This window comes from Microcella pacifica, assembly GCF_009371975.2.
Lineage (GTDB): Bacteria > Actinomycetota > Actinomycetes > Actinomycetales > Microbacteriaceae > Microcella > Microcella pacifica.
In genome coordinates, this window is sequence record NZ_VIKT02000007.1 from 54,710 (window position 1) to 110,810 (window position 56,101).

The 56,101-nt window shown below is 70.2% G+C and carries 57 protein-coding genes and 1 tRNA gene (2 of these 58 cut by a window edge); 36 read left to right on the plus strand and 22 right to left on the minus strand.

Annotated elements, in window-relative coordinates:
* On the plus strand, positions 1–119 hold the final stretch of the coding sequence (locus FK219_RS05645; RefSeq protein ID WP_165638061.1) for a DMT family transporter. 208 nt of this gene lie to the left of the window's left edge; only the last 119 of its 327 coding nucleotides appear in the window; the start codon falls outside the window, past its left edge; the stop codon is at positions 117–119.
* Positions 120–198: 79 nt separating this feature from the next.
* Here the strand turns inward: FK219_RS05645 and FK219_RS05650 are convergent, their stop codons facing one another.
* Positions 199–777: a hypothetical protein gene (locus FK219_RS05650; protein ID WP_152583324.1), complete on the minus strand. Its 579-nt coding sequence runs from the start codon at positions 775–777 to the stop codon at positions 199–201.
* A gap of 127 nt (positions 778–904) precedes the next feature.
* Here FK219_RS05650 and FK219_RS05655 point away from each other — a divergent pair, with 127 nt between their 5' ends.
* Together FK219_RS05655 and FK219_RS05660 are read left to right on the plus strand one after the other, a co-directional pair.
* The gene (locus tag FK219_RS05655; protein ID WP_152583325.1) at positions 905–1,447 is read left to right on the plus strand and encodes a peptidylprolyl isomerase; all 543 of its coding nucleotides are present in this window, start codon (positions 905–907) and stop codon (positions 1,445–1,447) included.
* Positions 1,444–2,277: a rhomboid family intramembrane serine protease gene (locus FK219_RS05660; RefSeq protein ID WP_152583326.1), complete on the plus strand. Its 834-nt coding sequence runs from the start codon at positions 1,444–1,446 to the stop codon at positions 2,275–2,277. Before FK219_RS05655 ends, FK219_RS05660 begins: the two co-directional genes overlap by 4 nt.
* 112 nt (positions 2,278–2,389) lie before the next feature.
* On the opposite strand, the gene FK219_RS05665 is transcribed toward FK219_RS05660, so the two are convergent.
* A complete protein-coding gene (locus tag FK219_RS05665) occupies positions 2,390–2,626 on the minus strand; it encodes a cell division protein CrgA (protein ID WP_152583327.1) in 237 nt (78 codons plus the stop codon).
* A 53-nt stretch (positions 2,627–2,679) separates the two neighbouring features.
* Here FK219_RS05665 and FK219_RS05670 point away from each other — a divergent pair, with 53 nt between their 5' ends.
* Genes FK219_RS05670 through FK219_RS05680 form a run of 3 tightly spaced genes read left to right on the plus strand, consistent with a single transcriptional unit; the run spans position 2,680 to position 4,281 of the window.
* Positions 2,680–3,456, plus strand: coding sequence for a class E sortase (locus FK219_RS05670; protein ID WP_210416781.1), 777 nt, complete (start codon positions 2,680–2,682; stop codon positions 3,454–3,456).
* A 16-nt stretch (positions 3,457–3,472) separates the two neighbouring features.
* The gene (locus tag FK219_RS05675) at positions 3,473–3,637 is read left to right on the plus strand and encodes a hypothetical protein (protein ID WP_165638062.1); all 165 of its coding nucleotides are present in this window, start codon (positions 3,473–3,475) and stop codon (positions 3,635–3,637) included.
* A complete protein-coding gene (locus FK219_RS05680; RefSeq protein ID WP_152583328.1) occupies positions 3,583–4,281 on the plus strand; it encodes an anthranilate synthase component II in 699 nt (232 codons plus the stop codon). The genes FK219_RS05675 and FK219_RS05680 overlap by 55 nt, the downstream gene beginning before the upstream one ends.
* 26 nt (positions 4,282–4,307) lie before the next feature.
* Here FK219_RS05680 and pknB read toward each other — a convergent pair whose 3' ends face one another.
* The 7 genes from pknB to FK219_RS05715 all read right to left on the minus strand — a co-directional run bounded on the left by pknB (position 4,308) and on the right by FK219_RS05715 (position 13,101).
* Complete coding sequence (gene pknB / locus FK219_RS05685) at positions 4,308–6,026, minus strand: Stk1 family PASTA domain-containing Ser/Thr kinase (protein WP_152583329.1); 1,719 nt, start codon at positions 6,024–6,026, stop codon at positions 4,308–4,310.
* An 88-nt stretch (positions 6,027–6,114) separates the two neighbouring features.
* Entirely contained in the window at positions 6,115–7,782 is a 1,668-nt protein-coding gene (locus FK219_RS05690) for a serine/threonine-protein kinase (RefSeq protein ID WP_152583330.1), read from the minus strand.
* Positions 7,779–9,233: a peptidoglycan D,D-transpeptidase FtsI family protein gene (locus tag FK219_RS05695; RefSeq protein ID WP_152583331.1), complete on the minus strand. Its 1,455-nt coding sequence runs from the start codon at positions 9,231–9,233 to the stop codon at positions 7,779–7,781. The genes FK219_RS05690 and FK219_RS05695 overlap by 4 nt, the downstream gene beginning before the upstream one ends.
* Positions 9,233–10,660 (minus strand): FtsW/RodA/SpoVE family cell cycle protein, encoded by a 1,428-nt coding sequence (locus tag FK219_RS05700; RefSeq protein ID WP_152583332.1) that lies wholly within the window; start codon positions 10,658–10,660, stop codon positions 9,233–9,235. Before FK219_RS05700 ends, FK219_RS05695 begins: the two co-directional genes overlap by 1 nt.
* A complete protein-coding gene (locus FK219_RS05705; RefSeq protein ID WP_152583333.1) occupies positions 10,647–11,888 on the minus strand; it encodes a Stp1/IreP family PP2C-type Ser/Thr phosphatase in 1,242 nt (413 codons plus the stop codon). The genes FK219_RS05700 and FK219_RS05705 overlap by 14 nt, the downstream gene beginning before the upstream one ends.
* Before the next feature lie 5 nt (positions 11,889–11,893).
* Complete coding sequence (locus FK219_RS05710) at positions 11,894–12,397, minus strand: FHA domain-containing protein FhaB/FipA (protein WP_152583334.1); 504 nt, start codon at positions 12,395–12,397, stop codon at positions 11,894–11,896.
* Complete coding sequence (locus tag FK219_RS05715; RefSeq protein ID WP_152583335.1) at positions 12,394–13,101, minus strand: FhaA domain-containing protein; 708 nt, start codon at positions 13,099–13,101, stop codon at positions 12,394–12,396. The genes FK219_RS05710 and FK219_RS05715 overlap by 4 nt, the downstream gene beginning before the upstream one ends.
* A 175-nt stretch (positions 13,102–13,276) precedes the next feature.
* Between FK219_RS05715 and FK219_RS05720 the strand changes: the two genes are divergently transcribed.
* The 7 genes from FK219_RS05720 (at position 13,277) to FK219_RS05750 (ending at position 18,829) form a co-directional block, all read left to right on the plus strand.
* Positions 13,277–13,363: transfer RNA gene (locus tag FK219_RS05720), tRNA-Leu, on the plus strand.
* 29 nt (positions 13,364–13,392) lie between these two features.
* Complete coding sequence (locus FK219_RS05725) at positions 13,393–13,932, plus strand: YaeQ family protein (RefSeq protein WP_152583336.1); 540 nt, start codon at positions 13,393–13,395, stop codon at positions 13,930–13,932.
* A 45-nt stretch (positions 13,933–13,977) separates the two neighbouring features.
* The gene (locus FK219_RS05730) at positions 13,978–14,430 is read left to right on the plus strand and encodes a hypothetical protein (protein ID WP_152583337.1); all 453 of its coding nucleotides are present in this window, start codon (positions 13,978–13,980) and stop codon (positions 14,428–14,430) included.
* Complete coding sequence (locus FK219_RS05735) at positions 14,427–15,548, plus strand: leucine-rich repeat domain-containing protein (RefSeq protein ID WP_152583338.1); 1,122 nt, start codon at positions 14,427–14,429, stop codon at positions 15,546–15,548. Before FK219_RS05730 ends, FK219_RS05735 begins: the two co-directional genes overlap by 4 nt.
* A 57-nt stretch (positions 15,549–15,605) precedes the next feature.
* Positions 15,606–16,004 (plus strand): heavy-metal-associated domain-containing protein, encoded by a 399-nt coding sequence (locus FK219_RS05740; protein WP_235923777.1) that lies wholly within the window; start codon positions 15,606–15,608, stop codon positions 16,002–16,004.
* A gap of 3 nt (positions 16,005–16,007) precedes the next feature.
* On the plus strand, positions 16,008–18,308 hold the full coding sequence (locus FK219_RS05745; RefSeq protein WP_152583339.1) for a heavy metal translocating P-type ATPase: 2,301 nt from the start codon (positions 16,008–16,010) through the stop codon (positions 18,306–18,308).
* 83 nt (positions 18,309–18,391) lie between these two features.
* A complete protein-coding gene (locus FK219_RS05750; protein ID WP_152583340.1) occupies positions 18,392–18,829 on the plus strand; it encodes a hypothetical protein in 438 nt (145 codons plus the stop codon).
* On the opposite strand, the gene FK219_RS05755 is transcribed toward FK219_RS05750, so the two are convergent.
* From FK219_RS05755 to FK219_RS05770, 4 genes are all read right to left on the minus strand, one after another.
* A complete protein-coding gene (locus FK219_RS05755; RefSeq protein WP_152583341.1) occupies positions 18,826–19,236 on the minus strand; it encodes a winged helix-turn-helix transcriptional regulator in 411 nt (136 codons plus the stop codon). The genes FK219_RS05750 and FK219_RS05755 overlap by 4 nt on opposite strands.
* Positions 19,237–19,361: 125 nt before the next feature.
* Entirely contained in the window at positions 19,362–21,191 is a 1,830-nt protein-coding gene (locus FK219_RS05760; protein ID WP_165638063.1) for a GMC oxidoreductase, read from the minus strand.
* A 2-nt stretch (positions 21,192–21,193) separates the two neighbouring features.
* A complete protein-coding gene (locus tag FK219_RS05765; protein ID WP_152583343.1) occupies positions 21,194–22,894 on the minus strand; it encodes an aldehyde dehydrogenase family protein in 1,701 nt (566 codons plus the stop codon).
* A 97-nt stretch (positions 22,895–22,991) separates the two neighbouring features.
* Positions 22,992–24,323, minus strand: a complete 1,332-nt coding sequence (locus FK219_RS05770; protein ID WP_152583344.1) for an MFS transporter — start codon at positions 24,321–24,323, stop codon at positions 22,992–22,994.
* A 61-nt stretch (positions 24,324–24,384) separates the two neighbouring features.
* On the opposite strand from FK219_RS05770, the gene FK219_RS05775 reads away from it, so the two are divergent.
* Genes FK219_RS05775 through FK219_RS05785 form a run of 3 tightly spaced genes read left to right on the plus strand, consistent with a single transcriptional unit; the run spans position 24,385 to position 27,042 of the window.
* Positions 24,385–25,449, plus strand: coding sequence for a type III polyketide synthase (locus FK219_RS05775; RefSeq protein WP_152583345.1), 1,065 nt, complete (start codon positions 24,385–24,387; stop codon positions 25,447–25,449).
* A gap of 30 nt (positions 25,450–25,479) precedes the next feature.
* Positions 25,480–26,010 (plus strand): isoprenylcysteine carboxyl methyltransferase family protein, encoded by a 531-nt coding sequence (locus FK219_RS05780; protein WP_152583346.1) that lies wholly within the window; start codon positions 25,480–25,482, stop codon positions 26,008–26,010.
* On the plus strand, positions 26,011–27,042 hold the full coding sequence (locus tag FK219_RS05785; RefSeq protein WP_152583347.1) for an NAD(P)/FAD-dependent oxidoreductase: 1,032 nt from the start codon (positions 26,011–26,013) through the stop codon (positions 27,040–27,042).
* A gap of 26 nt (positions 27,043–27,068) precedes the next feature.
* Here FK219_RS05785 and FK219_RS05790 read toward each other — a convergent pair whose 3' ends face one another.
* The 4 genes from FK219_RS05790 to FK219_RS05805 are packed head-to-tail and all read right to left on the minus strand — an operon-like array spanning position 27,069 to position 30,550.
* Positions 27,069–27,722, minus strand: coding sequence for an HAD hydrolase-like protein (locus tag FK219_RS05790; protein ID WP_152583348.1), 654 nt, complete (start codon positions 27,720–27,722; stop codon positions 27,069–27,071).
* A 20-nt stretch (positions 27,723–27,742) separates the two neighbouring features.
* Positions 27,743–28,438, minus strand: coding sequence for an endonuclease NucS (nucS, locus tag FK219_RS05795; RefSeq protein WP_152583349.1), 696 nt, complete (start codon positions 28,436–28,438; stop codon positions 27,743–27,745).
* A 9-nt stretch (positions 28,439–28,447) separates the two neighbouring features.
* Positions 28,448–29,278 carry an SDR family NAD(P)-dependent oxidoreductase gene (locus tag FK219_RS05800; protein WP_152583350.1) on the minus strand — a complete coding sequence of 277 codons (831 nt, stop codon included), beginning with the start codon at positions 29,276–29,278 and terminating at the stop codon, positions 28,448–28,450.
* A 9-nt stretch (positions 29,279–29,287) separates the two neighbouring features.
* Positions 29,288–30,550, minus strand: a complete 1,263-nt coding sequence (locus tag FK219_RS05805) for an MFS transporter (RefSeq protein WP_210416782.1) — start codon at positions 30,548–30,550, stop codon at positions 29,288–29,290.
* 192 nt (positions 30,551–30,742) lie between these two features.
* On the opposite strand from FK219_RS05805, the gene FK219_RS05810 reads away from it, so the two are divergent.
* Positions 30,743–30,916, plus strand: coding sequence for a CsbD family protein (locus tag FK219_RS05810; RefSeq protein WP_152583351.1), 174 nt, complete (start codon positions 30,743–30,745; stop codon positions 30,914–30,916).
* Here the strand turns inward: FK219_RS05810 and FK219_RS05815 are convergent.
* Positions 30,913–32,217, minus strand: coding sequence for an MATE family efflux transporter (locus tag FK219_RS05815; RefSeq protein WP_152583352.1), 1,305 nt, complete (start codon positions 32,215–32,217; stop codon positions 30,913–30,915). The genes FK219_RS05810 and FK219_RS05815 overlap by 4 nt on opposite strands.
* 68 nt (positions 32,218–32,285) lie before the next feature.
* Between FK219_RS05815 and FK219_RS05820 the strand changes: the two genes are divergently transcribed.
* The 5 genes from FK219_RS05820 (at position 32,286) to FK219_RS05840 (ending at position 41,425) form a co-directional block, all read left to right on the plus strand.
* Positions 32,286–34,247 carry a M13 family metallopeptidase gene (locus tag FK219_RS05820; protein ID WP_152583353.1) on the plus strand — a complete coding sequence of 654 codons (1,962 nt, stop codon included), beginning with the start codon at positions 32,286–32,288 and terminating at the stop codon, positions 34,245–34,247.
* An 8-nt stretch (positions 34,248–34,255) separates the two neighbouring features.
* Positions 34,256–35,149, plus strand: a complete 894-nt coding sequence (locus tag FK219_RS05825) for a serine hydrolase (RefSeq protein ID WP_152583354.1) — start codon at positions 34,256–34,258, stop codon at positions 35,147–35,149.
* 292 nt (positions 35,150–35,441) lie between these two features.
* Positions 35,442–38,969, plus strand: a complete 3,528-nt coding sequence (locus tag FK219_RS05830; RefSeq protein WP_152583355.1) for a hypothetical protein — start codon at positions 35,442–35,444, stop codon at positions 38,967–38,969.
* A 172-nt stretch (positions 38,970–39,141) separates the two neighbouring features.
* Positions 39,142–40,926: a hypothetical protein gene (locus tag FK219_RS05835; RefSeq protein WP_152583356.1), complete on the plus strand. Its 1,785-nt coding sequence runs from the start codon at positions 39,142–39,144 to the stop codon at positions 40,924–40,926.
* 91 nt (positions 40,927–41,017) lie between these two features.
* Entirely contained in the window at positions 41,018–41,425 is a 408-nt protein-coding gene (locus FK219_RS05840; RefSeq protein WP_152583357.1) for a pilus assembly protein CpaE, read from the plus strand.
* Here the strand turns inward: FK219_RS05840 and FK219_RS05845 are convergent.
* On the minus strand, positions 41,366–42,661 hold the full coding sequence (locus tag FK219_RS05845) for a glutamyl-tRNA reductase (RefSeq protein ID WP_152583358.1): 1,296 nt from the start codon (positions 42,659–42,661) through the stop codon (positions 41,366–41,368). The genes FK219_RS05840 and FK219_RS05845 overlap by 60 nt on opposite strands.
* Before the next feature lie 112 nt (positions 42,662–42,773).
* On the opposite strand from FK219_RS05845, the gene hemE reads away from it, so the two are divergent.
* From hemE to FK219_RS05900, 11 genes are all read left to right on the plus strand, one after another.
* Entirely contained in the window at positions 42,774–43,844 is a 1,071-nt protein-coding gene (gene hemE / locus FK219_RS05850; protein ID WP_152583359.1) for a uroporphyrinogen decarboxylase, read from the plus strand.
* Complete coding sequence (locus FK219_RS05855; RefSeq protein WP_152583360.1) at positions 43,837–45,147, plus strand: protoporphyrinogen/coproporphyrinogen oxidase; 1,311 nt, start codon at positions 43,837–43,839, stop codon at positions 45,145–45,147. Before hemE ends, FK219_RS05855 begins: the two co-directional genes overlap by 8 nt.
* Positions 45,144–45,809: a hydrogen peroxide-dependent heme synthase gene (gene hemQ, locus FK219_RS05860; RefSeq protein ID WP_152583361.1), complete on the plus strand. Its 666-nt coding sequence runs from the start codon at positions 45,144–45,146 to the stop codon at positions 45,807–45,809. The genes FK219_RS05855 and hemQ overlap by 4 nt, the downstream gene beginning before the upstream one ends.
* Before the next feature lie 2 nt (positions 45,810–45,811).
* Positions 45,812–47,026, plus strand: a complete 1,215-nt coding sequence (locus FK219_RS05865; protein ID WP_152583393.1) for a ferrochelatase — start codon at positions 45,812–45,814, stop codon at positions 47,024–47,026.
* Positions 47,023–48,003 carry a hydroxymethylbilane synthase gene (hemC, locus tag FK219_RS05870; protein WP_152583362.1) on the plus strand — a complete coding sequence of 327 codons (981 nt, stop codon included), beginning with the start codon at positions 47,023–47,025 and terminating at the stop codon, positions 48,001–48,003. Before FK219_RS05865 ends, hemC begins: the two co-directional genes overlap by 4 nt.
* The gene (gene hemB, locus FK219_RS05875; RefSeq protein ID WP_165638064.1) at positions 48,000–49,010 is read left to right on the plus strand and encodes a porphobilinogen synthase; all 1,011 of its coding nucleotides are present in this window, start codon (positions 48,000–48,002) and stop codon (positions 49,008–49,010) included. The genes hemC and hemB overlap by 4 nt, the downstream gene beginning before the upstream one ends.
* On the plus strand, positions 49,007–50,371 hold the full coding sequence (locus FK219_RS05880; protein WP_152583363.1) for a glutamate-1-semialdehyde 2,1-aminomutase: 1,365 nt from the start codon (positions 49,007–49,009) through the stop codon (positions 50,369–50,371). Before hemB ends, FK219_RS05880 begins: the two co-directional genes overlap by 4 nt.
* Before the next feature lie 178 nt (positions 50,372–50,549).
* Positions 50,550–50,933 (plus strand): YtxH domain-containing protein, encoded by a 384-nt coding sequence (locus tag FK219_RS05885; RefSeq protein ID WP_152583364.1) that lies wholly within the window; start codon positions 50,550–50,552, stop codon positions 50,931–50,933.
* Between the two features lie 13 nt (positions 50,934–50,946).
* Positions 50,947–51,363, plus strand: coding sequence for a phage holin family protein (locus FK219_RS05890; RefSeq protein WP_152583365.1), 417 nt, complete (start codon positions 50,947–50,949; stop codon positions 51,361–51,363).
* Positions 51,360–51,617: a DUF3618 domain-containing protein gene (locus FK219_RS05895; protein ID WP_152583366.1), complete on the plus strand. Its 258-nt coding sequence runs from the start codon at positions 51,360–51,362 to the stop codon at positions 51,615–51,617. The genes FK219_RS05890 and FK219_RS05895 overlap by 4 nt, the downstream gene beginning before the upstream one ends.
* Positions 51,618–51,680: 63 nt before the next feature.
* Positions 51,681–52,508, plus strand: coding sequence for a uroporphyrinogen-III synthase (locus tag FK219_RS05900; RefSeq protein WP_235923778.1), 828 nt, complete (start codon positions 51,681–51,683; stop codon positions 52,506–52,508).
* Positions 52,509–52,564: 56 nt separating this feature from the next.
* On the opposite strand, the gene FK219_RS05905 is transcribed toward FK219_RS05900, so the two are convergent.
* Genes FK219_RS05905 through FK219_RS05915 form a run of 3 tightly spaced genes read right to left on the minus strand, consistent with a single transcriptional unit; the run spans position 52,565 to position 55,040 of the window.
* Positions 52,565–52,981, minus strand: a complete 417-nt coding sequence (locus tag FK219_RS05905; RefSeq protein ID WP_152583367.1) for a DUF1304 domain-containing protein — start codon at positions 52,979–52,981, stop codon at positions 52,565–52,567.
* Positions 52,978–53,961 carry an MDR family oxidoreductase gene (locus FK219_RS05910; RefSeq protein ID WP_152583368.1) on the minus strand — a complete coding sequence of 328 codons (984 nt, stop codon included), beginning with the start codon at positions 53,959–53,961 and terminating at the stop codon, positions 52,978–52,980. The genes FK219_RS05905 and FK219_RS05910 overlap by 4 nt, the downstream gene beginning before the upstream one ends.
* A gap of 53 nt (positions 53,962–54,014) precedes the next feature.
* On the minus strand, positions 54,015–55,040 hold the full coding sequence (locus tag FK219_RS05915; protein ID WP_152583369.1) for a 6-phosphofructokinase: 1,026 nt from the start codon (positions 55,038–55,040) through the stop codon (positions 54,015–54,017).
* Between the two features lie 150 nt (positions 55,041–55,190).
* Between FK219_RS05915 and FK219_RS05920 the strand changes: the two genes are divergently transcribed.
* The 3 genes from FK219_RS05920 to FK219_RS05930 form a co-directional block, all read left to right on the plus strand.
* Positions 55,191–55,475: a hypothetical protein gene (locus FK219_RS05920; protein WP_152583370.1), complete on the plus strand. Its 285-nt coding sequence runs from the start codon at positions 55,191–55,193 to the stop codon at positions 55,473–55,475.
* Between the two features lie 70 nt (positions 55,476–55,545).
* On the plus strand, positions 55,546–55,944 hold the full coding sequence (locus FK219_RS05925; protein WP_152583371.1) for a PPOX class F420-dependent oxidoreductase: 399 nt from the start codon (positions 55,546–55,548) through the stop codon (positions 55,942–55,944).
* A protein-coding gene (locus tag FK219_RS05930; protein ID WP_328821613.1) for a DNA-3-methyladenine glycosylase family protein crosses the window boundary here: on the plus strand, positions 55,941–56,101 show its beginning. It continues 859 nt past the right edge of the window; only the first 161 of its 1,020 coding nucleotides appear in the window; its start codon is at positions 55,941–55,943; its stop codon lies off the right edge, out of view. Before FK219_RS05925 ends, FK219_RS05930 begins: the two co-directional genes overlap by 4 nt.

Consider the following 56,101-nt stretch of genomic DNA (forward strand, 5'->3'; position numbering starts at 1 on the left):
CCATCATCTGGGCTATGCTCACCGGCGCCGAGACCGCCTCGGTCATCAAGATCGTGCTCGTGCTCGGCATCGTGGCGTGCGTCGTCGGGCTCAAGTTGGTGAGCGACGCCGGAGCCTGAACCGAGCCGGTGCGCGGGGCCCCACCACGCAGAAGCGGCGCCGACCCGGAGGGCGGCGCCGCTCGTCGTGCAGCAAGACTCAGGGCTTGGCGGAGGTCTCCACGGGAACACCATCGTCTTCGGCCTCGACCCACAGGTCGTCGTCGGCGCGCAGCGTCTGCCACGCGGCGTAGGCGATACCGGCGGCGGCGACGACGCCGAGCCCGATGAGGATGTAGGTGCCGGGGCCGGGCTTGGGCTTGACCTCGATGAGTCCGACGCGCTGACCGGCCTTGGTCGCGAGCTCGCGACCGGACGCGGATGCTGACTTGAGGGCATCCCGCAATTGCTTGTTGCGCGCGATGTCGAGAACCGCGATCGCCGACCCGAGGGCGCCGGAGACAGCAGGGAGAACGTCGTCGGTGAACTTATCGCGAGTCGCGCTCGCAGCGGAGCGCACCGAGCCGACGCCGGCGTCGATTCCCGGCTGCACGCGCTTCTCGTAGGCGCTCTTCACGCGGGGCGCGACATCATCGCGCGCGACGGTGGCAGCTTCGCGGCTCGCAGCACGCAGAACCTTTGCGGCGTGCTCGAGGACTTCGCGCTGCTCACTCCAGACATCCGACGCCGACCCACGGAGCTTCTTGATGTCGCGACGGCGCTTGCGTGACAGTCCCATGGTCTTCATCCTCCAGCAGGTGGCGATCGGTGACCTGTCCATCCTGGCACTGATGCGGAAGGCTCCCCAACGGCACAGACCGAATGCTCAGGATTCCCCCCGAGTCGAGCGTGGAAGAATAGACGGCATGACGATCCACACCGCTGTCGCGACCATTCACACCAACCACGGCGACATCGTCGTCAACCTCTACGGCAACCACGCGCCCAAGACCGTCGACAACTTCGTCGGTCTCGCGACCGGAACCCGGGAGTGGACCCACCCGCAGACCGGCCAGGCCACGACCGAGCCGCTCTACAACGGGGTGATCTTCCACCGCATCATCACCGACTTCATGCTGCAGGGCGGCGACCCGCTCGGCCAGGGCATCGGCGGCCCCGGCTACGAGTTCGACGACGAGATTCACCCCGAGCTGCAGTTCACCGAGCCCTACCTGCTCGCCATGGCGAACGCCGGCAAGCGCGGCGGCCGCGGCACCAATGGCTCGCAGTTCTTCATCACGACGGTGGCGACGCCCTGGCTCAACGGCAACCACACGATCTTCGGTGCGGTGGCCGACGATGCCTCGCGCAAGGTCGTCGACGCCATCGAGGCTGTGCCGACCGGTGCCGGTGACAAGCCCCTCGAGGACGTCGTCATCTCGAGCATCGAGGTGGCGCAGGCCGCGTGAGCGACCCGGGCGCCGCGACCGGCGCGACGGTCTGCTACCGGCACGCCGATCGGCGCAGCCTGATCCGCTGCCAGCGCTGCGGCCGTCCCATCTGCCCGGAGTGTCAGACACCCGCTCCCGTCGGCGTCCACTGCCCCGAGTGCCGTGCCGCCGCGGCGGCGGCCGCTCCGCGTCGCCCCTCGCGCATTGCGCGCGCCTTCCGCCGCGGCAGCAGCGTGCCGGTCGTGACCTACACGATCATCGCCGTCACGACGCTCGCGTTCCTGCTGCAGTGGCTCACCCAAGGGCTGCTGACGCAAGCGTTCGCCTACTTCCCGCCCCTTACGGTGCCAGAACCGTGGCGAATGCTCACCGTCGCTCTCGTGCACAGCGAGCGCTCGGTCTTCCACATCCTCGTCAACATGTACTCGTTGTTTGTGCTGGGGTCCCTGCTGGAGCGGCTCATCGGACGATCCCGGTTCCTCGCGGTGTACGGGCTCTCGATTCTCGGCGGGTCGGTGGCTGTGCTCTGGCTCGCCCCCGACTCAGCCGTCGTCGGTGCCTCCGGCGGCATCTTCGGGCTGCTGGGGGCTCTCTTCGTGATCCAGCGTCGACTGGGAGGGGGGAGCATCCAGCTCATCGCCCTCATCGTCATCAACCTGGGGCTCGGCTTCGTCATCCCCGGCGTCTCCTGGCAGGCCCACGTCGGCGGGCTCGTCGTGGGGGCGCTGACCGCGCTCGTCCTGCTGCGTACACGACGGGTCGATCAGCAGAGGCGTCAGGCTCTCCTGCTGGCCGGCGTCGGGGCGGTGCTCATCCTCGCGACGGCGGCCCGGTTTGCCCTCGCCTAAATCGGTCGAGTATTAACTGAGGGAAAGTTATCCACACCTGATTCCACACTGGGGATAATCACAGACGTGTAGTTCCACCCCCGGTCGGGGGGCGTGTTCGCAGAAGCCCCGATCAGCGCCAGCGTGTCGTCATGAGGAAGCCGATGAACATGATGCCGAAGCCCACCATGATGTTCCACGGGCCGATGCTCGGCACCGGCCACGAGCTCTGGCTCACGTAGTAGATGAGAATCCAGACGAGGCCCACGAGCATGAAGCCGAACATGACCGGCTTGAACCACACCGGGTTCGGAGTGTCCTTGCTGCTCGGAGTGGGCGTGTTCTCGGAATCGCTCGTCGTCCAGGCCATGGGGCGATTCTAGCCCGACCCGCCACCCCAGCACCTTCGCCTACAATGAGCGCGTGGCCAAGAGCACGCAGTCGACGTCCCCCGTGAGCATCACGGGCATCCTCGGCGAGCTCCTCATCACCGCCGGAGTGCTCGTCATGCTCTTCCTCGGCTGGTACGTCTGGCTCAACGACATCGTCACAGGGTCGGTGCAGCAGGGCGCTGCCGTGGACGTTCAGCGCGAGCTGCAGCAGGAGTGGGAGGACGACCTCGCCACCCAGCCCGAACCGGAACCCGAGGAAACGACCGAGCCCGGTACTCCACTCGACCCGCCGGTCGCCGTCGCGCCCGCAGCGGGGGAAAGTTGGGGTGCGCTCATCGTGCCGCGCTTCGGCGAGGACTACGTGCGCGCCATCGGCGAGGGCGTCGACCCGGCCACCGTGCTCAACAGTCGCACCCTCGGCGTGGGGCACTACGCCGAGACGCAGATGCCGGGTGAGCTCGGCAACGTGGCCCTCGCCGCCCACCGCAATACCTGGGGCGGGGCCTTCAGCGAGGTGGGCGAGCTGCAGCTCGGCGACAACCTCTACGTCGAGACGCGCGACGGCTGGTACCAGTACGCCTTCCGCGGGCTCGAGTACGTGTGGCCGAGCGGTGTCGAGGTACTGCTGCCCGTGCCGCAAGCGCCCCAGGTGGAGCCGGGCGAGCACATTCTCACCCTGACCACGTGCAACCCGCGCTTCTCGACTGCGGAGCGCATGATCGCCTACGCCGTGCTCGAAGACTGGCACCCCCGATCGGGCGGCGCGCCTGCGGAGATCTCCGGTCTCGTCGAAGCGTCGAGCCGGTAGGGACGAGAGGACAAGCATGTACGCAGCACTCTGGCGGGTACTCCCCGGCCCCCTCGCCGTGCGCGTGCTCATCGTGCTCGTGCTCGTGGCGAGCATCCTCTTAGCTCTCGTGACGTGGGTGTTCCCATGGATCGCGGAGACGTTCCTCCAGCAGGAGTCTGTCGTGGAGTCGATGTCGTGAAGGTTCTCGTCATCGACAACTACGACAGCTTCGTCTACACCCTCGACGGGTACCTGCAGCAGCTCGGTGCGCACACGACGGTCGTGCGCAATGATGTTGTCGACGCCGATGGCGTTGCCGAGCTGATCGGCGGGTACGACGCCGTGCTGCTCTCGCCCGGGCCCGGCAACCCTGCCTCGGCCGGCATCTCGATCCCGGTCGTCCACGCCGCCATCGCCTCAGACAACCCGCTTCTGGGGGTGTGCCTCGGGCACCAGGCGATCGCCGAAGCGCTCGGCGGGGTCGTCACGCATGCCGAGGAGCTCATGCACGGCAAGACCTCGCTCATCGAGCACGACGAGAGCCCCTTCTTCGCGGGCGTGCCGCAGTCGTTCCGAGCGACGCGCTATCACAGCCTCGCGATCGTCGACGGCACCGTGCCCGAGTCGCTCCTCATCACCGCTCGCACCCCCGGCGGGGTCATCATGGGCGTGCGGCACCGTTCCGCACGCGTGCATGGCGTGCAGTTCCACCCCGAGTCGGTGCTCACCGAAGGCGGGTACCGGATGCTCGGCAACTGGCTCGCGGAGGCCGGGCTCGCCCAGGCCGCCGTGACCGCACGCGACCTCACGCCGCTCGTGAGCTCGGCCACGCTCGAGGGCTGAGCGGGCTCGCCCGCGCCGCGAGGCGCCTAGTCGTCGTCGCCGGAGCCGTTGCAGTACCGCAGCGTGACGGCGGAGTTTTGCGGATGATCGCCGGGAGCCAGTGACTGACCGGTGACCGTCTGGCCCGTGCAGCTGGAATCGCCCTGCACCGTCACGCTCAGCTGCAGCGCGCTCATCTGCGAGGTCGCTTCACCGATCGTCTCGCCGCGCACGTCGGGCACGGTCACGAGCCCGTTCGAGATGACGAGATTGACCGAGTCGCCCTCGCGCAGCTCTGCCCCGAACTCCGGGTCGGTGCGGATCACGACGTCGGGCCGCACGTTCGGCGAGTTCTCGCTTGCGACCGTGCCGACCACGAGACCGCGCTCTTCGAGCTCGGCCTCCGCTTGCTCGAGCGTGAGAAGAGTGAGGCTCGGTACGTCGACGAGCGGGGCGCCCGAGGAGACGTACACCTCGATGTCCTGACCAGGGCTCACCGCGATGCCCGCCGGCGGCTCGGTGCGGAGGATCTGCCCCTCGGGGATGTCGGGAGTCGACTCGGTGAAGGGCACCGGCTCGAGGCCGAGGTCGATGAGCTCCTGGGCGCCATCCTCGTACTGCTGGCCGACGAGTTCGGGAACCTCGATGGCGACCGAGCTCGTGAGCGGTGTCTGCTCGAGGTTGAAGACCCAGTAGAGGACGGCCGCGACGATGACGATCATGACGGCGATGCCCGACCAGATCCAGGCGACCGGGGGTCGCGTCTGGCTGCGGCTGCGGCGCTCCTCGTCGTCGACGCTCAGCTGTCGCATGGCCGACTCGGTGCTCGCGGTCGCCTGCGGGTTGACACCGAACAGGGTGGAGCTGAAGTCGGGACCGCTCTCGGGCCGCATGACGGGCGCGCTGCCGCCGAGTGCGGCGGCAACCTCTGTGCGGAACTCCGCTGCCGACTGAAACCGCGTGAAGCGGTCTTTCGAGAGCGCGTGCATGACGACGGCGTCGAGCGCGGGAGTCACCTGCGGTGCGAGAGTGCTCGGCGCTACCGGGGGCTCGCTCACGTGCTGATACGCGACCGCGACCGGAGAATCCCCCTGGAACGGCGGACGCCCCGTGAGCATCTCGAAGAGCACGACACCGGTCGAGTAGAGATCGGTGCGGGCATCGACGGTCTCGCCGCGCGCCTGCTCGGGCGAGAAATACTGGGCGGTGCCCAGGATGCTGCTCGTCTGCGCGACCGTCGCCGCCGAGTCGGAGATTGCACGAGCAATGCCGAAGTCCATGACCTTCACCTGGCCGGTGGGGGTCACCATGATGTTGCCCGGCTTGATGTCGCGATGCACGACGCCCGCGCGGTGCGAGTACTCGAGCGCCGTGAGCACTCCCTCGATGATGCGTGCGGCCTCGGCGACGGGCAGCGGACCGTCGGCGATGATGTCCTTGAGCAGGCGACCCTCGACGTGCTCCATGACGATGAACGGAACCACCGTCTCGCCGGCCCCCGACTCCGTGACGACCTCCTCGCCCGCATCGAAGACGCGCACGATGGTGGGGTGGGCCATGCGCGCCGCGGCCTGCGCCTCCTGGCGGAATCGCGTGCGGAAGACCGGGTCGCTCGCGAGGGCGGACTTCAGCAGCTTGACGGCGACGCGCCGGCCGAGCTTGGCGTCCGTTGCCACGTGCACGTCGGACATGCCGCCGCGGCCGATGAGGGCCCCCAGCTCGTAGCGGCCCGCGAGCACCCGCGAACCCTGCGCGACATCGTCCATCGTCACCGTATCCTCACTGCTGCGTCTGACTCGATCACAGTGTAGGTGGTCGCGGTGCACGGCCACCCGATGATCGGGCGGGAAGCTCTCACTCCTCGGCGATGGGTACGGCGAGCTCGTTGGAGCGCTCGGACTGCAGGGAGCCGCACTGCGCCACGTAGGTGACGCGCAACTGGCCGCTGTCGGCGAGGGTCACGATGAGGCTTGTCGCGGAGGCGGGGAGCGGGTTGCCCTGCGCGGGGGTTCCGCCGACGATCGTCACGTTGTAGCCCTCGAGGCTGTAGCCGGCGGGGCAGTTGTCGTAGCGAGGCCAATTCAGTGTGACGTCGCTTCCCGCGGGGTACGGCCCTTCCCCCGGTGCGATCGCGAGATTGCTCGGTTGCGGCGGGGTCGGGATGTTCGTGTAGAAGTACACCGTGAGGAGCGTGCCGGTCTGCACCTCGCCGCGGATCGGCGTCGTGCGATACGAGCGGCCCTGCTGATCCTGGCTCGGGGCGATGTTGCCGTCGACCTCTTCGATGCGCAGGTCGAGGCCGGCCGCCTTCTCCTGCACCTGGGCGCGCGTGAGGCCCACCCACTCCTCCTCGACGATGTGCACGGTGTCGACCGTGGGCTTGGGAGACGGAGTCTCGATCTCGGTCGGCTCGACGCTCGATGTATCGGTCGGCACGGGAGTGGGTTCGTTCGGCTCGGCGAAGACGGCGATGAGCACGCCGACCAGGGCGAGCAGCAGCACGCTCGACAGGGCGATGAGGGGCCACGTCCACGGACTGCGCTGCGCCGGAACCGGTTGGGGCGCGGTCGTCGTGGCTGCGGAGCCGGCCATGCTCGGCAGAACCCTCGTCGCATCCTCCGAGGCGACGGCGCCGAGCACCTGGGTCGCCTCGGTTGCCGCCCCACCCGTGATGGCGGGCACGATCGCCGCCGCCGCGCCCACATCCCCACGGCGCAGGGCCTGCGCCGCGCGGGCGAAGGCCTGCGCGGAGGCAGGACGCTCGGAGGGCTTCTTGGCGATCGACGCGAAGATCAGGTTGCGGACGGGCTCGGCGACGGTCACCGGTAGCTCGGGCGGCGCCTCGTTGATCTGGGCCATCGCGATCGCGACCTGCGACTCGCCCGTGAACGGCCGGCGGCCGGCGAGGGCCTCGTAGGCGACGATGCCGAGGGAGTAGACGTCGGTGGAGGGTGAGGCGGAGTGCCCGCTCGCCTGCTCCGGTGACAGGTACTGCACCGTGCCCATGACCTGCCCGGTCGCGGTGAGCGGCACCTGGTCGGCGATACGAGCGATGCCGAAGTCGGTGATCTTGACCCGCCGGTCGGGGGTGATGAGCAGATTGCCGGGCTTGATGTCGCGGTGCACGAGCCCCGCCTGGTGCGCCGCGTGCAGAGCCGACGCCGTCTGGGCGATGATGTCGAGCACCTGATCGGCGGGCAGTACCCGCTCGCGCTCGAGGATCGTCGAGAGCGCCTCGCCGGGCACGAGCTCCATGACGAGGAAGGCGCTCCCCTCCTCCTCGCCGTAGTCGTAGACGTTGGCGATGCCCTCGTGGTTGACGAGCGCTGCGTGGCGGGCCTCGGCGCGGAACCGCTCGAGGAACCCGGGGTCGCCCATGTACTCGTCTTTGAGGATCTTGAGTGCGACGGTGCGGCCGATCACGAGGTCGGTCGCCTGCCATACCTCGCCCATGCCGCCGATCGCGATGCGGGAGAGCAACTGGTAGCGCCCACCGAAGGTGAGCCCGCTCGTAGGCCTCATCTGCTCAGCACCGCCTCAAGAACTCTCTTCGCGATCGGAGCCGCGATCTGGTTGCCGAACGCGGACTGCCCCTGCCCGCCGCCGTTCTCGATCACGACAGCGATCGCGACCTGCGGGTTGTCGGCGGGGGCGAAACCGGTGAACCACAGGGTGTAGGGCTCGGTCTCACCGTTCTCGGCCGTGCCGGTCTTACCCGCCACGTCGACGCCTTCTATTCTGGCATTAGACGCGGCCCCGTTGGCGACCCCCTCGACCATGAGTGCCGTGAGCTCCGTGGCGGTGGATCGCGCGATCGGCTGACTCAGCAGTACGGGCTCCGGGGCGTCGATCGTCGCGAGGTCGGGGGCGACGATGCGCTCGAGCAGGGTCGGTTGCATGAGGTTGCCGCCGTTCGCGATCGCGGCGCTCACCATGGCCACCTGCAGGGGCGTCACGCGCACGTCGTACTGCCCGAACGACGAGAGCATGAGCTGGGCCTCATCCATTCCCGTGGGAAAGGTGCTCGGGGTCGCGGTGAGCGGAATCTCGTGCGCGGTGCCGAATCCGAACGCGGTCGTGTAGTCGGCGAGCGTCTGCTCGCCCAGCTCGCGGCCGAGCTCCGCGAAGGGGATGTTGCAGCTCAGACGCAACGCCGTCTCGAGGGTCGCGGTGTCGCCGGGGCCGCACGTGCTGTTGTTCGAGTTGGTCACGATCGACGAACTCAGCGGCAGGGTGAGACTAGCCGGGTTGGGGAACTCGTCGTCGGCGTCGAAGGCGCCGCTGTCGAGCGCCGCTGCCGTGACGACGAGCTTGAAGACCGAGCCGGGAGCGTAGAGGTCGCCGGTGATCGCGCGATTGATGAGCGGGTCACCGTCGGCAGCGAGCAACTCGTCGTAGACCTCCAGCACTTCGGAGGTGCTGTGCGAGGAGAGCCGGTTCGGGTCGTAGCTCGGCGTCGACACGAGCGCGAGGATGCGCCCGGTCGCCGGCTCGATCGCGACGATCGAGCCGGTCAGGTCGCCCATCGCCTCGTAGGCGGCCTGCTGCACGACCGGGTCGACGGTCAGCTCGACCGCGGCCCCCCGCGGGCTCTGGCCGGTGACGATCGCGCTGAGCTGGTCGAGGAACTGCTCGTTGGCTGTGCCGGTGAGGAAGTCGTTGAAGGCCGATTCGATGCCCGTGACGCCCTGGTTGAGCGTGAAGTAGCCCGTCACGTGGGCGTACGGGAAGGGCTCGGGATAGGTGCGCAAGAACTCGTACTCGTCGTCCACCCGCACCGACTCGGCGATCGGGGAGTTGCCGACGAGGATCGGCCCGCGTTCTGCCGAGTAGCTCGCGTAGAGCGTGCGCACGTTGCGATCATCCGCCTGAAGATCGTCGACCGCGAACACCTGGATGACGCTCGTCGACACGAACAGGGCGAGGAACATCGCGAGCGTCGCGACGCTCACTCGGCGCAATTCCTTGTTCATCAGTCCTCCACCACCAGTCGCGGTTGGTGGCGCACGCTGTCGCTCAGCCTCAGAAGGAGGGCGATGATGATCCAGTTGGCGACGAGCGAGGAGCCGCCGGCGGCGAGGAACGGGGTCGTGAGGCCGGTGAGGGGGATGACGCGCGTGACGCCGCCGATGACGACGAACACCTGCAGGGCGATCACGAAGGAGAGGCCCACAGCGAGCAGGCGACCGAAGTCGTCGCTGCCGTTGAAGCCGATGCGGAAGCCGCGGGCGACGAGGAGCAGGTACAGCGCGAGGATGCCGAACAGACCCACGAGCCCGAGCTCTTCGCCGAGGCTCGCGATGATGTAGTCGCTCTCGGCGAGCGGCACGATGTCGGGCCGCCCCTGGCCGAGACCCGTGCCGATGAGCCCGCCGTTGGCGAGCCCGAACATGCCCTGCACGAGCTGATAGCTGCCGCCGACCGCCTCGTAGACCTCGGGGTTGAACGAGTCGAGCCACGCGTCGAAGCGGCCGCCGACGTAGCCGAGCACCCGGCTGGCGAGGAGGGCACCGCCCACGAACAGGGTGAGGCCGAGCAGCACCCAGCTCAGGCGGCCGGTCGCGACGTAGATCATGACGAGGAACAGGCCGAAGTAGAGGAGGGAGGTACCGAGGTCGCGCTGGAACACGAGAACGCCCATCGCGGCGATCCAGATGATGACGATCGGGCCCAGATCGCGACCCCGGGGCAACTGGATGCCCAGCACGCGTCGCCCGACGATTGAGAGCGACTCGCGCGCCGTCACGAGGTACCCCGCAAAGAACACCGCGAGAGCGATCTTGCCGATCTCACCGGGCTGGAAGGAGAACGGCCCGAGCTGAATCCACAGCCGTGCACCGTTGATCGTCTGGCCGATGCCCGGCAGGAGGGGCAGCAGCAGGAGGCCGATGCCGACGACCATCGCGACGTAGCGGTAGCGCGCGAGGACGCGGTGGTTGCGCACGAGCACGAGCACGCCGATCGCGGCGACCATGGCGATCGCGGTCCACACCATCTGGCGGATGCCCGCGCTCTCCCAGCCCGCGAAGCCCTCTGCGATATCGAGGCGGTAGATCATGGCGACGCCGAGCCCGTTGAGGGTCATGCTGATCGGGAGGACGAAGGGGTCGGCGTCGCGCGCGACGATGCGCAGAACGACGTGCACGCCGAGGCCGAGCACGCCGAGCCCCGCGCTGTACAGCAGCACCTGAGGGTCGAGCGCGCCGAGCGCGCCGAGCTGCACGAGGGTCACCGCCGCACCCGTGATGGCGATGGCGATGAGGACGAGCCAGAACTCGAGGGTGCGCAGCGGCGAGGGCGTCCGCAGACGGATCCTGATGGATTGCGTCGCGGGCGCGAGCGGAGCATCCCCGTCCACCACGGGGCCAGCCAGCGGCACGGTCGGCTCAGTCGACGACATCGGTGAGCCTCTCGATGATGCGGTACGCATCGCTCAGACTGTCGGCGTTGATGGTGGCCTCGACGCTGCGCCGCGTGAAGTCGGGCAGCTCGTCGACCGCGATGGGCGTCTCGACGACGACGCTCGAGAGCGGGAAGGGCCCGAGATCCTGCTGCACGCCCTGGTAGATCGCCACGTTGCCGTCGGCGGTGCCGACGAAGTACCGCGTCTGGGTCCACTGGTAGCCGGCCGTGAGGGCGGCCACGATGATGCCGACTACGAGGACGATGCCGACCGACCAGGTGATGCGGCGCCGGATGCGCCGCCGCCGGTCCTCGGCGATGAGCTCGCGCAGGAACTCCTCCGACTCCGGCTCGAAGTGCTCGTCCTCCGGGTCGGTGATCGCGGCGCGGATGGGGTGCAGCAGCATGGCCGGGATGCGCAGCGAGCGCTTGGCGGCGACCGGCGAGTAGCTCAGCGGCGCGCCGGCGGCCCCGACAAGGCTCGGTTGCGGCACCCCGCTCGGCCGGCCGGCGTCGACGCCGACGATGACGATCGTGACGTTGTCAGGGGCGCCGTTCTCGAGCGTCGCCTCGATGAGCTGCTGGCCGGCTTCCGCGGCATCCGGCTGGCGCGAGAGCACGCTCGCGATCTCTGACTCGGGCACGTAGCCGGTGAGACCGTCGGAGCACAGCAGCCAGCGGTCTCCGGGCTGCGTGTCGACGACCATCGTGTCGATCTCGGGCGTGATGTCGACGTCGCCGAGCACGCGCATGAGCACCGAGCGCCGGGGATGCGTCGCGGCCTCCTCCTCGGTGATGCGCCCGCTGTCGACGAGGCGCTGCACGAAGGTGTGGTCCTTCGTGATCTGCGTGAGCTCGTGGTCGCGCCACCGGTAGATGCGGCTGTCGCCGATGTGGGCGAGGGCGAGCTGGTCGCCGACGCGCACGAATCCGCTGACGGTCGTGCCCATGCCGGTCAGCTCCGGATGCTCGAAGACGGTCTCGGCGAGCTCCTTGTTGGCCTCGAGGAGCGCGGAGGCGAGCGCCTCCTCAGCCTCCTCGGGGCTGTCGAACTCACGGTCGATGTGGGCGATGGACTGGATCGCGAGCGCGCTCGCGACATCCCCTCCCGCGTGCCCGCCCATGCCGTCGGCGACCACGAAGAGGTGGGAACCGGCGTAGCCGGAATCCTGATTGTTGGCGCGGATGCGACCGACGTGCGATCCCGCCCAGGAGAGCGTCGTCACGGGCGCTACCGCCGCAACTCGAAGGTCGTCGTACCGACACTCACGGGCGTGTTGAGCGGCACGGGTGTGGGGACGCTCACGCGGTTACCGGCGAGGAAGGTGCCGTTCGTCGAGTCGAGATCCTGCACCATCCACTGGCCGTCCCACAGCATGAGGCGCGCGTGGTGGGTCGAGGTGTAGTCGTCGCGGACGACGAGGGCGGAGTCGGAGGAGCGACCGATCGTGAGCTGCTCCTCCGTGAGCTCGATCTCGAGCCCCTCCTTGGTGCCGGAGGTGATGACGAGCCTCTTGGCAGGCGGGTCGTCGACCTTCGGCTGGGGAGCGGGAGTGGGCGGCGTCGGGGGGAAGGAGTCGGCCTCCCGAGGCGCGGCGGGCGTCACGGGGGGAGCGACCCGCCGCACCTTCTGCCCGAACAGGTCGGAGCGGAGGGCGTAGACGATCGCGAAGACGAACGCCCACAGGAGCAGCAGGAATCCGATGCGGAGCACCAGGAGCGTCAGTTCACTCATCGCTGGCCTCCTCGGGGTGGGGTCGGGCCGGCGCCGCGACCGGTCTGCGCCAGCACGCGGAAGACGATCCGCGTGCGGCCGATCTCGATCACGCTATCGGGAGGCAGCACGGCACGCGACACCGGCGCACCGTTGAGGTGCGTACCGTTCGTGCTGCCGAGGTCGGTGAGCTGCGCCCGCTCCCCATCCCACAAGATCTCGATGTGGGTGCGGCTCGTGCCCGTGTCGGCGATCGTGATGTCGGCCTCGCTGCCGCGGCCGATGACCGTGCGCGAGTGGGTGAGGCGGTGGCGCTCGCCGTCGATCTCGACGATGGGTGACCACACGACCTTGTTCTTGACCGACTCGGAGTCGACGACGACGACGCCCTCGGCGAGACCGTCGTCGACGGTGAGGGTGATGCTGATGCCGCCGGGGAAGGTGTAGCGCTGGGCGGCCGCGTGCTGCTGCAGCAGCTGCGTGAGCTCGTCGATGAGGGCCTCACCGAGGGAGGCCATGCGCGCGTGGTCGGCGGGCGAGAGGCGCACCGTCAGGATGTTCGGCACGAGAATCCGCTCGCGCGAGACGACCGCCGCCTTGGTGTCGAGCTCGCGGCGCAGGGCCGCGGCCACCTCGAGCGGTTGCACGCCGCTCTTGAAGGTCTTGGCGAACGCTCCGCCCACGACCCGCTCGAGACCGCGCTCGAAGCTGTCGAGAAGCCCCATCGCCGCCTCCTTCGATGATCGTGGTGGAAGCACCTGCATGGGCGCCGACGACCCTCTGATGGTAGTCGGCGCAGGTAGCAGGGGCCGAACGGAGAGGTGGGTGTGCGCTGTGATAATGTCACCTGGTTGACGGCACGGCACTCATCCTCTCGGGGAAGATGCTCGCGGCCGTTGCGCGCGAGTGGCGGAATTGGCAGACGCGCTGGCTTCAGGTGCCAGTGTTCGAAAGGACGTGGGGGTTCAAGTCCCCCCTCGCGCACCACAGGGTTTTCTTCTCGTAGGCTCGGCCTCATGGCAACGGGCGCAGTGGTGCACACCTTCACGGGGTCGCTCGCCGATGTCGATCGGGGCGTGTACGAGGAGCTGAGCATCCGCGTCGCGCGGCACCCCTCCGAGACCGACGCCTACATGGTCACGCGCGTGCTCGCGTACTGCCTCGAGCACACCGAGGGCATCGCCTTCAGCGAGGGGCTCTCCTCGACCGAGGAGCCCGCCGTCGTCGTACGCGATACGACGGGTCGGTTGACCGGGTGGATCGAGGTCGGTGCTCCGGATGCTGCGCGCCTGCATCACGGCAGCAAGCTCGCCGAGCGCACCGTCGTGTACACGCACCGCGACCCCGTCAAGGTTATGGCGCCGTGGGCGGGCAAGAAGATTCACGAGGCGTCAGCGATCGTGCTGCACAGCTTCGACCCCGGGTTCATCGACGCTGCGGTCGGGGCCCTCGAGCGGCGCAACACCCTCACGGTGTCGGTCACGGAGCGGCAGCTGTACCTCGAGCTCAACGGGGCGACGCTGAGCTCGGCGGTGCATGAGCACCCGGTGGCCTGATACTGGACCCCTGACTCGGTGTGGAGCATGCGGCATGATGCTCGCATGGACGTCGTCACCTTCGACCGAGTGTTCTCGGAGAGTGACGCGCTGACGCCCGGGTGGTGGGGCATCGACCTCATAGTCAACGGCGTGCGACTCGCGGACCTGGCGCGAGTCGTCGAGACGCCTAGCGCTGTCGCGGCCGGCCAGCCGGACCTGGCGGGCAGCTACGCCGGACTCGACGGACCATGGTTGTGGCCATCGCGGCACTACCTGGGCGAACCAGAAGAGCAGTGGTTTTTCGACGGTGACACGACGCTTCTCGGTTGTACCTGCAGCGTTGCCGGATGCTGGCCGCTGACCGCGAGAGTCGAGGTCGACGAGACCACCGTTCGCTGGTGCGGCTTCCGTATGGGGCACCGTGACTGGGATCTCCGCGCGCTCGGGCCCTTCGAGTTCGACCGTGACCAGTACGAGCGGGCGCTCGGGCGACCCGCGTCGGACCCTGCGAAGTGAGTGCCATCGACACTCTGCTGGAGCTCTCCGCAGGATGCACCGATTCGTGGGACCTCTACCTGCGCACGCGCGGGATAGATCTGGACGTGGAGGCTCACGAATGGGGTGAGGTTGCTGGAGGGATCGAGCTCTCGCGCCGATCCGACCCGCTCGTCGCCTGGGCGGCTGCGCGCCGTGCACAAATCTGCTGGCTGGTTTCCGTCGGCCGCGAGTGGCAGATCCCGCCTCACCTCTACCAAGGCCCGACGCACACCGACGACGTCGAGGGTGCGACACGGTTCCTTCTCGACGAGGCGCTCCAGGACGAGCGCGACGTGCGCTGCCTGGACGACGACTCGCTGCGTCGGCTGTGGGCAGACCTGTCCCTGATCGTCGACGGCACGGATGATGCCGGAGGCGAGGGGGATGACTCGTCGCTCCGGGAACGGTGCGCCGCCGCTGAGCAGGAGTTGGACGAGCGAGGCCTCGTACCTCGTGTGCTGGAACGACCGGCCGACTACCGAGGCCAGTCGCGGTTGTCGGTGTCCTGCTCGGCATGGGAGGCGGGCGACGGCGCTCCGCGCAGTCGCTCGACGGCGCGCGAGTGGATCACGTTCTTCTCGGAACCGAGAGGGATCGTGCACCTGTCATTTCCGTTTCGCCTGCCCAAAGCGGTCTTCCGTGCCCTCGCCGCGCAGACGGAGCTCCGCTCACTGGTGTCGACCTGGAGCGACATCGACACGCTGGAACCTCTGCGCTCGCTCACTCGACTGGAGCGCTTGACTCTGGCACCTGGTCCCGCCACGACGAGCCTGGAGCCGATCGTGTCACTGAACAGCCTCCGGTACCTCGACCTCTCGATCCGTCGTGGCGTCCGTGACCTCAGTCCTGTGGGTGGGCTCGAGGTGCTGGAGACTCTCCGACTCAGCACCGAAGGTGCTATCGACTCGCTCAGCTTCCTCCGTCAAGCACGGTCGCTACGGCATCTAGAGTTCTTCGGACGCGTCAGCGGGAAGGACTACTCGCCCCTCACGGAGAGACCCGATCTCGACTGGGTGCGCATCCGACCCGAGCGAGGCATGACCCCCACTGCCGACGAGCTAGCGGCGTCGGTTCCCGGACTTGTCCTGGGTGCCTAGAACCACCAGCTCGACGAGCCCTTGCGTACCCCTAGGGGGTATGCGACAATGGGGCGCATGGACACCAACGGCATGCCCCAGAACTCCCTCAACCTTCTCGGCGACCAGAGCGCCGCCGGCGGATGCTGCGGTGGCGGAGCCTGCATGTGCGGGCACGGCGACGGCGGCGCTGACGCCGCAGCCACCGAGACTGCGACCTCGGAGGCACGTGTCTCCAGCATCGGCAACGGCACGGCCCCCGGCGGTCTCGCCGTCGAGTACCTCGTGACCGGCATGACGTGCGGTCACTGCGTCTCCTCGGTGAAGGAAGAAGTCGGTGCGATCGAGGGCGTCGACGCCGTCGAGATCGTGCTCAAGAAGGACGGCGCTTCGCGCGTCACTGTGCGCTCGAGCGCCTCGATTAGCCCGGAGAGGGTGCGCGCAGCGGTCGACGAGGCCGGCTACGCACTGCTCTAGACGATGAGCACCACGGATGCCCGGCCCGCGGTGGGCGCCGAAACCGAGCCCGCCGGCCTGCAGCTCGAGCTGACGGGCATGACATGCGCCTCGTGCGCCAACCGCATCGAGCGCAGCCTCAACAAGGTGCCCGGCGTGGAGGCCACGGTCAATTACGCGACCGAGAAGGCGAGCGTGCGCGCGGCCGCGGGGGCCGCAGAGCAGCTCGACGTAGACGCGCTCATCGCGGCGGTCGAGAAGGCCGGGTACTCGGCGACGCTCGTCGTTCCGCGCGAGGTGAGCGCAGCATCCGGAGATCAGGGCGGGAACGGTTCAGCGCCGAGCGCGCCCGACGAGCTCGGCGCGCTGCGGCAGCGGCTCCTCATCTCCACCGTGCTCACGGTGCCCGTGCTCGTGCTGACGATGATCCCGACGCTGCAGTTCACGAACTGGCAGTGGCTCGCCCTGACCCTCGCGGCACCCGTCGCGGTGTGGGGGGCGTGGCCGTTCCACCGCGTCGCGTTGCACAACGCGCGCCGCTTCATCGCGAGCATGGACACCCTCATCTCGGTGGGCGTGACGGCGGCCTTCCTGTGGAGCGTGTACGCGCTCTTCTTCGGCGAGGCCGGCATGCCCGGCATGACTATGCAGCTGCAGTTGCTCGGTACGCCCGAAGCCGGCGCCCACGAGATCTACCTCGAGGTCGCCGCGGCTGTGACGGTGTTCATCCTGCTCGGCCGCTACCTCGAAGCGCGCGCCAAGCGCTCCTCGCGCGAAGCCCTCGACGCTCTGCTCGACCTCGCTGCGCGCGAGGCGACCGTGCTGCGCGACGGTGTCGAAGTGCGCGTGCCCGTCGACGCGCTGCAGGTCGGCGACCGCTTCGTCGTGCGCCCCGGCGAGACCATCGCGACCGACGGTCTCGTCATCGAGGGAGCCTCGAGCGTCGACCAGTCGCTGCTGACCGGCGAATCCGTGCCCGTTGACGTCACGGTCGACGACCGCGTCGTGGGCGGCACCCTCGCCGTGGGCGGGCGCCTCGTCGTCGAGGCGACGCGCATCGGCGCCGACACCGAGCTCGCGCGCCTCGCGCGCCTCGTCGAAGAGGCGCAGACCGGCAAGGCCGATGTGCAGCGGCTCGCCGACCGCGTCTCGGGCATCTTCGTGCCCATCGTCTTCCTGCTCGCGCTCGTCACGCTTCTGGCCTGGATCGTCTTCGCTGACTCGGTCGAGATCGGCTTCACGGCGGCGGTCGCGACGCTCATCATCGCGTGCCCGTGCGCGCTCGGCCTCGCGACGCCGACGGCGCTGCTCGTCGGCACGGGTCGCGGCTCGCAGCTGGGCATCCTCATTCGGGGCCCGCAGGTGCTCGAACGCACCCGCCGCATCGACACGATCGTGCTCGACAAGACCGGCACCGTCACGACGGGGCACATGGCGGTGCGCTCGGTCACGGCGGCGGGCGGCATCGATCGCGACCGGATGCTCGTGCTCGCCGCCTCCGCCGAAGACGGGTCGGAGCATCCCCTCGCCCGGGCGGTCGTCGACCACGCGCGCTCGTCCGGCCTCGAGCTGCTGCCGGCCGAGAGCTTCGAGGCGCACGCCGGGGCCGGTGTCACGGCCGTCGTCGACGGGCACGCGCTCGCGATCGGCCGGGCATCGTGGCTGCGCGAGGAGTGGGCTGTGCCCGTCGACGATTCAGTCGTGACGGATGCTGAGTCTCAGGGTGCGACGCCGATCGTCGTCGCGATCGACGGAGCCGTGGCCGGAGTCATCGTTCTCGGCGACACGCTCAAGCCGACCTCGGCTCTCGCGCTCTCGCGGTTGCGTGCGCTCGGGCTCACGCCCGTGCTGCTCACGGGCGACAATGCTGGAGCCGCCGCGGCGGTCGCGGCCGAGCTCGGCATCGACGACGTGCGCGCGGGCGTGACGCCCGCCGGCAAGCTCGATGTGATTCGGCAGCTGCAGGCCGACGGGCGCGTCGTCGCCATGGTCGGCGACGGCGTCAATGACGCGGCGGCGCTCGCCGCCTCCGATCTCGGCATCGCGATGGGCGGCGGCACCGATGCGGCGATGGCGTCCTCCGACCTCACCGTCGTGAGCGGCGACCTACTCGTCGTCGTCGACGCGATCCGGCTCGCTCGACGCACCCTGCGCACCATCATCGGCAACCTGTTCTGGGCCTTCGGCTACAACGTCGCCGCGATTCCGATTGCCATGCTCGGGCTGCTGAACCCGTTGCTCGCCGGGCTCGCGATGGCGTTCTCGAGCGTGTTCGTCGTGACGAATTCGCTGCGGTTGCGCGGGTTCCGCCCCCAGCCTCGCTAGTTCGAGCACCGTGCGGTACTCTACTTGCTAAATGCAAGTGGATTCTCGACCGGGAGTCCTGCGCTCGAGCAGAGGGATGAACCATGAAGGCAGTAGCAGTACTGGGAAGCGCCGGCTTCGTCGGCGTCATGCTCACGATCGGGTTCGGTCTCGGCGCGTTCTTCGTGCTCAGTGAGCCGGCCGTCTTCGAGCGGTGGTTCGCCGACTACTTCGTCTTCCTGCTCGTCCCGGTCTTCATCACGAGCGTGCCCGCCTTCGTCGGCACGATCGTCATGCTGCGCCGATCGGAGAAGGGCTCCGCGACCCGCCGCTCATGGTTCGTTGCACTGGTGGGTCTCGTCCTGGCGTACGGCATCACCTCGGTCGTGAGCCTTCCGCTCAACATCGCCTTCTGGTCGTTCACCTTGAGCGACGAGGCCATCACCACGGCCCTCGCCTGGTGGATGGTCGCCCACGTCGCGCGCACAGTCGCTGCACTCATCGGTACGGTCTACGCCTTCCGGGCCGTGACGAGCGCCTAACGCACCTGTGCGGTGAGCCTCGCCATGACCTGCGAGACCGCCGCCTCACGGGTCTCGGGGTTCACGAAGGCCGCGAAAACCGGATTCTCGGGAACGGCGGTGTGGCGGCTGCCCCAGGCGACGAGCTCGGCCAAGACGGGTATCAGGTCGATCGCGGGAAGCAGAGGGCGATAGATCACCCGCCTGCCGTCATCGGGGTCGGCCGTCTTCTCGACGAGGCCGCCCTCGACGAGCCGGTGGAGCCGGTCGGTCAGGATGTTCGTGGCGATCGACTCGTCGACGGCGAGCTCGGAGAATCGGGTGCGGCCGCCCAGGAGCACGTCGCGCAGGACCACGAGAGTCCACCGATCGCCGAGGATGTCGAGGGACGCCGCGATCGGGCATCCGGAACGAAGCTCATGAGTCATGGGCAGATGATCCCCCTATCGGGCCACACTGTGGCACACGCTCGTTGCACATCGCAAGCGGCCCACCCGTACTCTACTTGCGAAAAGCAAGTCACAGCCGCGGCCGGGATTCTCTGCGAGGTCCTCTAAGCGGGGCGGCCGACGCGCGGGATGCCCAGCGGCACGGGCAGGCGCAACTCGGCGGGCGCGCCGGGCGGCACCACGGGCGACCGGGGCGTGACCGGCGGAACGGGGTGGTAGGGCTCGCCGAGCGCGGGACGAGCATCCCGTTCGCCGCGATTCGGCCACAGGGCGAAGGCGCGCTCCGCCTGCGCGGTGATCGTGAGCGAGGGGTTCACGCCGAGGTTCGCCGAGATCGCCGAGCCGTCGACGACGTGCAGGCCCTCGTGCCCGAAGACTCGGTGGTACGCGTCGACGACTCCGCTCTCGGGCGAGTCGCCGATCGCGCAGCCGCCCAGGAAGTGCGCCGTCATGGGCACGTCGACGACCTCGCTGATGCCCGACTGCGGGAACCCGTTCATGTGCTTCGCCATGAGCGCGTAGGTCTCGTTCGCCTGCGGAATGTAGGTGGGGTTCGGTTCGCCGTGGCCCTGCGCCGACCGCAGGCGGAAGCGCCCGAAGGCGCCACGGCTCGCGCGCACCGTGAGGGAGTTGTCGCGCGTCTGCATGACGAGCCCCACGATCGAGCGGCGCGACCAGCTGCCGAGCCCGACCACCATCGAGGCGACGCGGCCGGGGTGCCGGAGCAGTTGGCCGATCCACAGCAGCCAGCGCGGGGTGCGGCGGCCGACCGGGACGGCGAGCGTCGCGAGCAGGGCGAGCGCGTTGGAACCGTGGCCGTAGCGGCACGGTTCGACGTGGGTGTGGTCGTCGGGGTGGATCGACGAGGTGATCGCGACGCCCCGCGTGTAGTCGACGCCGCGGCTGCGGCGCAGGGCCGTGGATGCTCCGCCGAGGGCCTCCGAATTGGTGCGGGTCAAGGCGCCCAACCGGTCGGAGATGCCCGGCAAGTGCCCTTCGGCCTTCATGCGGTGCAGCAGCTGCTGCGTGCCCCAGGCCCCCGCGGCGACGACCACCTGGTCGGCCGTCCAGCGTCGCTCGCTGCGCCGCCCTCTGCCCGTGGCACGTGTGGTGACGACGTACCCACCCTCCTCAGCTGTGCCAGATCTGGCGCGAATCGGCGCTGGGGTGGGGGGCACGCGCCCCTTTGCGTCAGATCTGGCCCGTTCGGGGTGGGTGCGGGGCTCGAGGCGGGTGACGGTGGTGCGTTCGTGCACCTCTGCGCCCGCCGACTCGGCCAGGTGCAGGTAGTTCTTCACGAGCGTGTTTTTCGCGTTGTGGCGGCAGCCCGTCATGCACTCACCGCACTCGCGGCAGCCGGCGCGGGCCGGGCCGGCGCCTCCGAAGTACGGGTCGGGCGACTCGACCCCGGCACCCTCGCCGAAGAACACGCCCACGGGCGTGCGGCGGAAGGTGTCGGAGACGCCGAGGTCGGCGGCGACCTTCTGCATGACCTCGTCGGCGGGCGTGATCGTCGGGTTGGTGGTGACGCCGAGCATGCGCGAGGCCTGGTCGTAGTAGGGGTCGAGCTCAGCCCGCCAGTCCGCGATGTGAGCCCACTGGCGGTCGCGGTAGAACGCGTCGCTCGCGGGTCGGTAGAGCGTGTTGGCGTAGACGAGGGAGCCTCCGCCGACGCCCGCACCGGCGAGGATCATGACGTCGTCGAGCAGGTGGATGCGCTGAATGCCGAGCAGGCCGAGCGCGGGAGCCCAGAAGTATTTGCGCAGACTCCACGAGGTGCGCGCGAACTCGTCGTCGGCGAATCGGCGACCGGCCTCGAGCACGGCGACCGAGTAGCCCTTCTCGACGAGGCGCAGCGCGGCGACCGCGCCGCCGAACCCCGAGCCGATGACGAGCACGTCGACGTGCCGCTCGTGCTCGGGCGCGGTCGCCACGCTCAACCTTTGCGGTAGCTGTCGAGCGCGGCGGCACCGATCGGGGCGGCGATCGCCCACGAGTCGATGCCCGCGAAGCGCGTGAGGCGGCGGGCGGTCACGTGCGCGGTGCGGTTGCCGACGTACCAGAGGGGGGTGGGATGCGCGCGCCACGGCCCCTCGGCGACGGTGCGCTCCACGTGGTCGGGGTCGAGCAGCAGGGCGTTGTGCACGATGCCGAGACCGCTGCCGACCTCGGCGAGGGTGTGGCCGGGGAAGGCGCCCCACGTGCCCCCGGGCATCCCGAAGACGGTTCCGCCCCACGCGTTGATGCCGATCGTGCCGTAGCGCAGCTGGGCGACGAGGTCGTCGAAGGCGCCCCCGAGGGCCTCCCGCGTCGACGGATGAAGGTGGATGCTCGCGCTCAGGGTTCCTGCGAGCTTCTCGTTGGCGAAGGCGACGGCGGCAGCCAGGTACGGCTCGGGCTCTCGCGTGCCGGGCAGCCGCACGACGCCGAGCACGGGCCCGAACGCCTCCTGCGTGAAGAGGTGCTCGTCCGCGTCCTGCGGGTCGAGGTGATCGACGAGGGTGCGGGGCACGTTCGGGTCGCCGCCGAGCACATTGGCGTGCGGGTGCACGGTGACGACCGCGAGCTGCCGGCTCGACGCCCCCGGGTAGTAGGCGGGCCGCGTTGGGGCGATCGCCAGGTGGTGGCGCAGCCGGTCGACGAAGGCATCGGCTTTGCCCCAGGCTTCCGGGATCACGACGATCTGGGTTGCCACGCAATTGAACCCCGAATTGTGCAGGCGCTGCGTCGCGATGTCGCGGGCGACGGCGTCGACGTTGTCGTCGCTCCAGGTCTCCTCGGGCACGATGATCGCCGGGCCCACGCCGCCGAGCTCGCTCGTGACGGGCGTGGAGAGCCGGGGCTCGCCCGCCGCGCGGCGGCGGGCGGCATCCTCACCGTCACCCCACACGATCGCGTCGTGAGTGTGTCGGCTACCCGTGAGGTGGACGCGATCCACGCGATCGTCTGTGACGAGAGCCTCGCCGAGGTCGCGGTCGCCCGAGACGACCGCCACGATACCGAGATCGATGAGCGGCGCGAAGGCGGCCTCGAGCGCCGGCCGCAACGGGTCGGTGATCGGGTTGAGCTTGACGAGGACGGCCGAGTTCTCCTGGTAGAGCGCGCTCAGCACGTCGAGGGCGGGGATCGCCGTGATGTTGCCGGCCCCGAGGACGAGCGTCAGGCGCGGCTGCGGGTCGCGCCGACGCAGCTCGCGAGCGATGCCCGCACGAACCTCGTCGAGCGAGACGCCGGGTCGCAGCCACACACGCGCCTCGTAGTCCTGCAGGACGGCGTCCTTCGCCACATAGGGGAAGACGCGCAGGGTCGTGCGGCCTCCGGGAGCCCGGCCGATCTCGACCTCGGACACGGGGGAGCGCCCCGCGTCGAGCAGCTTGAGGGTCTTCTCCATCGCGCTCGTCGCGGTGATGAGCGAGTAGGGGCCCGTCGACCACTCCTCACCCGCGGCCGGAGAATCGGGGTCGATGCCCTTGATCTCGCAGGCCGCGCGCACCCAGTCGGGTGCGGCGGCGAGAGTGGCGGCTCGCACGCTGCGCAGGAGGTCGCGCTTGCTCGCGAGGGGCAGCTCGACCCACCGTTGCGCTCCCGCGCGCAGCGCATCCACACGGGGTGAGTGATCGGCGTTCGACGGGGGCACACAGACTCCTTCGAGGGCGCGTTCGTCGGTGAAGGCGGGGCGCGTCGAGCCTAACCGCTCGGCACGGTTCGAGGGTCAGGGCTGGGGATGCTCGGCGCTAGTCAACCGGAGCCGACGACGCGACGGGAGCACGCACGACGATCGCCGCGATGAGAATGCTGAACGGCAGGAGCGCGGAGACGAGAGCGGTCTCGATGTAGCTGCCCGTGGCCCCGAAGCCGAGAGCGAAGACGAGAGGGCCGAGCGCCGTCGAGGCGAGACCGATCGAGGTCGCGACCCCGCGGATCGTGCCGATGCGACGACGACCGTAGTAGCGCACGAAGGCCGCAGCCTCGATGCCCCGCAGCCCGCCGCCGGCGGCGCCGAGCATGAGCCCGTAGAGGATGCCGAGCACACCGCTCTCCACGAAGGGAAGGAAGAGGAGCGTGCCCGCCATCATCGCCATCGAGAACACGACCCCCCAGCGCGGGTCGATGCGGTCGGCGAGAGAGCCGACGGCGAGCGTCGCGAGTAGGGCCGTGATGGTCTGGTACGCGAAGTTCGCGGCCGCTTCTACGGTCGAGAAGCCCTGCTGCCCGAGGATGGAGATCTGGTGGAACGCGAGCGCCGTGGTGAGCATCCCGGTGCAGAAGATCGCGCCTGTGAGCACCCAGAACATGCCGGTGCGCAGGGCCGGCCGAAGATCCCAGCCCTCGACGGGGGCCTCGGTGGGCCGCTCGGCGCCCTTGCGTCCAGGGGCGTCGCGGGGGAGCAACAACGAGATCGGCAGCACGATCGCGAGCACCGCGAGCGATTCGATGCGCCACGTCGTCGCGACATCGCTCGCGGCGACGAGCCGCTCGACGCCGAGGGGCGCGAGCGAGATGCCGGCAGAGCCGATCGCGCTCGTGATGCCGAGCGCGAGGCCAGATCGGTGGGTGACTGTGCGGGCGACGATCGTGACCGCCGTGAGCGAGAGGGCCCCCTGGCCCGCCATGCGCAACCCTGCGTAGGCGCCCGTGAGGCCGAAGATGTCGGTGACGAAGCTCGCCGCGGCGAGGAGGAGCGCGAAGACCACGCCCACGATCATCATGACCGAGCGGGCACCCCAGCGGTCGAGGGCGCGGCCTATGAACGGCAGGGCCACCGCACCGGCCAGAGTGCCGATGAGGTACGCCGTGCTGATCTCGGTGCGCGTGATGTCGAGAGTCGTGATGAGCGGGTCGACGAGCGGGCTGAGGCCCGCGGTCTGCCCGGGAGCCGTGAGCCCGGAGACGATCCCGGCCCCGACGACGACTCCCCACCACCACAATCGACCGCGCGGCCGACGTCGGGTGACCGGCACGGGCTCGGTCGAGGGGTTCAGCGGCAGCGGGATCTCTGTCGTGCTGGGCGGACTGCCGATGAGGGTCTCCTGATGCGAGGCGGGTGCGTCGGGACGGACGATCATCGAGCCTACGGTGTGCTGAATACGCGGCCGAATCCTCACCCTGCCCTGCTAGCGTGCGCGGATGGCGCGCATCCTCTCCGTGGCCGCGGCGCTGCCGGATCATGAGCACGCCCAGGAGGAGATCACGGCGGCGCTCGCCGCAGGAATGGCCGAGGATGACCGCACGCGCTCGGTCATGGAGCGCATCCATGCCTCGAGCGGCATCCGCACCCGGCACCTCGCGCTGCCGCTCGACGAGTATCGGGGCCTGAGCGGCTTCACCGAGACCAACGAGCTCTTCGTCGAGCACGCTCTGCCGCTCGCGCAGCGCTCGGTGCGGGTCGCTCTCGAAGAGGCCGGACTCAGTGTCGACGATGTCGACCACCTCTTCTTCACGACCGTGACGGGGCTCGGCGCCCCCTCGCTCGACGCGCTCCTGGCGACGAGCATGGGCTTTCGCTCCGACCTGCGGCGCGTGCCGAGCTTCGGGCTCGGCTGCGTGGCGGGAGCCGCGGGCATCGCGCGCGTCGCCGACTACCTGGCCGGCCATCCCGAGGGTGTCGCCCTGCTCGTGAGCGTCGAGCTGTGCTCGCTCACCCTCCAGTGGGACGACCACTCGATGGCGAACGTCGTCGGCACGGGCATCTTCGGTGACGGCGCGGCAGCCGTCGTCATGGTCGGCGACGAGCATCCTCTCGCCACCGGGCGCATCACCGCCCTGCCGCGCGTCGTCGGCAGCCGCAGCGCCCTCTACCCCGACAGCGCCGAGATGATCGGCTGGCAGATCGGCAGCGCAGGCTTTCGCCTCATGCTCGCCGCGGGCGTGCCCGCGCTCATCGGCGGCCACTTCGCGGCCGGCGTCGATGAACTGCTCGCCGAGCAGGGCTGGAAGCGCGACGACGTCGACGTGTGGATCGCCCACCCGGGCGGGCCCCGCGTGCTCGAGTCGTTCGCCGACTGCCTCGAGCTCGCGCCCGCGGCGCTCGACATCAGCTGGGGTGTCATGGAGCGCACCGGCAACATGTCCTCGGCCGCGGTGCTGCACGTGCTCGCCGCCGTCGGCGAGCGGCCCGCCGGAGATCGGGCGCTGCTCTTCGCGCTCGGGCCGGGCGTGACCGCCGAGCTCGTGGTGCTGGAGTGGTCGTGACGGTGGAGTGGTCATGAGACGGGAGCTGTTGTGAGCGTGATCCTGTACGTCGGCCTCGTTCTTCTCACGGGTGTCGAGCGCCTCATCGAACTCGTCATCTCGAAGCGCCATGCCGCCCGCGCCTTCGCGCGCGGCGGCGTCGAGCACGGCCTCCGGCACTTTCCCGCCATGGTCGTGCTGCACACGGGCCTGCTGCTCGCGTGCATCGCGGAGGTCGTCCTCCTCGACCGCCCGTTCCTCGGCGCGCTCGGCTGGCCCATGCTCGTCATCGCCCTCCTGTGCCAGGCCGGTCGCTACTGGGTGATCTGGGCGCTCGGCGAGCAGTGGAACACGCGCGTCATCGTCGTACCCGGAGCGACTCGTGTGACGCGCGGCCCCTACCGCTGGCCGTGGCTGCGCCACCCCAACTACTGGATCGTCGCGATCGAGGGCATCGCGCTGCCGCTCGTGCACTCCGCGTGGATCACGGCGCTCGTCTTCACGGTGCTCAACGCGATCCTGCTGCTGGGCTTTCGCATCCCCACCGAGAACCGCGCGCTCGCGGCCCTGCGCGAGAACTGAATGCACGCCGACCTCGCGATCGTGGGCGGCGGGCCGGTGGGCCTCGCCCTCGCGCTCGAGGCACGCGCGCGCGGCTTCACGCCGGTCGTGCTCGAACCGCGCGAGGGGCCGATCGACAAGGCCTGCGGCGAAGGGCTCATGCCGGGCGCGCTCGCGGCCCTCGGCACGCTCGGCGTCGACCCGGCGGGGCACCCGATCGCGGGCATCCGGTACCGGGACGCGCGCCGGGAGGTCGCCCATCGCTTCGCGGGCGCACCCGGGCGCGGAGTGCGCCGCCTCGTGCTGCACGCGGCGCTGCGCGAGCGCGTCGATGCGGCGGGCATCGAGGTTCGGGTCGAGAAGGCGGAAGAGATCGCGCAAGACGATACGGGAGTGACGGTCAACGGGATGCGCGCCCGTTGGCTCGCGGGGGCCGACGGCCTGCACTCCCGCGTGCGAGAGCTCGCCGGCCTGCAGCCGGGCGCGCCTCGGGGGCGTTCGCGCGCACCGCGCTTCGGGCTGCGGCGCCACTACTCGATCGCCCCGTGGAGCGACCTCGTCGAGGTCACCTACCTCGACGACGCCGAGCTCTACGTGACGCCCGTCGACGAGCGCACCGTGGGCGTCGCGGTGCTGGGCGGGAAGCCCGCCGACCTCGACGCGACGATCGCGCGGGCGCCGGAGCTGCGCGCGCGACTGGACGGGGCCGCCCCGGCGAGCGACCTGCGCGGGGCGGGAGCGCTGCGGCAGCGCAGCACGGCGCGCACGGCGGGGCGCATCGCTCTCGTAGGAGACGCCTCGGCCTACGTCGACGCGCTCACCGGGGAGGGCCTGCGCGTCGGTTTCGCGCAGGCGAGCGTGCTCGCCGACCGGCTCGCCGCCGACGATCTGCCCGGCTACGAGCGGGCGTGGGCGCGCGCGACGCGCGACTTCCGCGTGCTGACTGCGGGGCTGCTCGCGGCGGCGACGTCACCCGCGCGCGGCCTCATCGTGCCGACGGCCGCGCGCCTGCCGCGCGTGTTCGGCGCGGTCGTGGAGCGACTCGCGCGCTGAGGTGCCCGCGTGCTCCGCCCCGCGGGTCAGAGACCGAGCAGGCTGCGCAGCTCGTCCGCGTCGTGGGCGATCGCGCGGGCGTTGCGGCGCTCCTCGTCGTCCCCGTAGCCCCACGTCACGGCGATCGTCGGGATGCCGTGCACCGCGGCCCCCTCGATGTCGTGGATGCGGTCGCCGATCATGACGGGGCGGCTGAGGTCAGCACCCATACCGCGCAGGCGCACGAGCGCCTCGGCCACGACGTCGGCCTTCGCGCTGCGCACCTCGTCCTCGGACGCACCCGTGATGATGTCGAAGTGCTCGGCGATCGTGAAGTGCTCGAGCATGAGCGTCGCGGGAGTCTCGGGCTTCGAGGTCGCGAGACTGAGGGGGATGCCCGCTGCGGCGATGTCTCGCACGAGGGGGCCCATGCCCGGGTAGAGCGTCGAGTCGTAGGCGCCGCGGTCGAGGTAGCGCTCGCGGTACACCTCGAGGGCGCGCTCGCGCTCCTCGAGCGTGAGGCCGGCGCGGTCGCGGAACGAGTCGAGCAACGGCGGGCCGACGTACCGGAGGAGCTCGTCGGGCGGGGGCACGGGCATCCCGAGCTGGGTGAAGGTCCACGCGAGCGTGTCGGTGATGCCGGGGGCGGAGTCGGTGACCGTGCCGTCGAGATCGAGCAGGATCGCCGAGTAGGGGAGCATGCTCTCGAGCCTACGGGCCGTCAGAAGAGCCTCGGCACCCCGTCGTCGAGGCCGCGCATGGCGTCGTAGTCGAGCAGCAGGCAGCGGATGCCGCGGTCTTCGGCGAGCGTGCGCGCCTGGGGCGTGATCTCCTGCGCCGCGAAGACACCGGCCACGGGCGCGAGCAGCGGGTCGCGGTTCATGAGCTCGAGGTAGCGCGTCAGCTGCTCGACGCCGTCGATGGCGCCGCGGCGCTTGATCTCGACGGCGACGGATGCTCCGCGCGCGTCGCGCGCGAGGATGTCGACCGGGCCGATCGCCGTCATGTACTCGCGGCGCACGAGCGAGTGGCCCTCGCCCAGCAGCTCGATGTGCTCGGCGAGGAGCTTCTGCAGGTGCGCCTCGACGCCGTCCTTCTGCAGACCGGGGTCGACGCCGAGGTCGTGCGCGGTGTCGAGCAGCACCTCGTGGATGCTCACGACGAGCAGGTCGGCGGTCTTGGCGTGCGTCACGCGCCACAGTTCGACGACTCCCGCCTCGGCGAGGTCGTCGTCGGGCTGCTCGATCGCGAGGGTGCACGGCGGGCTCATCCAGTTGAGCGGCTTGTAGCTGCCGCCGTCGGCGTGCACGAGCAGACTGCCGTCGTTCTTGAGCATGAGCAGTCGCGTGGCGAGCGGCAGGTGCGCGCTCAGTCGGCCCGCGTAGTCGACGGAGCAGCGGGCGATGACGAGTCGCATCAGCCCAGCCTACGGTCGCCAGGGGTACAGGCCGGGGCGGCGCTCCTCGATGACGGACCCGCCGCCGTCGACGACGATGAGCTGCCCGGTGACGTAGCTCGCGCCCGGGGAGGCGAGCCACGCGATCGCGCTCGCGACCTCCTCGGCCGTACCGCTGCGGCCGAGCGGCACGAGCTCGCCCTCCTCGACCTCCTGCCGCAGCTGCGACCCCGTCGCGATCCAGCCGGGAGCAACCGCGTTGACCGTGATGCCGCGACGCGCCTCGTCGACCGCGAGCGCGCGGGTGAAGCCGAGCACGCCCGCCTTCGCGGTGGCGTAGCCGAGGTCGTCGCGCGCGGCCTGCACGGCACCCGTCGTCGAGGCGACCGACACGATGCGGCCCCAGCCAGCGTCACGCATCCCCGCGACGACCGCGCGCGTCACGAGGAAGGCGCTCGTGAGGTTGACGTCGACCGCGCTGCGCCACTCGTCGATGCTCATGCCGATGTCGCCCCGCGGCATCTCCTCGCCGGTCGCGACCATGCCGGCGTTGTTGACGAGGATGTTCGGCTCGCCCACACGCTCGACGACGGCCCGCACGGCCGCAGTCGCGGCGGCCTCGGTCTCGAGCCGTGCGACGACGCCGACCGCGTCGAGGCCATCGTCGTGCAGCTCGGCGACCCGCGCCTCGATGCGCTCGGTCGTCGCCGTCATGGCGACGCGGGCACCTCGTTGCGCGAGCGCGCGGGCGGTGGCGAAGCCGATGCCGCTGGATGATCCGCACCCCGTGACGAGCGCCGTGCGGCCGCTCAGATCGAGGTCGAGCGGCAGGGCGGGGCGCGAGCTCGGCGAACCTGTCATGGGCTGAGGCTAGTGCGGGGCATCCCGAACCGGTGTCGCGTGCCGGGATGCGCCGCGCTCGCGCGCGGCCGGGGTCGCGATGAACGCGACCGCGATGAGCACGAGCACCACCCAGAAGGCGTTGAGCAGGCCGAACTGCTCGCCCAGGAAGCCCAGGAGGGGCGGCCCGACGAGGAACGCGAAGTAGCCGACCGTCGCGACCGCGGCCACGCGCGCGGCAGCTTTCGAGGGCTCGTCGGCCGCCGCCGACATGCCCACCGGGAAGCCGAGTGACGCCCCCAGGCCCCACGCGAAGATGCCGATGCCGGCAGCCACCGGGTGGTCGACGAGGATGAGAAGCGCGAGACCGACCATCGCGAGGAGCGCGCTCGCGCGCAGCACCGGCACCCGTCCGAAGCGGTCGAGCACCCACACGCCCGCGATGCGACCGGTCGTCATCGCTGTCGCGAAGACGCCGAAGGCCAGGGCGCCCGTCGCCTCGTCGGCGCCGCGGCCATCGACCATCGCGAGGGCGAGCCAGTCGTTCGCGCTGCCCTCCGCGAACGCCATGCCGAGCACGATCGCGCCGATGATGAGGGTGCGCGGCTCGCGCCAGATCGCCATGCGCTCGGCGAACGTCGAGCGCTCGGGGCCCGGGCCGTCGTCGTCGAGCCCCGGCAGTGCGCGATGGCGGGGAAGATGCCGCACGGCGAGGATGCTCGCGATGAGACCGAGCGCGGTCATGCCGAGCAGGTGGGCGTCGAGGCCCACACCGATCGCCGCGAGCCCGGCCGCCGCGGCGGCACCGACGATCGTGCCGAGGCTCCAGGAGGCGTGGAACCAGGGCATGATGCTGCGACCCTGCGCCTGCTCGACGCCCGCGCCCTCGACGTTCATCGCGACATCGATGATGCCCGTCGTCGCCCCGAACACCACGAGCGCCACGAGGACGAGCGGGTAGGAGCCGAAAGTCGCGGAGCCGATGCCGAGCAGGGCGATCGACCCCATGCTCACGACGAGGCCGACCAGGAGCGTCGCACGCGTGCCGATGCGGGCGATCACGTGAGACGAGCCGAGGAGGCCCGTGATCGAGCCGACCGCCATGCCCGCGATGAGCACCCCGAACTCGTCGGTGCGCACCTGCAGGGCATCCCGAATGGCGGGCGTGCGCGCGAACCAGCTCGCCATCGCGAGGCCGTTGATGGCGAAGACCACGAAGACCGCGAGTCGCCAGGCGGCGAGGCTCGGGCGACCCGAATGGGTCGTGCCGGGAGAGGAAGGGGTGGCGCTCACTGCGACCTTTCGTGGGACGGACTGCGGTGCTGAGGTGCGCAGGTCGAGAGATGACGCTACCAGCGCTGCCCCTGCGCGCGCCCTGCGGGACACGTAGCCCCTCCAGTGTCAAGGGGGTGCCGCGAATCGAGGCCCGGTGGAAACGTACAGGGCATCCGCACGAACGCTCCACGAGAAGAAGAGAGGTTCACCATGGGTATCGACGACAAGGCGCAGAACAAGGGCGAAGAGCTCGGCGGCAAGGCCAAGGAGACCGCGGGCAAGCTCACCGACGACGAGCAGCTCGAAGCCGAAGGCAAGGCCGACCAGGCGAAGGCCAACCTCAAGCAGGCCGGTGAAAAGGCGAAGGACGCCTTCAAGAACTAGGTCGTGGCTCCCGTCACGATCCAGCCTGAGCCGCGCGCCCTCAGTCCCAGAGTGAGGGCGCGCGCGCCCAGGTAGACGAGCGTGAAGGCGCCGAGCAGCAGCTCGAGCGATGCGGCCCGAGTAAGCACCGCCGCGTAGGCCCCGAGGTTGAGCACGCCCGTGAGGGCGAGGTACCGGCCATCTCCGGCGCCGATGAGCACGCCGTCGAGCACGAACACGACTCCGGCGAGGGGCAGGCCGAGCGCGAGGATCGCGACGGCGAGCGGCAGGGCATCCCGCACCGCCGCATCGGAGGTCATCGCGACCTGCAGAAGCGGGATGCTCGCGAGGAGCACCGCCGTGAGCGCGAGGCCCACCACGACGCCCCAACCGACGAGCCGACGGGTGATCGCGTGGACGCGGGGAACATCGGCCGCGCCGAGACCGCGCCCGATGAGCGCCTGGCCCGCGATCGCGAGAGCGTCGAGAGCCAGCGCGAGAAGCGCGTAGAGGGCGAACCAGATGTGGGTCGCCGCGAGTTCGACCGTGCCGAGCGAGGTCGCGACGACGACCGTGACGACGAGGGCGATGCGCAGGCTCAGCGTGCGCACGAGCAGCCACGACCCCGCGCGGGCTGCCGCGACGAGTCCCGCGCGCCCTGGCCGGAGGGGAGCGCTCGCTGCCCGGGCCCGGCGCACCACGACAGCGACGAGCACGATCGCCATGCCCCACTGCGCGATGACCGTGCCGATCGCTGAGCCGGCGAGCCCCCAGCCGAGACCGTAGATGAGCACGGCGTTGAGGGCGATGTTCGCGCCGAAACCGACGGCGGCCACATAGAGGGGAATGCGCACCTCCTGCAGCCCGCGCAGCGCCCCCGTCGCGGCGAGCACGAGGAGCATGCCCGGGATGCCCCACCACGCGATCGAGAGGTACTCCTCGCCCGCCGCCGCAACCTCGGGCTCCGCGCCGAAGAGACCGAGCAGCCACGGGCTCAGCGGCAGCATGACCAGCAGCAGCGCCACCCCGAGCCCGAGTGCGAGCCACAGGCCGTCCACGCCGGCCGCGTGCGCGCCGCGCTCGTCTCCCGCACCGATCCTGCGCGCCACGATCGGCGTCGTCGCGTAGGCGAGGAAGATGAGCAGCCCGATCGTCGTCTGCAGGATCGTGCTCGCGAGCCCGAGACCCGCGAGCGGCTCGGCACCGAGGTGGCCGACCATGGCCGTATCGGTCAGCACGAAGAGCGGTTCGGCCACGAGCGCGCCGAGCGAGGGGAGTGCGAGCCGCACGATGTCGCGGTCGAGAGCTCGGGCGGCGGGCACTCCCTCACGCTACCGACCGTGAGATTCGTCATGGTCTGCCAAGGCGAGCGCGACTACGCTCAATCCTCGTGACTGACGCCTCCTCCAGCGGCATCGACCGCGCAGAACTCGACCCCGACATCCGACCGCAAGACGACCTGTTCCTCCACGTGAACGGCCTGTGGCAGGCGCGCACGCCCATTCCGGCCGACAAGGCGCGCTACGGCTCGTTCATGATCCTCGCGGAGGAGGCCGAGAAAGCGGTGCGCACGATCATCGAGGAGGCGCAGCTCGCCGAGGCGGGCACTCCTGAGCGCAAGGTCGGCGACCTGTACGGCAGCTTCATGGACGAGGAGCGCATCGAAGCGCTCGGCGCCGCCCCGCTCGAGCCCCTGCTCGCGCGGGTCGATGCAGTGGCCGATCTCACTGGCCTCCTCGCGACGACGGGCCGCCTCGAGCGAGAGGGCGCCCGCGGCTTCGTGCAGCTGTTCGTCGATAACGACCCGGGCGACCCCGAGCGCTACGTCGTGCTCGTCGAGCAGGGCGGGCTGGGGCTGCCCGACGAGTCGTACTATCGCGTCGACGCGCACGAAGCCACGCGCACCGCCTACCTCGCGCACATCGAGAGGATGCTCGCGCTCGCGGGCCTCGACGACGCGGCTGCCCGTGCCGAGCGCGTGATGGCGCTCGAGACCGCGCTCGCGAGCCACCACTGGGACAACGTGCGCAACCGCGACGCCCAGGCCACCTACAACCTGCGCACCTGGGCCGAGTGGTCGGGCGCGGCGCAGGGAGTCGAGCTCGACGCGTGGCGCGAGGGCTACGGCATTCCGGCGTCGGCGCTCGCCGAGGTCGTCGTCCGCCAGCCCGAGTTCACTCCCGGTGTCGCGGCGGAGCTGACCGGCCGACCGCTCGAGCAGTGGCAGGACTGGCTGCGCTGGTCGATCGTGCGGTCCTTCGCCCCCTACCTCTCGGCGGCGTTCGTCGAGGCGAACTTCGACTTCTACGGCCGCACCCTCACGGGAGCGCAGGAGCAGCGGGCGCGCTGGAAGCGCGGCGTCGGCCTCGTCGAAGGAGCGATGGGCGAGGCGGTCGGCGCCGCCTATGTCGAGCGGCACTTCCGCCCCGAGGCGAAGCAGGAGATGGACGCCCTCGTGGCGACGCTCGTGGAGGCCTATCGGCAGAGCATCACGACTCTCGAGTGGATGACCCCGGCCACGCGCGAGAAGGCTCTCGAGAAGCTCGAGCGCTTCACCCCCAAGATCGGCTACCCCGTGCGCTGGCGCGACTACGGCTCGTTGGAGATCTCACCAGACGATCTGCTCGCGAACGTGCGTGCTGCGGGCGAGTTCGAGTTCCAGCGCGAGCTCGGCAAGGTGGGCAAGCCCATCGACCGTGACGAATGGTTCATGACCCCGCAGACCGTCAACGCGTACTACAACCCCGGCATGAACGAGATCGTCTTCCCCGCTGCCATCCTGCAGTACCCCTTCTTCGACGCCGAGCGGGATGCTGCGGCCAACTTCGGCGCGATCGGCGCGGTCATCGGGCACGAGATCGGGCACGGCTTCGACGACCAGGGCTCGCGCTACGACGGCGACGGCCGGCTGCTCGACTGGTGGACGGAGGAGGATCGCGCCGCCTTCGAGAAGAGAACCGCCTCCCTCATCGGTCAGTACGACGCGCTCGAGCCGCGGGAGACCCCCGGCCACCACGTGAACGGCGCCCTCACCATCGGTGAGAACATCGGCGACCTCGGCGGTCTCGGCATCGCATGGAAGGCCTACCTGCTGTGGCTCGACGGCGCGGAGCCCCCGGTGATCGATGGCCTCACGGCAGCTCAGCGATTCTTCCTCTCCTGGGCCCAGGCGTGGCAGATCGCCATCCGGCCGGAGGAGGCACTGCGCCTGCTCTCCATCGACCCGCACTCTCCGAACGAGTTCCGCTGCAACCAGATCGTGCGCAATATCGACGCCTTCTACGACGCGTTTGAGGTCACGCCCGCGGATGCTCTGTGGCTCGCCCCCGAGGAGCGTGTGACCATTTGGTAGATCTGCCCATGACGCGCACGCCGGGAGCCCACGCGGGCTCCCCTCCGGCGGCGCGCCACCGGGCAGAGAAGCGCGAGCCGGGGTTTCGGGCGTCGTACCGGGCTCTCGGGGCCATCGCGCTCGAGGGCGCACGGGTCTCGGTCGCCGTGAGTGATCTCGCAACCGGCAGCAGCATCTTCGCCGTCGACGAGCGCATCGTGCTGCCGACCGCCTCCGTCGGCAAGATCTTGCTGCTCATCGAGGTGAGCGCACGGCTCACGGATCGCTCGGTCTCCGACTTCGCGATCGTCGACCGTGCCGATGGCGACGCGGTGGCCGACAGCGGCCTGTGGCGGCACCTGCAGGCGCTGGCCTTTCCGCTCGGTGATCTGGCGGCGCTCGTCGGGGCCACGAGCGACAACCTCGCGACGAACGTGCTGCTGCGCCAGATCGGACTGCCGGCGGTGCGCGCCCGGTCGGAAAAGCTCGGCCTCGCGCGCACAGCGCTACTTGATCGAGTGCGCGACGAGCGCGGCCCCGACCATGCTCCGCAGCTCTCGGTGGGGTCGACCGCCGAACTCGCGTGGCTCTTCCACGCCCTCGCCCACGGACACATCGTCGATGAGGAGACGAGCCAGCGCGTGCTCGGGTGGCTCTCGCTGAATGGCGACCTCTCGCTCGTCGCGGGGTCCTTCGGACGAGACCCGCTGGCGCACCGAGGCGTCGAGCACAACACGTGGATGGTCAACAAGACCGGCACGGACGCCGGCGTGCGATCGGAAGCGGGCGTCCTGCGCGGCCCACGCGCCGGGGTCTCCTACGCGGTCTCCGTGCACTTCGAGGACACCGATCTGGGCCGACGGCTGCGCGTGATCGACGCCCTGCGCACGTTCGGGCTCGACCTGCTCGAGTTCGTGCACTGAGGTTTCATCATGCCTCTCCCCAGTCCTGGGGTAGACAAGTCTGTTCAGATTGTCCCCCAAAGGGCGGACAGAGTAGTCTCCTATCGGCCTCGAACTGCGCCTACCCGACGTTGACGCAGGGTCGAGTCTGAACCCGAATACCCGAACCCGAATACCCGAAGCCGACCGTTCGCGTCGGCGCCCACGATCTCCCCGGATCCCGGCGCCCCTGTCGAGAGCGGTCGGAACCCGAAGCACCCTGCGCTGCGCACCCCCGCGGCGTGAGGCTCCAACCCCCCAGGAGCGCACCACCATGTCTCGTAAAGCAACCCGTCGTGCCGAACGCGCCACTTCTCTGCGTCGGCGCATCCTCGCCGGAGCCACCACGGTCATCGTCGGCCTCGGCCTCGCCGTGGGCGGCGTCACGCCCGCGATGGCCACACCGCCGAGCGCCTCGTTGCCCTCGCCCGAGTCGGGCACCCCGACGGGACAGACGACTTACCAGCAGGGCGGTCTGGTGTGCGACTCGAGCCTCATCGGCTTCACGAAGCCAGGGGAGCTCGACAGCCCCAACCTCGACAGCGACGGCACCTACACGGCGACCTGGGGCTCACTCACGTGGGACGCCGACACCCGCACTGTCTCCTGGACCGTCGACGACGGCTGGGATGTCGACGTGTGCGTCAAGGGCGGCACGTACCTCACAACGATCGACACGAGCGAATTTGACGGCTCGAGCTATGTGCACACATACGCGGGGCTCTCGCACGCGGGCTTCCGCGCGACCCAGCTGCCCGACGAGCCCGAGATGATCGTCGACTGCGTCGAGATCAGCTACGAGACCGGTCGCCCGCTGAATGGCGCAGACCACATCAACGTCGACGTCGTGTACAACGGCGTGCGCGGTCAGATCAACCTCGAGATCAACGAGAACCAGGCGCAGGACCCGACGAGCACATCCGGATTCCACGCCTTCCTCAAGTTCGCCGACACCTTCGGCATCGACGATGTCAAGGTGCCGATCTCGCAGGAGGAGCTCGACTCGGGTGTTCTGCGATTCGAGTACGGGCAGTACTTCACCGGCACCTGGACGATCGAGTGGGTGCAGTTCAACAGCACCTACTTCAACCAGGATCGCAACGAGCTCGAGTTCGTCACGTGCGGCGATCTGCCCACCGAGGAGCTCGTCGTGCCCACGGCCTCCATGCAGCAGATCACCTGCGACACGGATGGGTCATACACGCTCGGCGACGTCGAGGGCGTCGTCTGGTTCGTCTCGATCGACGGCGGAGAGTTCACGCAGACCTCTCACGGCACCTACCCCGTGACGAGCGCGCAGACCGTCGAGGTGCGCGCTGAAACCGCGAGCGACGACTACGGCTTCGCCGCGGAGACTCAGACCGAATGGACGTTCGGGTTCCTGGAACCCACGGACTGCCCGCCGCCGCCGGAGTGCATCCCCGACGAGTACATCTCGTACACCTACGACGCGAGCACCAACTCGGGCGTCGTCACCGTCACCCAGCCCGCGGGTGACGACTACACCGACCAGCTGTGCGCACCGCTCTACGTGACCGCAGCCGTGTGGGCCTTCAACAGCCCCACGTCCTTGTGGACGCAGACCCTCGTGGACTCCGAGGAGATCAACGACGGCGTCGCGATCACGGAGGTCGGCGAGTACGAGTACGGCATTCCGGTCGAGTGCGGCCAGGGCGACATCTACGCTTCGCGCACCGCCTTCCCCAACCCCTCCCCGCTGCTCAACGGGCCCAACCAGCCTGCCTGGCCCGAGGGCGTAACGCCGTGGGACTTCCAGGAGCGCTTCCTGCACAACATGGGCTTCGACGGCCCGAACCCGACCTACACCTACACCGACCCCGGGTGCAACGCTGAGACTCCGATCGAGCCGACCGTGAGCTACATCGTGGAGTGCGGCACCTACGGTTCGATCTCTCTGCCTGACGACAACCCCTACGTCTCGTACACCGTCCGCAATGCGGCTGGCGACATCGTCGACGTCGGGGATGCTCGCGAGGGCGAGTTCACCGTCACCGCCCACGCCTCCTTCCCCTACGTGTTGAAGGACTACCCCGAGGGCGGCTGGACCTACGACCTCGGCGAGTACGTCGAGTGCCCCGTGACCCCGACGGCCACGCCGACTCCTGAGACGTGCCTCGACGGCAACGGCACGATCACCTTCGGAGATGTCGACGGCATCGCGAGCTACTCCGTCGAGGGCATCGAGGGCACCTTCGCTCCCGGCGCGACACTCACGGGCCTCTCGGCCGACACCTACACGGTGAGCGCTGTCGCCGAAGACGGCCTCCAGCTCGCCACCGACTCCTCACCGTTCGACGTCGAGGTCACGTCCTCGATCGAGAACTGCGGCGTCGCGACGGCATCGGTCACACTGCCGGACCCCGACTGCGAGTTGGGTCAGTCGTGGGATGACGCGCAGCTGTCTGCGCAGAACGCCTCGTTCGGCACCGTGAGCGTGAACGACGACCTGTACGTCATCGTCGCCACGGCGGCCGACGGCTACCTGTTCGGCGACGGCAGCAAGACGAAGACCTTCTCGATCTCGCTGCTGCCCGCCGACGAGACGCAGTGCGCAGAGGCCACCGCGGCAGTCGCCACCACCGACCCCTCCTGCTTCAGCGGGGCGCTCCTGGACGAGTCTGGCTTCTCGGTCTCCGATGGAGTCACCTGGTCGATCATCGACGACGGCGAGACGAGCGGCTCGTACGAAGTGCTGTTCACCGCACCGGAGGGCAGCCGGTTCAGCAACGGCGAGTCGACCCTGACCGCAACGGGTGACCTGGCTCCGGCGCTCGGCGAGGAGGACTGCGTCCTGCCCGTCACGAACGCCTTCCTGGCCTTCACGGACGCCACCTGCCTCGACCCGCAGGCTCTGAATGTCGACGGCTTCCTGTTCGACACCGAGCTCGCGTCCCTCGACGAGACGACCGTGGAGGAGAACGGTGACTACACCGTCGTCTTCACGGCGATCGGAGCGAACACGACGTTCGATCAGAGCCCCGACGTGGACGTCGAGGGCCGCGAGGTGTCGACGGACGGCAAGACGCTGACCTTCACGGGCACGCTCGACGGTCCCAACGAGGAGCTGTGCGAGCAACTGCCCGTCATCGACCCGTTAGAGTACGTCGACACCTGCCTCACGGCGACCTACACGCTCTACTTCGTCGAGGGCCTCACCTACTGGGTGACGGTCAACGACGACGAGCCCTTCGAGGTCGTCTTCGGCGAGAACGAGGTGTCGAAGACGTTCGCCGCGAACCCGGGTGACTACGTGCTCGCGACGCCCGTCGCCAACCCGGGATACGTGCTGGACCCCAACCAGCCTGCGCCGCTCGACCGCACCTTCAACACCTACCCGGACGGTTGTCAGCTGCCCGAGCTCGCCAACTGGCCGGCAAGCGCGACGGCGACCGACGAGGTCTGCACGCCCTTCGGCGTGACGAGCGGATCGATCACCGTGCAGTTCTCGACCGGTCCGGAGGAGAACCCGAACCCGGTGCGGTACTACCTCGCCTACGGCACGGACGATGAGCAGGAACTCACCGCGGAGACCACCACACTGCCCGACGGTGACTACGTCGTGACAGCCGTGCTCACCGATCCGGAGGACAGCCTCAACGACTCCGGCAGCGACCCCGTGAGCTTCCCCCTCACGATCGGGGCCGCTGACGAGAGCGACTGCGACCTGCCGACGCTCGCGATCACCGGGGCGAGCAACGCCGTGACCGGAGTCGGTATCGGCGCGGTCATCATCATCCTCGCGGGGCTCGGCTTCGTGCTTCGACGCCAGCTCGTGGAATAGCGCCGCGACCACAGCGCAGCCCGGCGTGCCGGACCGACCCGAAAACGGCCTGTCGCGCCGGGGTGCATCACCCCACAACTGAAAACAGCAACAACGCAACGGCACCACCCACCCGAACCTCACACGCCGTACCCGACGCGCGAGGCTCCTTCACCCATCAGGAGCATCAATCATGAGAACTCGACAGCGGATCCTCGCCGCTGCGACGGTTGCGGTCGTCGCCATCGGCATGAGCCTCGGCGGCGCTGGTGTCGCCTTCGCCGACCACGGAGGCCCCAACGGCGAGACGCCCACTCCCATCGCGGGCGTGACGCTCACCGATCAGAACGGCCTCACCTGCGACGGTGCTGGTTATCAGAAGCCCGCCGCGATGGACGCCTCGACGGGTGTCTACGCGGCAGACTGGGGCAGCGTCTCATGGAACGGGGCAAGCTTCAGCTGGACCCTCGTCGCCGGCTACGACATCGACTTCTGCGTGAAGGGCGCGAGCTGGGTCGCTGGCATCGACTCGTCCGCCTTCACGGGAACGACGTACGACTTCACGGCGCAGACCGGTCACGGCATCTCGCACACGGGCTTCCGCATCGTGTCCACTCCTCAGCCGGAGCAGGTCACGCCGACGGCGTTCGCGACGCAGTACAGCTGCGTCGACAACGCCGTGTCGGGCGGATACATCACGGTCGACCTGAGCGTGCCGGGCGTCACCTACTCGATCGAAGACGGGTCAGGCAACCCCGTGGCGTTCGACGGGACGACCGGCCGTACCGCGGCCCTTCCCGCTGGCGACTACTCGGTGGCCGGGGTCGACGCGAATGCTGATGATCTGTACACCGCGACCCCGCTCGATCAGAGCCTGACGATCGACGAGTTCACGGAAGACTGCACCGAGTTGCCGACCTTCCCGAACTGGCCCGCGTCGGTGACGGTGGTCGACGAGTCGTGCGTCGACTACACGGTGATCGATGGCACGATCGACGTGGTGTTCCCTGAGGGCTCGGAGGAGAACCCGAACCCGATCCGGTACTTCATCGACTACGAGGGTGAGAACGAGCAGGAGCTCACCGAGGAGTCGACCGTGGTGCCGGCGGGCGACTACGTCGTGACGGCCGTCGTGACCGATCCCAACGACAGCGTGAACGACAGCGGCACGTCGGCGGAGTTCCCGGTCACCGTGCAGGGCGTCGATGCCGACGCGTGCACCGAGCTGCCGACGTATCCGAACTGGCCCGCGTCGGTGACGGTGACCGACGAGGCGTGCGTGCAGTTCACGGTGACCGATGGTGCGATCAACGTGGTGTTCCCTGAGGGCTCGGAGGAGAACCCGAACCCGATCCGGTACTTCATCGACTACGAGGGTGAGAACGAGCAGGAGCTCACCGAGGAGTCGACCGTGGTGCCGGCGGGCGACTACGTCGTGACGGCCGTCGTGACCGATCCCAACGACAGCGTGAACGACAGCGGCACGTCGGCGGAGTTCCCGGTCACCGTGCAGGGCGTCGACGCCGAGGAGTGCGACATCGAGTTCCCGACCTTCCCGAACTGGCCCGCCTCGGTGTCGACCACCGACGAGGTCTGCGGACCCTTCGACGTTGTGAGCGGCTCGATCACGGTCACCTTCCCGACCGGCTCGCTCGAGAACCCCACGCCGGTGCGCTACTTCATCGACTACGAGGGTGCGGACGAGCAGGAGCTCACTGAGGAGACGACGCAGGTTGCTGCTGGCAGCTATGTCGTGACCGCAGTGGTGACCGACCCGAACGACAGCGTCAACGACAGCGGAACGAGCGACGAATTCACGGTCGTCGTGGCCGGTCAAGACGCCGACGAGTGCGGTGAGCTCGAGACGCTGGCCTACACGGGGGCGAGCGACCTCACCGGTGCATTCGGTCTCGCGGCTCTGCTCATCACCCTCACCGGCATGGGCATGGTCGTCGCCCGCCGCCGCGCGGAGGTTTAGGAACAGCACCGAGCAGTCACTGACGCACTGCACCGCGAACCGGGTGCCGCCCTCCAAGGCGACACCCGGTTCGTGCTGTCACGCTGGACGCATGATCAGCACCGGACTCGCCAGAAGGCTGCGCGACGCGGGGCTATCGTGGGCGCCGCGGTCTGGTGACCGGTTCCACATCTATCGGCACGAGCTCGACGCCGAGGTCTTCACGGTGAGCGAGCTCACGATCGAGGCGCACGAGTACCCCTCCGGCACCGTGCTCAGCTTCAACGGCACGACCGAGTGGGCGCTCGACTCGGTCGATCTCGGCGACACCCTGTGGCTGCCTCACGAGGACCAGCTGCGCGACCTGCTGCGCCGTTCCTTCCGATCGCTCGAGGCCGTCGACGACGGCTACCGCGTCACCATCGAGCTCGACGGCCACCTCTCCCGTTTCGAGAGCGTCTCAGCGCCCGAGGCCTACGGCCTCGCCCTGCTCGCCCTCCTCGAAGGGCTGCGCACCTGACAGCGGCGTCGCCCTCGAGCCTCGCGAGGCGCCGACCTCGAGGCCGAAGAGCGTCTCGACTGCCCCGGCGACGGCCTCGGCCCGGCCCGCGGCGGCATGACGCCGCGCCATGACCGACGGCGTGTGGAGGAAGACGCTCGTGAGGTGGCGCAGGGCCTCCTCGACCCTGCCGTCATCGTCGCCGCGCGAGCGCGCCCGAGTGATCTCGCCGTCGACGAGGTCGAGCACGTGCTGACGCAGAGCCACGACGGCCGGTTCGACGGCGGCGTCGGAGACGAACGAGTGCGCGGCGGCATCGACGACGCTGCGAGCATCCTCTTCGGCCGACCAGTGCACGAGCGGCGCATGCAGACGGATCGTCTCGAGGTCGAGAAGCGTCACGCCGTCGCGCTCGCCGACCGTCGCGTCGACATTGCGCGGCAGGCCGAGGTCGACGATGAAGCACCGAGCATCTGCCGGCACGTCGTCCGCGCCGATCGACAGGCGCGTCGTGCAGGTCACCACGACATCGGCCCAGATGAGGGATGCGGCCAGGTCGTTCGTCGGGTCGGTGGCCGTGCGGCTGGCGAAAACCTGCGCGCGGCCGCTCGGCGAGTACACGCGGATGCGGTCGGCGCCGCGCTCCCGCAGGGCGGCAATGGTCGTCGCGGCGTACTGACCCGTGCCGACGAGCAGCACGTTGACCCCGCCCCAGTCGGCAAGGCGGCTTCCCACGAGATCGAGCGCGAGCCTCGCGAGAGAGCGCCCGGTACGGCTCGCATCACCCTTGGCCCGCGCCGCTCGTGCGGTGCGGGTCGCCTCCTGGAAGGCGCGGTCGAGGGTGGGAGTGGTCGTGCCGGCCTCGCGCGCGACCTGCACCGAGCGCTTCACCTGCCCGGCGATCTCCTCCTCGCCGACGGCGACCGACTCGAGACCGGCAGCGACCGAGAAGAGATGGTGCACGGCGCCGGCGCCCTCGAGCAGCTCGGCGTTCTGCGTGACCGCCGCCTCGTCGACGCCCGCGAGCGACTCGAGCGCCTCCACCACCGAGCGCTGCGCGAGCTCGCGCGCGAGAAGGTCGGGCGCGTCCACATCGAGGTAGACCTCGAGCCGATTGCACGTCGCGATCGAGACGGCGCCGCGGATCGCGGCGTGCGCATCGTGCACTGATCGAGAGAGGTCGGCGGCGTCGACCGCGAGTCGTTCGAGGAGCTCGAACGACGTGTTGCGGTGGTGAGCGGTGATGCAGAGGAGCACGAGAAATCATCCTACGGCGCGCGATCCGGTGAAGCCTGACCTCCCCCGGGGGGTATTCCCGAGGGCGTCTCAGAACAGCGAGTTCACACTCCCGGCCACCTATCCTGGTCGGGTGCCTCTGAGCCCCACCCACCCCCTCGTCGACGGTCGCACGACCGACTCGGCCCTCGTGCGCGCCTACCGCGGCGACCGACCGGAGCTCACCCCCGTGTGGTTCATGCGGCAGGCGGGGCGATCCCTGCCCGAGTACCGCGAGCTGCGCGCGGGCGGGGACATGCTGCAGGCGTGCCTGACCCCCGAGCTCGCGAGCGAGATCACCCTGCAGCCCGTGCGGCGCCACGGCGTCGACGCCGGAATCTTCTTCAGCGACATCGTCGTGCCCGTGCTGCTCGCCGGTGTCGAGGTGAGCATCGTCGCGGGGCGGGGACCGGTGCTCGAGCATCCCGTGCGATCGGCCGCCGACGTTCTCGCGCTGCGCCCGCTCGACCCGGCCGCTCTCGACCCGATCCGCGAGGCCGTCGCCCTCACCGTCGAGCAGCTCGGTGCGACACCCCTCATCGGCTTCGCCGGGGCGCCCTTCACCCTCGCCTCCTACCTCATCGAGGGCGGCCCCTCGAAGGACCAGATCAGGGCGCGTGCTCTCATGCACAGCGATCCGCACACGTGGGCGACGCTGCTCAACTGGTGTGCCGACGTCACGGGCATGTTCCTGCGCGCGCAGGTCGAGGCGGGCGCGAGCGCCGCGCAGCTCTTCGACTCCTGGGTCGGCTCGCTCTCCCGCGCCGACTATCAGCGCCGCGTCGCCCCGCACTCGAAGCGCGCCCTCGACCACCTCCGCGGGCTCGACGTGCCCCGCGTGCACTTCGGTCTCGGCACCGACCGCATCCTGCCGCAGATCGCCGCCCTCGGCGTCGACGCGATCGGCATCGACTGGCGACTGCCTCTCGATGAGGCGAGTGCTGCGTTCGACCACGCGATGCCGCTCCAGGGCAACATCGACCCCGCCCTGCTCACCGCTCCGTGGAGCGTGCTCGCCGCGCACACCGATGACGTGCTCGAGCGCGGTCGGCGGGCGCCGGCGCACGTGCTCAACCTCGGCCACGGCGTGCCCCCCGAGACCGACCCCGATACGCTCACGCGCCTCGTCGCCCATGTGCACGGCGACCGACCCGAGCATGACTGACCCGAGCCCGACCGAGGGCACTCCCGTCGCGGGGGCGCCACCTGCGGCGATCGTCGTCGGCGCGGGCGTCGCGGGCCTCGTCGCCGCGCGCGAGCTCGTGCTGCAGGGATTCGCCGTGAGCGTCCTTGAGGCAGACTCCGTCGCCGGCGGCCAGGTGCGTGCCCACGAGGTGGGCGGCATCCGCCTCGACGCCGGAGCCGAATCGTTCGCGACGCGCGGCGGCATCGTGCGCGACTACCTCGCGAGGCTGGACCTCGAGCACCGCATCGTGAGCCCGCTCGACCGTGGGGCGTGGCTGCACAGCGCCGAGGACCGCGCGGCTCGGCTGCCCGCCGTGAGCCTCCTCGGCATCCCCTCCGCCCCGCTCGCGGCGGACGTCGTGAGCATCGTGGGGCGCCGCGACGCCTGGCGCGGGATGTTCGACACGGTGCTGCCCGGGCCCGTCGGGGCGAAGGCGGCCACCGTCGGCGAGCTCGTGCGGCGCCGCATGGGCGACGGGATCCTCGAGAAGCTCGTGGCGCCCGTCGTCGAGGGCATCCACTCGCGGCACCCCGACGAGCTCCCGCTCGACGCCGTGCCCGGGCTCGTGCACCACCTCCTGCGCGAGAACTCGCTCGGCCGCGCCGTCGCCCGACTGCGCATCGACGCTCCCGCGGGCAGCCTCGTCGCGGGCCTCGAGGGAGGCATGACCGTGCTCGTGGAGGCGCTGCTCGCCAAGCTCGACCGCTTCGGCGTGCCCGTGCACTACGGCACCCGCGTCGCCGAGGTGCACGCCGATCGCGTGGTGCTCGCCACGGAGGATCCCGATCAGGACGGCGACGAGCTCGTGGGGCGGGTCATCGTCGCCGCACCCGGCCTGGTCGGCGCCGGTACGCGCACCGTCACCCACCTCGTGACGCTCGTCGTCGACCCGCACTCGCTCCCCGACGCGGATGCGCTCGCCGGCGCGCCTCGCGGCACGGGCGTGCTCGTCGCGCGCGGCTCGAGCGTGCGGGCCCGCGCCCTCACGCACCTCACCGCGAAGTGGGAGTGGGTGCGCGCCGCGGCCCGCGGCCACGAGGTGCTGCGCCTGAGCTACGAGCACGACGCGACAGTCGAGCGGGCGCGCGAGGATGCGGGCAGACTGCTCGGCATCGAGCTGCCTGCGGCGAGCATCGTCGGGTCCACCGTGACCACGTGGCAACGGGCTGGCCGCATCGACGCGAGCGGGAGCATCCCGATCGTCGGCGAGCAGGTCGCGGGAACCGGGCTCGCCGCCATCATCGACCACACCCAGCGCACCATGAAGGAGCTGCAGCCGTGAGCGAGACCCTCGCCTACACCCTCTACGCCGTCCTGCGCCGGGACCCTGCGCGCCCCGCCACCGGCGGCGGCGTGGCGAGCGCCGTGGCCGCCGTCACCGCGCAGGGAGTGACCGTGCGCGGCGTCTACGACGTGAGCGGGCTGCGCGCCGACGCAGACCTCATGCTGTGGTTGCATGGCGCCGATCCGGAGGCGCTGCAGTCGGCCATGCGCACGTTGCGCCGCGCCGAGCTTCTGGGCGGGCTCCTGCCGACGTGGAACGCCATGGGCGTGCACGTGCAGGCCGAGTTCAGCCGCAGCCACGCACCCGCCTTCATGCTCGGCAAGGAGCCCAAGACCTGGTTGTGCGTGTACCCGTTCGTGCGGTCGTACGAGTGGTACCTGCTGCCGGACGAGGAGCGGCGCGACATGCTCGCCGAGCACGGGCGCAAGGGCAGCGCCTTCACGGGGGTGCTCGCCAACACGGTCGCGGCGTTCGGACTCAACGACTACGAGTGGCTGCTGGGCCTCGAAAGCGACGAGCTGCTCGACCTCGTCGACATGATGCGCGACCTGCGCTACACGGAGGCACGCCGCCACGTGCGCGAAGAGGTGCCCTTCTACACCGGCCGTCGCCTCGATGACGCCGAGCTCGACGCCCAAGTCTTGGAGGTTCTCTCGTGACCATCACCAACAACGAGCTGCCGCTCGCGGCGAGCGACGCGGCGCTCGCGGAGGCCGAGGCCGGTCATGTGACCGCGCCCGTCGCCTACGACGCCGTCATCCTCGCCGGCTTCGGCGGCCCCGAGGGGCAGGGCGACGTCATCCCCTTCCTGCGCAACGTCACGCGCGGGCGCGGCATCCCCGACGAGCGCCTCGAGGAGGTCGCGCACCACTACCGCCATTTCGGCGGGGTGAGCCCCATCAACGAGCAGAACCGCCAGCTGCAGGCGGCGCTGCAGGCCGAGGCTGATCGTCGGGGACTGGGGCTGCCGATCTACTGGGGCAATCGCAACTGGGATCCCTATCTGCCCCAGGCCCTGCAGCAGGCCTTCGACGACGGCCACCGCACGATCCTCGGTCTCGCGACGAGCGCCTACAGCAGCTTCTCGAGCTGCCGGCAGTACCGCGAAGACTTCGCGAAGGCACTCGACGCGACGGGCCTATGGGGCCAGGTGCGCGTCGACAAGGTGGCTCAGTTCTTCGACGCCCCCGGCTTCGTCGCCCCCTTCGTGACGGGCGTCGCGGATGCTCTGCGCGAGCTGCTCGCGGCCGGCACCGATCTCACCGCGACGCGTGTGCTGTTCGCGACCCACAGCATCCCGACCGCCGACGCCGAGCGCAGCGGGCCTCGCGATGTCGACTGGGGCGAGGGCGGTGCCTATGCGGCGCAGCACCTCGCCGTGAGCGAGGTCATCATGCAGCGGGCGCTCGCGACGCTGCGCGAGGAGGGTCTCGTCGGCGCCGCGGGTGCTGACGTGCCGGAGGTCGCCTGGCAGCTGGTCTACCAGAGCCGCTCGGGCCCTCCCACGCAGCCGTGGCTCGAACCCGACATCAACGATGCGATCATCGAGCACGCCGCCGCTGGCGCGACCGCGATCGTCATGGTGCCGGTCGGCTTCGTGAGCGACCACATGGAGGTTATGTGGGATCTCGACACGGAGGCCATGGAGACGTGCGAGGAGCACGGGGTGACGGGCGTGCGCGTGCCGACGCCGGGCGTCGATCCCGTCTACGTGAGCGGGCTCGTCGACCTCATCGAGGAGCGGTTGAGGGGCACCCCTGCCGCCGCGCGCGTGCGGGAGACGACGCTCGGGCCCTGGTACGACGTGTGCCGGCCGGGCTGCTGCGAGAACGTGCGCGCGGGCTTCCAGCCGGCCATCTCGGGGTTGCAGCCGTGACCGCGGCACCTCCTTCGGCCGAGGACACGGCGCCGATCCGCCTCGGCACTCGGGGCAGCGCCCTGGCCCTCGCACAGTCGCAGCGCGTCGCCGACTCGATCGCGGCCCGCACGGGCCTCGAGGTCGAGCTCGTGACGATCACGACGCACGGCGACACCTCGCCCGAGCCGCTCGCGAGCATCGGCGGCGCGGGCGTGTTCGTGACCGCTGTGCGTGAGGCGCTCCTGGCGGGGGAGTGCGACGTCGTCGTGCACTCGCTCAAGGACCTGCCGACCGCCCCGCATGAGGAGCTCGTCATCGGCGCGATGCCGAAGCGCGCGGACGCGCGGGACGCCGCTGTCGTCGCGGGCGGAGTGCCGCTTGCCGAACTGGCCGCGGGCGCGCGGGTGGGCACGGGCTCACCGCGTCGCCGGGCGCAGCTGCGCCGCCGGTTCCCCGAGCTCGAGGTCGTCGAGCTGCGCGGCAACGTCGATACGCGCCTGGCGCGCGTTCTCGGCGACCGGGAGGGTGTGGCCGCCGACCTCGACGCCGTCATCCTCGCCGCGGCAGGCCTCGAGCGTCTGGGTCGCGATGATGCCATCACCGAGCACCTGGGAATCGATGGCTGGCCCACCGCCCCTGGGCAGGGAGCACTCGCCGTCGAGGTGCGTCGCGGCACGCGCGGGCCCCTCGCCTCCGCCCTGCACAGCCTCGACCACAGCCCCACGCGCACGGCCGTCGAGGCCGAGCGGGCCGTGCTGCGCCTGCTCGAGGCGGGGTGCTCCGCGCCCCTCGGCGCCCACGCCTTCCTCGACGACGGCATGCTCTTCCTCGCCGCTCGCGTGTACTCTCCCGAGACCGGCGAGCAGGTCTCGAGCGCGCACGCGCTGTACGTCGCCGACACACGCACTCCCGGCGAGGACGCGGCCGCTCTCGTCGTCGACGAGCTACTGCGTCAGGGCGCAGCCGACCTCGCGCCGTTGGGCGGCGCGCGGTGAGCGCGCCGAAGCCCGCAGAGCCGAGCGGCCTCGGCCCGCGCATCCGCCCCCGCCGCCTGCGTGCGACGCCCGCTGTGCGCCGCCTCGTCGGCGAGACGGACGTGGCGGCTCGGCACCTCGTGCTGCCCGTCTTCGTGCGCGAGGGCCTGAGCGCCCCGCAGCCGATCGCCTCCATGCCGGGCGTCGGGCAGCACAGCCTCGACAGTGCGCGCGCGCTCGCCGCCCGCGCGGCCGGTGCGGGCCTCGGCGGCATCATGCTCTTCGGCGTACCGTCGATGCGCGACGCCGTCGGCTCGGGGGCGACCGACCCCGAGGGCATCCTCAACGTGGCCACGCGCGCCGTCGTCGCCGAGGTCGGCGACAGTCTCGTCGTGCAGACGGACCTCTGCCTCGACGAGTTCACCGACCACGGGCACTGCGGCGTGCTGGATGCTCAGGGCCGGGTCGACAACGATGCGAGTCTCGAGCGCTACGCGGTCATGGCGATCGCGCAGGCCGAGGCGGGCAGCCAGCTGCTCGGCCTCAGCGGCATGATGGACGGCCAGACGCGCGTCGTGCGCGACGCGCTCGACGCGGCGGGGTTCACCGCGACCGCCACGCTCGCGTACTCGGCCAAGTTCGCCTCGGCGTTCTACGGCCCCTTCCGCGATGCCGTCGAGTCGGCCCTGCAGGGGGATCGTCGCACGTACCAGCTCGACCCGGGCAATGGGCGCGAGGGCGTGCGCGAGGCCGCACTCGACATCGAGGAGGGTGCCGACATCGTCATGGTCAAGCCCGCGCTGCCGTACCTGGATGTGCTGCGTCGCGTCGCCGACATCTCGCCCGTTCCCGTGTGGGCCTACATGGTCTCGGGGGAGTACGCGATGATCGCGGCGGCCGCGCAGCACGGCTGGATCGACGGTGACCGTGCTCAGCTCGAGGCGCTCACGTCGCTGCGCCGGGCCGGCGCGGACGCGATTCTCAGCTATGCGGCGCTCGACCTGGCCGAGAAGGGAATCCTGTCATGACCCGCTTCGTCTCCGGCCGCACCTCCGCGACCAACGCCGAGGCCTTCGAGCGCGCGCTCGCCGTGTCACCGGGAGGAGTGAACTCGCCCGTGCGCGCGTTCGGCTCGGTCGGCGGCACTCCGCGCTTCCTCGCGAGCGGCCGCGGCCCGTACGTGACCGACATCGAGGGCACCCAGTACGTCGACCTCGTGGGGCAGTGGGGTCCGGCGCTGCTGGGCCACGCGCATCCCGATGTCATCGCGGCCGCCCATGCCGCCGTCGATCACGGCCTCGGCTTCGGGGCTGTCTCGACGGGGGAGGTCGACCTCGCCGAGCTCGTGCTCGACCGCCTCACCCTCACCGCACCCGACGGCACCGAGCGCCGCGGTATCGAGAAGCTGCGCCTCACCTCGACGGGCACCGAGGCGACCATGACGGCGATCCGGCTCGCGCGCGGTGCGACCGGTCGGCCGCTTCTCGTGAAGTTCGCCGGCCACTATCACGGGCACTCCGACTCGCTGCTCTCGGAGGCAGGCTCGGGCATCGCGACCCTCGGCATTCCCGGGTCGGCGGGCATCACGCCCGAGACCGCGGCGCAGACGATCGTCATCCCCTACAACGACGAGGCGGCGCTCGCCGAAGTCTTCGCGCGGCACGGCGACCGCATCGCGGCCGTCATCACGGAGGCGGCCGCCGCGAACATGGGCGTCGTGCCCCCGAAGCCGGGGTTCAACCGGCTCCTCGCCGACACGGCCCACGCCCACGGTGCGCTGCTCATCAGCGACGAGGTCATGACCGGGTTCCGTGCCACCGCGGCGGGCTGGTGGGGTCTGGAGGAGCGTGAGGGCGCCCCATACGACGCCGACCTCACGACCTTCGGCAAAATCATCGGCGGCGGTCTGCCGCTCGCCGGGCTCGGCGGCCGCGCCGAGGTGCTCGACCTTCTCGCCCCGCTCGGGCCCGTGTACCAGGCGGGCACGCTGAGCGGCAATCCGGTCGCGGTCGCGACGGGGGCGGCGATGCTCGCGGGCGCCGGCCCCGCCGTCTACGAGCGGCTGATGATCGCCGCGCGGAAGATCGCCGACGGCCTCTCGGCGGCGCTCGCTGCCGAGGGCGTCGTGCACACGGTCGCGTGGGCGGGGTCGCAGTTCTCGATCTTCTTCCGCGAGACGGCCCCGCAGAACTACGCTGAGGCGCAGGATCAGGAATCCTGGCGCTACCCCGCCTTCTTCCACGGGATGCTCGACCACGGTGTTTCGTTGCCACCGAGCGTCTACGAGGCCTGGTTCGTCTCGGCCGCGCACGATGATGCGGCGATCGCACGGGTGCTCGACGCGGCGCGTCCCGCCGCCAGGGCCGCCGCCTCGGCGTCGCGCTCCTGACGGAATCCGGCCCGTCACTCTCCCTCATGCCGGGACGTTTCCCACGCCGAAGCACGGCGGTCGGCACCGTCGCGCCCTGGGAATCCCCTCCGTATTCCCCGGCGGGCACGGGTCGGGCGGCACTACGCTGGAGACCCGCGGACGCTCCGCATCCGTGCCCATCGCAGAAGGAGGAGCCATGAGAGGCAAGATCCTGTTCGCCGCTGGACTCGGCGTCGGCTACGTACTCGGCACTCGCGCGGGACGCGAGCGCTACGAGCAGATCAAGACCGCGTCGGCGCGGCTCTGGAACGACCCGCGCGTGCAGGAGCGCGTCGAGCAGGCCGAGGACTTCGTGAAGGACAAGGCACCCGAGGTCGCCGGATTCGTCTCCGACGGAGCCAAGAAGATCGTCGGAGGCATCACGGGGCGCACGGCCAAGTCCACGAGCACGAGCGGCGCGAAGAAGTCGGGCTCGACCTCGAGCCGCAGCACGAGCTCCACCGCGAAGAGCTCGTCGGCGAAGAGCTCGTCAGCGAAGGGCTCCACCGCCAAGGGCTCCGGCTCGTCCACGAGCTCCTGATCGGCGGTACACCATGACCACCCCCTCTGAAGGACGCTCCCGTCGAGGACTGATCTCGCTCATCGCGGATGTGCCTCGACTCATCATCGAGCTGCTCCAGGCCGAGATCGCATCGCTCAAGGCCGAGATCTCGAGCAAGCTCAAGTCTGCGGGCATCGGGGCTGGGCTGCTGGTCGGCGCCGGCGTGTTCGCCTTCTTCGCGGCACTCGTCTTCACCGCCGCCGCCGTGCTCGCCCTGGCACTCGTCGTGCCGGCCTGGGCGGCCGCCCTCATCGTCGGCGGGGCTCTCCTCGTGCTCGCGGCGCTCATCGGCCTCATCGGCTACGGGCAGCTCAAGCGCGGCGTTCCCCTCACCCCCACCGAGACCATCGACAGCGTGAAGGAAGACGTCCGCGCCATCCGCGGACTCAGGAAGCGAGAGAACTCATGAGCGACACCGTCAAGAACACCGTCGACACGGCGAAGGACACCGTCAAGAGCACCGTTTCGGCCACCCGCGCGCAGCTCGAGCAGACGCTCGACGCGATCGACGAGAAGTTCGACGTCAAGAAGCGCAGCACCGAGGCCGCGCAGCGTGCACAGGCGTCCTACGAGTCGAACCCCGTTCCCTGGGTCATCGGAGCGACCGCTGCCGCGGTCGTCGTGGTCGGGCTCGTCGCGTGGGCGATCTTCAGCGACGACTGAGCGTCGGGAAGTCGCGCAGACCTCGATTATGCGTCTGCGCTCGGCGGGGTCATCATTAAGCTGATGTCCTCCCCCACTGACATGACGATCGACCGCACGCCGACGGGCGCGCTCCCGGTCATCAAGCCGTTGCTCGGCTGGCGCGTGCTCGTGCCCCGCGGCGGCAAGTGGGGCGACGGCATCGCTGCGAAGCTGCGGGCGCTCGGAGCGACCCCCGTGATCGCACCGCTCATCAACTTCGCGGGCGCCGACGATCAGGCCGCGCTCGACGCCGAGCTCGAGGCACTGCGCGCGGGCGACTACGGCTGGCTCGTCGTGACGAGCGCCACGACGGTCGACGTTCTGCTCGGCCAGGGTGTTCGGCTTCCCGAGGGAACACGCGTGGCGGCCGTCGGTGAGACCACGGCGCACGCGCTGCAGCTCGCCGGGTACCCGGTCGACTTCGTGCCGAGCGACCACTCGGCTCGTGGTCTCGTCAAGGAGTGGCCCGATCCGGGTGGCGCGCGCGTACTCGTTCCGCAGTCGGAGATCGCCGAGCCCACGCTCGTGAGCGGCTTGCGCGACCGCGGCATCGATGCGCGCTTCGTGAGCGCCTACCGCACCGTCGGGGTCGCGGCGCCCGCCGAGATCGTCACCGAGATCGCGGAGGGTCGCATCAACGGACTGCTCGTGAGCTCGGGCAGCGTGGCCCGACAGATCGCCGAGCAGTTCGCTCCTCTTCCCGACTGCACCGTCGTCGCGTGCATCGGCCCCCGCACGGCGTTCGATGCTCGTGCCGCGGGCCTCACCGTGCACCGCATCGCGGAAGAGCGGTCGAGCAGCGCGCTCGTGCGTGTGCTTGCCGAGTACGCGATGGACCCGGACGACCACTGCCCGCCCGTCGTGCCCTGACGAGCCGGCCTCGTCACGGCCCGGCCCCCTCGACACGGAACCGCCCTCGACACGGATCAGAGCAGCAGGAGCGCACCGATCGCGACGAGCGGGGGAACTCCTTGCACGAGGGCGGCGCGCCACAGTCGCGGCGCGGTCGCCACGAGGGTGAGTGCCGCGAGCAGCATGACGGCGCAGCCGGCGACGAGAACCGCGGCGCCGATCGCGCCGTGCTCGGCTCCGGCACCCTCGTCCCACGGCGCTGCGAGGATGAGCGCCACACCGACGGCGACGACGAGCGCGAGGCCCAGGTTGTAGACACCCTGGTTGCGGGCGAAGAGGCGCAGCGGCGCCGAGTCGTCGGCCGAGCGCACCCCGAACAGCCGCCGCACGGCGGGGCGCGTGAACAGCAGGCTCTCGAGCACGAAGATCACGACGTGCATGACCACGGCGAGGCCCGCGGCAATGAGGCTCACCGCCAGCCCGCCCGTCATCGGGATGCTCCGCGCACGTCGACCGCGATGCGACCTCGCACGCGACCGGCCAGCAGGTCGTCGGCGGCGGACCGCGCACCGTCGAGAGTCACCTCGGTGACGATGTCGTCGATCACGTCGGGGTCGAGGTCGCGCGCGAGCCGCTGCCAGGCGCGCTCGCGCAGCGGGGTCGGGCAGTGCACGGAGTTGATGCCCGCGAGCGTCACCCCACGCAGGATGAACGGCATGACCGTCGTCGGCAGCTCGGTGCCGCCCGCGAGCCCGCACGCCGCAACGGTGCCGCCCTGCTGCGTGCGGCTCAGCACGGTCGCGAGAGTGCGCCCGCCCACCGAGTCGATCGCCGCGCTGTAGGTCTGCGTGTCGAGCGGGCGACCTTCGCGGTCGAGCTCACCGCGGTCGATGACCTCTGCCGCTCCCAGTCGCCGCAGCTGCTCGGCGTGCTCGGGGCGGCCCGAGGACGCGATGACGGTCGCACCGGCGCGGGCGAGCAGCGCGATCGCGAAGGAGCCGACGCCGCCGCTCGCTCCCGTGACGACCACGGAGTCCAGCTCGGCGTGGTGGTCCTCAAGGCTGAGGACCGCGAGCATCGCGGTGAAGCCAGCTGTGCCGATGCCGGCCGCCTGCCGATCGTCGACGCTATCGGGTACGGCGACGAGCGCGCCTCCCGAGACTCGGGCCCGTTCAGCGAGACCGCCGTGGTGGGTCTCGCCGGCACCGTCGCCATTGAGCAGCACACGATCGCCGATGCTCCAGCGCTCGTCGTCGCTCGCACTGACCCGCCCCACGAGGTCGATGCCCGGCACGAGCGGGTCGATGCGCATGACCCCCGGATTGCCGGTGAACGCGAGCGCATCCTTGTAGTTGATGCCCGACCACGTGACGTCGACGGTGACGTCGCCCGCCCCCGGGTCGCCCACGTCGTCGAGCAGGCGGGCGTCGACTCCGTCGTCGCCTCGCGTGAGCTGCCAACCGCGCGTCATGCGCCCCACCCTATGCGTGCGCGCCGACGTGGCGCGAGGACTGTGCCGGATGCTCAGCCGAAGAGCATCGCCGCTTCGTCGTAGCGCGACTGCGGCACGGTCTTGAGCGTGCCGAGGGCCTCCGCGAACGGCACCGTCACGATCTCGGTGCTGCGCAGCGCGACCATGCGGCCCCAGTCGCCGTTCGTCACGGCATTCACCGCGGCCATGCCCAGGCGCGTCGCGAGAACGCGGTCGAAGGCGCTCGGCGTGCCGCCTCGCTGAATGTGGCCGAGGGTCGTCGCGCGCGTCTCGATGCCCGTGCGCTCCTCGATGAGGGGGGCGATGAGCTCGCCGATGCCGCCCAGGCGCGGACGACCGAAGGCGTCGAGGCCTCGCTCTGAATGAGGATCGTCCATCGAGTCGAGCGTGAAGCCCTCCGCGACGACGACGAGAGGCGCGCGGCCCCGCGAGGCGGCGCTCGTGACCCAGGCCGCGATCTGCTCCATGCTCGTGCGCTGCTCGGGGATGAGGATCGCGTGCGCGCCGGAGGCCATGCCCGAGTGCAGGGCGATCCACCCGACGTGACGCCCCATGACCTCGGCGACCATGCACCTGCTGTGGGCATCCCCCGTCGTGCGGAGGCGATCCATCGCCTCCGTCGCGATCTGCACGGCCGTGTCGAAGCCGAAGGTGTAGTCGGTCGCGTCGAGGTCGTTGTCGACCGTCTTCGGCACGCCCACGATGCGGATTCCGGCGTCGGTCAGCCGCTTCGCCGCCGCGAGCGTTCCCTCCCCGCCGATGGCGATGATCGCGTCGATCCCCAGCTCGGTCATGACCTCGGTGACACGATCGACCCCGCCGCGGCCTTCGAAAGGATTCGTGCGGGAGGTGCCGAGGATCGTGCCGCCCTGCTTGCTGATGCCCTTGACCTCGTTGCGGCCGAGCGGCATGGTGTCGGCTTCGATGAGCCCGCGCCAGCCGTCGCGCAGACCGATGAAGTCGTGCCCGTGCACCGTCTGGCCGATCAGCACGGCGCCGCGGATGACCGCGTTGAGGCCGGGGGCATCGCCACCGCTCGTGAGCATTCCGATTCTCATGCGTTCTATCTTGGTGCCTCGGCAGGGATGAGGGGAAAACGAGCATGCCCGACCCGCGCATGGCTTCTTCTGTAGGACGCCCTGTGCCGGTAGAGTTCGCGCGACGGCGAGCCCGCCCGGGTTTGCCCCCACCCTGCAAGGAGCCCCCGCATGACCGAGCCCACGCCGTACAGTTCCGCTCCCGCCGAGAACCCTGCCGACTACCCCGGCAAGACCCTCGGTATCGTCGCCCTCGTCCTCGCGTTCCTCTTCACTCTTCTCGGCCTCATCCTCGGAATCGTCGCCAACAACCAGTCGAAGGCGGCCGGCTACGCCAACCCCTTCGCCAAGTGGGCGATCATCCTGAGCATCATCTTCCTCGTCATCGGTCTCATCGTCGGCATCATCGTGGCCGTGACGAGCGCCGCGCTCTTCAGCACCGTCGGCTACTACTAGTCGTCACAGCTTCGCAAGGGGGCGGCGGGATGCGCATCGCGCATTCAGCCGCCCCCTTTACCGTGACGCCATGACCACCAGCCCAGACCTGCTTCCGCTCTGCGACGAGCAGTTCCTCCTCCTCACGACGACGCGGCGCTCGGGGGTCGAGGTGCCGACGCCCGTGTGGGTCGCTCGAGACGGCGACGCGCTCGTCGTGACCACCGGCGCCGACTCGGGCAAGGTCAAGCGCATTCGCCACACGCCGCAGGTGACTCTGCAGGCCTGCGATCGCGCCGGTCGCCCGCACGAGGGCGCCCCTGTCGTGACGGCGCAGGCGACCGTCGTGGACGACGACGCGGCGCGCGAGCGGCTCGACGAAGTGTTCCTGGAGAAGTACGGCGCGCAGTACCGCGCCATTCGCGCCCTTGGCCGCGTGCGCGGGCGCTCGCGCTCGGCGTCGGTCGTCGTGCGCATCATGGAGTCGTGACGCTGCGAGGAAACGAAGCCGGGGGTGCGGAGGCCGGGGGTGCGGAGGCCGACTTCGCGCTCGACTACTGCCCCGAGCATCCCCTCGATCTCGCCCGCACCCTCTCGCCCCTCCAGCGCGGTCGCGGCGACCCGACCTCCCAGTGGATGCCCGACGG

Excerpts from the sequence above, each read along its gene's own strand:
- FK219_RS05650 (WP_152583324.1), bottom strand. The coding sequence starts at position 777 with ATGGGACTGTCACGCAAGCGCCGTCGCGACATCAAGAAGCTCCGTGGG.
- FK219_RS05655 (WP_152583325.1), top strand. The coding sequence starts at position 905 with ATGACGATCCACACCGCTGTCGCGACCATTCACACCAACCACGGCGAC.
- FK219_RS05665 (WP_152583327.1), bottom strand. The coding sequence starts at position 2,626 with ATGGCCTGGACGACGAGCGATTCCGAGAACACGCCCACTCCGAGCAGC.
- FK219_RS05675 (WP_165638062.1), top strand. The coding sequence starts at position 3,473 with ATGTACGCAGCACTCTGGCGGGTACTCCCCGGCCCCCTCGCCGTGCGC.
- FK219_RS05680 (WP_152583328.1), top strand. The coding sequence starts at position 3,583 with ATGGATCGCGGAGACGTTCCTCCAGCAGGAGTCTGTCGTGGAGTCGAT.
- pknB (WP_152583329.1), bottom strand. The coding sequence starts at position 6,026 with ATGGACGATGTCGCGCAGGGTTCGCGGGTGCTCGCGGGCCGCTACGAG.
- FK219_RS05690 (WP_152583330.1), bottom strand. The coding sequence starts at position 7,782 with ATGAGGCCTACGAGCGGGCTCACCTTCGGTGGGCGCTACCAGTTGCTC.
- FK219_RS05695 (WP_152583331.1), bottom strand. The coding sequence starts at position 9,233 with ATGAACAAGGAATTGCGCCGAGTGAGCGTCGCGACGCTCGCGATGTTC.
- FK219_RS05700 (WP_152583332.1), bottom strand. The coding sequence starts at position 10,660 with ATGTCGTCGACTGAGCCGACCGTGCCGCTGGCTGGCCCCGTGGTGGAC.
- FK219_RS05710 (WP_152583334.1), bottom strand. The coding sequence starts at position 12,397 with ATGAGTGAACTGACGCTCCTGGTGCTCCGCATCGGATTCCTGCTGCTC.
- FK219_RS05715 (WP_152583335.1), bottom strand. The coding sequence starts at position 13,101 with ATGGGGCTTCTCGACAGCTTCGAGCGCGGTCTCGAGCGGGTCGTGGGC.
- FK219_RS05725 (WP_152583336.1), top strand. The coding sequence starts at position 13,393 with ATGGCAACGGGCGCAGTGGTGCACACCTTCACGGGGTCGCTCGCCGAT.
- FK219_RS05730 (WP_152583337.1), top strand. The coding sequence starts at position 13,978 with ATGGACGTCGTCACCTTCGACCGAGTGTTCTCGGAGAGTGACGCGCTG.
- FK219_RS05740 (WP_235923777.1), top strand. The coding sequence starts at position 15,606 with ATGGACACCAACGGCATGCCCCAGAACTCCCTCAACCTTCTCGGCGAC.
- FK219_RS05745 (WP_152583339.1), top strand. The coding sequence starts at position 16,008 with ATGAGCACCACGGATGCCCGGCCCGCGGTGGGCGCCGAAACCGAGCCC.
- FK219_RS05750 (WP_152583340.1), top strand. The coding sequence starts at position 18,392 with ATGAAGGCAGTAGCAGTACTGGGAAGCGCCGGCTTCGTCGGCGTCATG.
- FK219_RS05755 (WP_152583341.1), bottom strand. The coding sequence starts at position 19,236 with ATGACTCATGAGCTTCGTTCCGGATGCCCGATCGCGGCGTCCCTCGAC.
- FK219_RS05770 (WP_152583344.1), bottom strand. The coding sequence starts at position 24,323 with ATGATCGTCCGTCCCGACGCACCCGCCTCGCATCAGGAGACCCTCATC.
- FK219_RS05775 (WP_152583345.1), top strand. The coding sequence starts at position 24,385 with ATGGCGCGCATCCTCTCCGTGGCCGCGGCGCTGCCGGATCATGAGCAC.
- FK219_RS05785 (WP_152583347.1), top strand. The coding sequence starts at position 26,011 with ATGCACGCCGACCTCGCGATCGTGGGCGGCGGGCCGGTGGGCCTCGCC.
- FK219_RS05790 (WP_152583348.1), bottom strand. The coding sequence starts at position 27,722 with ATGCTCCCCTACTCGGCGATCCTGCTCGATCTCGACGGCACGGTCACC.
- nucS (WP_152583349.1), bottom strand. The coding sequence starts at position 28,438 with ATGCGACTCGTCATCGCCCGCTGCTCCGTCGACTACGCGGGCCGACTG.
- FK219_RS05800 (WP_152583350.1), bottom strand. The coding sequence starts at position 29,278 with ATGACAGGTTCGCCGAGCTCGCGCCCCGCCCTGCCGCTCGACCTCGAT.
- FK219_RS05810 (WP_152583351.1), top strand. The coding sequence starts at position 30,743 with ATGGGTATCGACGACAAGGCGCAGAACAAGGGCGAAGAGCTCGGCGGC.
- FK219_RS05825 (WP_152583354.1), top strand. The coding sequence starts at position 34,256 with ATGACGCGCACGCCGGGAGCCCACGCGGGCTCCCCTCCGGCGGCGCGC.
- FK219_RS05830 (WP_152583355.1), top strand. The coding sequence starts at position 35,442 with ATGTCTCGTAAAGCAACCCGTCGTGCCGAACGCGCCACTTCTCTGCGT.
- FK219_RS05835 (WP_152583356.1), top strand. The coding sequence starts at position 39,142 with ATGAGAACTCGACAGCGGATCCTCGCCGCTGCGACGGTTGCGGTCGTC.
- FK219_RS05840 (WP_152583357.1), top strand. The coding sequence starts at position 41,018 with ATGATCAGCACCGGACTCGCCAGAAGGCTGCGCGACGCGGGGCTATCG.
- FK219_RS05855 (WP_152583360.1), top strand. The coding sequence starts at position 43,837 with ATGACTGACCCGAGCCCGACCGAGGGCACTCCCGTCGCGGGGGCGCCA.
- FK219_RS05880 (WP_152583363.1), top strand. The coding sequence starts at position 49,007 with ATGACCCGCTTCGTCTCCGGCCGCACCTCCGCGACCAACGCCGAGGCC.
- FK219_RS05885 (WP_152583364.1), top strand. The coding sequence starts at position 50,550 with ATGAGAGGCAAGATCCTGTTCGCCGCTGGACTCGGCGTCGGCTACGTA.
- FK219_RS05890 (WP_152583365.1), top strand. The coding sequence starts at position 50,947 with ATGACCACCCCCTCTGAAGGACGCTCCCGTCGAGGACTGATCTCGCTC.
- FK219_RS05895 (WP_152583366.1), top strand. The coding sequence starts at position 51,360 with ATGAGCGACACCGTCAAGAACACCGTCGACACGGCGAAGGACACCGTC.
- FK219_RS05900 (WP_235923778.1), top strand. The coding sequence starts at position 51,681 with ATGTCCTCCCCCACTGACATGACGATCGACCGCACGCCGACGGGCGCG.
- FK219_RS05905 (WP_152583367.1), bottom strand. The coding sequence starts at position 52,981 with ATGACGGGCGGGCTGGCGGTGAGCCTCATTGCCGCGGGCCTCGCCGTG.
- FK219_RS05910 (WP_152583368.1), bottom strand. The coding sequence starts at position 53,961 with ATGACGCGCGGTTGGCAGCTCACGCGAGGCGACGACGGAGTCGACGCC.
- FK219_RS05915 (WP_152583369.1), bottom strand. The coding sequence starts at position 55,040 with ATGAGAATCGGAATGCTCACGAGCGGTGGCGATGCCCCCGGCCTCAAC.
- FK219_RS05920 (WP_152583370.1), top strand. The coding sequence starts at position 55,191 with ATGACCGAGCCCACGCCGTACAGTTCCGCTCCCGCCGAGAACCCTGCC.
- FK219_RS05925 (WP_152583371.1), top strand. The coding sequence starts at position 55,546 with ATGACCACCAGCCCAGACCTGCTTCCGCTCTGCGACGAGCAGTTCCTC.